We start from the raw sequence: 57,671 nt of genomic DNA, 5'->3' as shown, positions 1-57,671 counted from the left end.
GACTACGACGAGTCGCAGCGGCTCAAGCCGGGTGTCGCCGCGCGGTCGGGTGTGCAGTGGAACCCGCTTGCCGGGCAGGCGTTCGAGGAATCGGCGTCGACGTTCGCGCAACGGCAGTCGCCGAGCGTGATGCCGGCCAGTGTTTGAAGGCGCTGTTCAGCGAATCGTTGACTGATCGATCATGTCATTGGCAAATTCAGCCCGGGTTGTCATCGTTGGTGGTGCCATCATCGGCAGCTTCTGTGCCTGGTCGCTGCGCAAGGCTGGCTTCACGGGACGGATCACCGTCGTGGAGAAAGATGCGTCGTACCAGTTTTCTTCGACGGCCCTTTCCGCTGCCTCGATACGAACCCAGTTCGGAACGGCCACGAACATCCAGATGAGCCTTTTCGGCGCTCATATGTTCCGCAACATCAAGGCCGTGTTCGGGGATGAGGCAGACATCGGGTATCGGGAAAAAGGCTACCTGATCCTCGGAGGCCACGATCAAGTCGCCGAGCGCATAGAAGCCGTCAGGATGCAGCGCAGCAACGGCGCGGACATCCGGGTGCTTGACCCCGATGAACTCGGTGCGCGCTTTCCGGGCATCAACTTCGACGACGTTGGCATTGGAACGCTGGGTGTCCAGCACGAAGGCTGGTTCGATGCCTGGAGCCTGCTCTCCGAGGTGCGTCGCGCGGCGCGCCGGCTTGGCGTGGACTATGTGGAAGCAGCGGCCAACGCGTTCAAGACAGATGGCGCGAGAGTCACCGGGGTCGAGTTGTCGAACGGAGACTCGCTGGCGTGCGACTTCTGCGTTCTGGCCGCAGGGGCGCTGTCCGGGCGTCTGGCCGCGTCGTTGGGAATCGGGCTGCCGGTCGTGCCGAAGAAACGCACGGTGTTCTCCTTCAAGACGCCTTTCAGGTCGAACGATTTTCCGATGCTGTTCGACTCGAGCGGCATCTGGGTCCGGCCTGAAGGGGAAGGTTACATCGGAGGCATCCAGCCGCCGGTCGAGATCGACGTGGACGCCGATGGAGACTTCGAACCTCATCACGAGTTGATGGATGAGTTGTTCTGGCCGTTGCTTGCCAAGCGCATTCCGGCCATGGAAGAGCTGCGCCTGAACCGGGCGTGGGCTGGACACTATGAAGTCAACACGCTCGATCACAACGGCGTCGTCGGTGCTCATGACGAGTTGACCAACCTCATCTTCGCGACGGGGTTTTCCGGCCATGGCGTCATGCACGCGCCAGCTGTCGGCAGAGGGGTTGCAGAACTGATCACGGCCGGAGAGTTCCGGTCGATCGACATGACCCCACTGGGTTGGGCGCGCATTCGCACCTCGACGCCATTGTTTGAATCCATCGTTTATTGAGAGGAAGTCGAAATGAGGCTTGCAGGCAAAGTTGCAGTGGTGACAGGGGCCGCGCGAGGCATCGGGCGCGCGACGGCCGAACGTCTTCTGGCCGAGGGCGCAAAAGTGGTTGTCTCCGACATCGACGCAGAGACTCTGGCCAGGACGGCCGATGAGATAGGCACGGCAGCCAATGTCTTCGCAGTGCGTGCGGACGTTTCGAAAAAGAGCGAGGTGGTCAGCCTTGTCGAGGCGGCGGTTCAGCATTTCGGTGCCATCGACATCATGGTGAACAATGCCGGTATCGCACCGGTGGTGGAGTTTCTGGACGTCACCGAAGAAATGCTCGGCCGCGTGCTGGACGTCAATCTCAAGGGCGCCTTCTACGGGACACAGGCCGCGGGCCGCCAGATGATCAGCCAAGGCAAGGGCGGCGTGGTCATCAACATGTCTTCGATCAACTCCGGGCTGGCCAACCCCAACGTTGCGCCGTACGCGATTTCGAAGGGCGGCATGAATCAGGTGACGTCTACCGCGGCGGTGGCGTTTGCGCCGCACGGCATTCGGGTCGTCGGCGTCGGGCCCGGGACCATCATGACCGACATGGTTGCCGGGGCGTTTGTCCAGAGCGCGGGCAATCATGCAATCCTCTCGCGGACCCCGCTGGGCCGCTACGGCCAGCCGTCGGAAATTGCGTCGGTCGTCGCATTCCTTGCGAGTGAAGATGCGTCGTACATCACCGGAGAAACCATGTACGTGGACGGGGGACGGCGCGTTCTTAATTATGTCGTTCCAGTCAAGGGCTGATCGATGTCACACCCGTTCAACAAGCTTCACCACATCTGCATGGTGGTGCACGACATCGACAAGACGCAGGCCTACTACGAATCCATCGGCGTGGGCCCCTGGACCGAGTACCCGCCCTTGTCCGAGTATGAAGAGCTGAGCGTTCCCAGCGAGGCCGGCTTTCGCACGCTCAAGTACAGGGTCTGCAACCTGCCCAATGTGCAAATCCAGCTTTGCGAGCCCAACGATGAACCGTCGCCGCAGCGCGTTCATCTGGACAGCAAGGGCGAGGGAGTTTTCCACATCGGGTTCGAGGTTCCGGATGCCGATGCGGCAGAGACGAAAGCCGGAGCGCTGGGACTGCCCGTGCTGATGCGGGGGCGTCGCGCGAACTGCACGGGCTTTACCTACTACGCCTCGGCCGAGGGCGCAGGCGTGACGCTGCTCACTCGTGCAACGAATCTCCCTGGCAAGTAGAAATAAAACGAGGACTCGCGGATGCGGATCGATCTGAATTCCGACCTGGGTGAAGGCTACGGCCCGTGGGTCATGGGAAATGACGCGCTGATTCTCGACTGCGTCACCAGCGCGAACATCGCCTGCGGCGGCCATGCCGGTGATGCGGAAACGATGTACAGGACATTGCGATTGGCTGCCGACCGTGGGGTGAAGGTCGGTGCCCATCCCGGCTATGCCGACCGCGAGGGGTTCGGGCGACGCGTGATTCCGATGCAACCCGCCGAGATCGGCCGGATGGTCGCGGCGCAGGTCGGCTCCCTTGCGGCGATGGCTCGCCTGGCGGGCACCCGGGTGAGCTACGTCAAGCCCCATGGCGCACTTGGCAATCTTGCCGCGGCCGACATGGCGGTTGCCAAGGCCATTGTCTCGGTGGTCAAGGCGATCGATCCCGCCCTTGCGATCCTTGCCATATCGGGCACGAACCTGGAGCACGCCGCTCGTGAACAGGCGCTTCAGGTCTTCTCCGAGATATTCGCCGATCGCGCGTACCTGCCCAATGGCCATCTGGTGCCGCGCAGCCAGGAGGGCGCGGTGCTGCACGATGCAAGGGACGCCGCGGATCGTTTGATCGGCTTCCTGAAGACCGGGAAGATGCCCGTCCTGGGCGCCGAGCCGATCCCGTTGAAGGCTGAATCGATCTGTGTCCACGGCGACAGTGCAGAGTCCGTCGAGATGGCCCGCCACGTCCGGATGCGATTGGAGGCCGAAGGGGTCACGCTGGTCTCGTTTCTCGACTAGCTACCGGTACGAGGAAGTTCGATGCTCGAGCAAGGATGGCCAACGTATGTTCCTGTTGCGGACCACTCGCTGCTGGTTTCCTTTGGAGATGTGATCACCGACCAGGCCAATGCGGCAGTGCTCGCGCTCGACCGGGCATTGGCGCATTCACCGCCCGAGGGAATGATCGAATGCATCCCGGCATTTGTCAGCCTGCTGATCGACTTCGATCCCCTGGTCACGGATCACACCCGGATTCGAGAGGCTGCTGAAAACCTGCAGCAAGATCCCCCCGCCGGCCAGCCTAGAGGGGAACTGCGCGAGGTCGAGATTTGCTATGAAGAAGACTTCGCACCCGATCTTGCCGCGGTGGCCCAGGCGTCGGGCCTTTGCATCGACGAGGTGATCAAGCTTCACTTGCAGGGTGACTATCAAGTTCGCATGTATGGATTCGCGCCCGGGTACGCGTACATGTCGGGCGTGCCGAGCGAGATCCAGGTGCCGCGAAAGCCGTCGGCGCTTCGGGACATCGCCGCTGGAAGCGTGCTCATCGCAGGGCCGCAATGTCTTGTCACGACACTCAAGATGCCCACGGGGTGGTCCATCATCGGCCGGTCGCCCACCCGGATCCTGACCCGCGATGAAAGCGCTCCTTTTCTTTTCGGCGTGGGGGACAAGGTCAGGTTCAAGCGCATCAGCCTGGTGGAGTACGAAGCACGACGAGAGAGTGGCAACCATGACTGAGGCCAGGCTGCTGGTCAGGTCCTGCGGCCCGCTGGTCTCCTACCAGGACGGCGGGCGACCGGGCATGCTGAGGTTTGGCGTCCCGGCCTCGGGGCCCATGGATCGACTTGCACATGCTGCCGCCAATATTGCGCTGGGATGCCCGGAGGGATCCACCGCCATGGAAATCTCCATGGGCGGGCTGGAAGTGGTGTGCGAATCGGGCGAGGTGACGTGCTGCGTTTCTGGGGGCGACTTCCAGGTTCGCCATTCAGGCGCGCTGACCAAGTCCTGGTGCGTGCGAACCATCCGTACAGGAGACGTGCTGTCGGTTCGTCCCGGACGTTGGGGAAGTTGGGCCTACCTGGCGTTCTGTGGAGAACTGGTGTGCGAGCAGTGGGCAGGGCACACCGCAACGCATTCGACGTCTGGTCTTGGTGGCGGCAGCCTTGCTCCCGGTGCCGCGGTCTTGTTGCGCAACACCAGAATTGCGGAGGAACGGGAGGGCGATCTTCCGGTTCCCGCTTTTGCTTATTCGCGCAAGCTCGCGCGGGTTGTGCTGGGGCCGCAGACCGGCAGATTCGAGGCTGACTCCGCGGCTGCGTTCCTTCAAGAGAGCTTTGCGGTCACGCCGGCCTGCGACCGGATGGGCATGCGTCTCTCCGGCCCGAAGTTGGCACTGAAGGATGCCTTGTCCATCCCTTCCGAGCCGATCGTGCGGGGCTCGATACAGGTCGGAGGCGACGGCGTGGCTTCGATATTGCTAGCCGACCACCAGACCACCGGAGGTTACCCAAAGATCGCCACAGTCTTGTCTTCGGACCTCGATGGCTTGTCCCAGCTTCGACCGCACGACAACCTGGGTTTTCAAGCCGTAGACGCAATGGAGGCGATCCGCTTGGTACGAGCGGAAGCGCCGCTCCGAAGCCAGTTCCTGAAAGAGATTGCAAGACCTTTGGGCAGTCTGCAAAACCGGTTGATGAGAGAGAACCTGATAAGCGGATTTGTTCTGGCGTAACGCGGGGCGGCGTTCGGGCATGCCCTTCTTCTTTCAAGATGCAACGGTTCGCTTCGCCTACGCCGATGTGAGCATCACCCTACAGAAAGCGCGTGCCCGAAAAATACAGTGGTTCATGTGCGAGGCCATATGTTTCGCACGCAAGGAAACCGAAATGACATTCGAGATGTTCCGCACACGCTCCGCACACACGCGCCCTCCGCAGCCACTGCTGAGGCCCGCCCTTTGAAAGGGTAGGCATGTATTCCGAAGCCTGGCCCATCGAACGGCAGTCGCTTCGAGTCAGAGAAGCGGCTGTCGCTGGTGCCTGGCGCAACGCACCTGTTCGAAGAGCCCGGTGCGCTCGGCGCCGTTTCGATATTGGCATGCGACTGGTTCAAGAGCCATCTCGACCAACCAGGAGTTCAAGATGAGCAAATCACCAGGACACCGCAAATGGCCCGATCACCAGGTGCGGGAAGAACAGCTTGAGCAGCCGATGGAAGTTGAAGTCGAAGGCGTCGTCGTCGCCAACTCGAGAGACGTGATCAAGGTCGACGAAGACAAGTCCCCGGTGCGTTACTACTTTCCGCGCGGCGACGTCCGCATGGAGAAGCTGAGTCACTCGCAGACGATTTCAGAATGCCCATTCAAGGGCCATGCGAACTATTACAGCGTGAGCCTGGGCGAACGGCAGATCGACGACGTCGCCTGGACGTATGAGAGCCCGTACGACGAACACAAGGCCCTGAAGGGCCGCATCGCGTTCTACGACGACAGGTTTCCGGAGATTCATATCGGCCCGAAGAGCTGAACCGACGGGACTGACATTCTTGAGCGCATCGGCGCCCCGATGTGACGCTGAGTGTCATCTCTGGGGCACTCGCGGCATGCCGCGGCGTGGATGAGGGCCGATCGGCGAATGGAAAAGGTTTCATCCGCCGATTGGCATGCATGTTGCTGTAACAATTTTTAACCAACAGCGCTTCGACATGCATCCACAAGACAGTGAAAACAACATTCCCCTAGGCCGCCGCACCTTCTGCATGGGCGCAATGAGCCTGGTCGCGCTCGGCACGACCGCGTGTGGGGGCGGAGGAGGAGGGGGTGGCGCAGGCGTGGCGGGCGGCTTCGGCGGGCTGGCCGCGGCATCGCAGAACGCTTCCACGTCCTCGGCTGTCGTCTCCTCCGCGGGGCCCGATTCCTCGACCGATGCCGCGGCCGAAGAAATACCCGCTCCATCGCGAAAATTCGTGCACCCCGGCCTCCTGCATACCGAGGCCGACTTCGATCGCATGCGCGCAAAGGTCGCGGCCAATGCGCAGCCCTGGCTCGACGGTTGGAACAGGTTGAAAGCCAATGGCCGTTCGCAGCTCGGCGCCACCCCGCGGCCGCTCGCCACGGTGATTCGCGGCGGAGACGACCAGAACTTTGCGCAGATGTACATCGACATCGCTCGAAGCTATCAGCTGGCACTGCGCTGGAAGGTGTCGCAAGACACGCGCTATGCCGACTTGGCAGTCGTCTTCCTCAACGCCTGGTCGTCCACGCTGACGTCGATCGAAGGCAACGCGGACCGCTTCCTGGCGGCGGGCATCTACGGTCACCAGTTCGCGAATGCGGCCGAGATCATGCGGTCCTATCCGGGCTGGGCGGCAAGCGACTTTGCGCGCTTCCAGAACATGATGCTGACGGTGTTCTATCCGCTCAACCACAGCTTCCTCGTCAACCACAACGGTGCCGAAATCACCAACTACTGGGCCAACTGGGATCAATGCACGTTGGCCTCGATCCTGGCCATCGGCGTGCTGTGCGACCGGCCCGACCTCTACGACGAGGCGCTCGGCTATTACAAGACCGGCCAAGGCAACGGCGCCGGACTGCAGGCGGTCTATCACGTGCATCCGGGCTACCTTGGCCAGTGGCAGGAGAGCGGCCGCGACCAAGGCCATTGCACGCTCGGCATCGGCTTGGCGGGAGTGTTCTGCGAGATGGCCTGGAACCAGGGCGACGACGTCTACAGCTACGAGAACAACCGCTTTTTGGCCGGGGCCGAGTACGTGGCCAAGTCCAACCTTCGCGATGGCTCCGGCGATTTCTACACCGTGCCATTCTTTACCAACATCAACAAGCAGGGAACGCAAAGCGTGCTGTCGACCGGCGCTCAGGGGCACCGGCGCGGCATCTGGGAAAGCGTCTACAACCACTATGCGAACCGGCTCGGCATCGCCACGCCCTATACCTTGCTGCAGGCCATCCAGATGCGCCCCGAAGACGATGGCAACAACGGCGACCAGCTGGGGTTCGGAACGCTCACCTACACGCGCGACCCGATCGCCACGCTCGTGCCGCCGAACGGGCTCACGGCGCGGGTGCGCGCAGCGCAGGTCGATCTGTCGTGGTGGGGCAGCACCGGCGCGCTGAGCTACACCGTCAAGCGCGCGGCCATTGCGGGCGGGCCCTACACCACAGTGACATCGGGCATCACCGACACGCTCACCTTCACCGACAGTACCGTCAGCGCCGGTGAGGTGTGGCACTACGTTGTGGTGGCGGTGAATGCGGGCGGCGAGAGCGCTCCTTCCACGGAGGCAAGGGCCGCCATCAAGGCCGAGTTGCTGATGCAGCTCAAGTTCGACGAAGCGCAAGGTACTTCGGCCGTCGATGCAACGGGCCGCTTTGCCGCCAGCACACTCGCGGGCAATCCGGCGTGGGTGGCGGGGCACGAGGGCGGCGCCGTCGGCCTGGCAAGCGCCGCGGACTACGTCAGCCTTCCCGCGGCGCCGGTGAAGAACCTGGCCGACTTCACAATCGCATGCTGGGTGTACCTGGACGCCATCTCGACGTGGTCGCGCGTGTTCGATTTCGGCTCCGGCCAGCGCCGCTACATGATGCTGACGCCACGCAGCGGCGCCGGCGTGGTGCGCTATGCGATCACCACCGTGCACGGCTACAACAATCAGCTGATCGAGGGCTCGTCGCCGCTGCCCACGGGCCGCTGGGTGCATGTGGCCGTGACCTTGTCCGGCTCGCTTGGCACGCTGTACGTCGATGGCGCGGTGGCCGGCAGCAATGCGCAGATGACGCTGTCGCCGTTCGATCTTGGCGAGACCACGCAGAACTTTCTCGGCCGCTCGCAGTATTCGACCGATCCATTCCTGCGCGGCCGGCTCGATGACTTCCGCATCTACCACGGTGCGCTGCCGGCGTCAGAGATTGCGTCGCTGGCCGCGTAGCGACGCATCGGGCCGCGATTGCTAAACCGCTCCGTGCGCCTCTACGTAGAGCGCATAGAGCGAATGGCTGCTCGCCATGTAGAGGCGGTTGCGCTTCGGCCCGCCGAACTCGAGATTTGCGCAGCGCTCCGGCAGCCGGATGAAGCCGATCGGCTTGCCTTGCGGGTTGAAGACCTTCACGCCGTCGAAATCCTCCGACTTTCCGAGCGGCAGGTGGGCCTTCATTCCGCCGCCGATGTCGGTCGGCTCGGGCGCGAACGCGCCGCTGAAGCCCCAGCCGCACCAGAGGTTGCCGTCGCGGTCGACACGAAATCCGTCAAGCGCACCCGGCCCGTCCGCATCGATCAGCTTGGTCTTGTTCGACACGCTGGTGCCGTCGGCTGAAACGTCGTAGCTCCAGATGCTGCGGTGGGGCGTGCTTTTCCACTCGACCACGTAAAGCTTCTTCTCGTCCGGAGAAAACGCGAGGCCGTTCGGGTTCATCAGATCGGTGATCACCGCGGTGAGCTTGCCGTCCGTTGAAACGCGATAGACGTTGGTCGTCGCCTGTTCCGGCGTGGCCCTGGAGCCTTCCCACTCGCCATTGATGCCGAAGGTCGGGTCGGTGAACCACACGGTGTCGTCGGACCTCACCACCACGTCGTTGGGCGCATTGAGCTTCTTGCCCTCGAAGCTGTCGGCCAGCACCGTCATGCGGCCGTCTTTCTCAGTGCGCACCACGCGGCGCGTGACGGAGTGCTCGCAGGTGACGAGGCGGCCTTGGCGATCACGCGTGTTGCCATTGGCAAAGTTGGCGTTCTGCTTGTGCACCGTGAACCTGCCGGTTCGCTCGTCGTACTTCATGATCCGGTTGTTGGGAATGTCGCTGCACAGCAGGTAGCCCCCGTCGGGAAAGTACACCGGCCCCTCTGCCCACCGCATGCCGCTGCCCACCTGCTCGACGGTGCTGCTGTAGATGCGGTATCTGGCAAAGCTCGGGTCCAGGATCAGCACCGAGGGGTCCGGATAGCGCTGGTTGGGCTTGAATTCAAAAGATTGCGCATCGGCCAGTCCCGTGAGGGCCGCCAATCCGGAGCCCGCGGCGGTCTTCAGGAACTGGCGGCGATGACGGCTTCCGTTCTGCATCGGTAGATCTCCTGTGTCGTATGGAAAGGTACTGCTCGCCTGTGCTCACAGGCGAGGGACCGATCTTACGTACAGGAGGACACGGGAGACATTGCCGATCTGCGGCGGAAACAAGCCGTCGGCACGGTGGCCGACCGCGGCATGCCGTCCGCAGCCCGCGCGGGTCACGCGTTCTGGGTCTGGGTGGAAGAGGTGCGTCGTCGAATTTCAGTCTGCAGCGCACGTTGCCCGGCGGCCAGCGCGGCTTCATAGGTGTCGGCCGCGTCGAAGGCGTCGCGAAGCACTTTGGGATTCGTTCCCTCCGTGTCCGTTTCGAGCAAGCGCCAGACATATGAACCGAGGGCTGGCTCCTCGATGATGAGTTCGATGGGGTGTGTCATGCGCTCAACTTGCACAAGTCGCGGCGGAATGTCTGTAGGCGGAATTCGAATGCTATGGCACCGTTTCAAGCTGAGGCCGGGGTGGGCCCTATGCGATGCGCGGCGAACTATGCAAATGACAACTTCAAAACACTGCATTGAGCACAGCACCATTGGCCCCGAGATTTTGCTCCCGCCATTCGAAGTGATGAAAGTCTGACCAGCTCAATTTTTAGTTCTTAAGAGGTAGTCTGAAGACTGCACAGCCTCCGCGCTGAGAACTAAGTCGCGGTTTCCGCAGGTAATTCCAAGCGTTTGACTATTGTTAACTTTCATTGCTGTCGAGCAACATCACAATCCCCAGCCGTACATCCGAATGCTCGACGGCTGACGTTGAGCTCGAATACTCAACAAATCGTTCCTCTGGCTATTTGCATGAACGAAATCGCAATGATGGTTGAAACGCCATAGACAAGTTCTGCCAAGCTTTGATCAGACAAAAGAATTTCATGCACGCGGATCTTGCCCTGAAGATGATGTCGGATCTGTTCTGGACCGGGCTTTGGGTATGCCTTCCTCTGCTCGGGCTCACCATGCTCGTGGGCATTGTCATCAGCGTGCTTCAGGTCGTGACGCAGGTGCAGGAAATGTCGCTGACATTCGTCCCCAAGCTCGTTACGGCTGGCGCAGTGATGATCTTGGCGGGGCCTTGGATGCTGCGCAAACTCACGCAGTTCACCGTTCAGCTGTGGAGCGGCATTCCCTCGATGTTCTAGATCGAGCGCCTTCTCCATATGGACCTCTTGCCATCACATTCGGTGCCTGCCTTGCTTGCGGCGGTGCCTGAGTTCGGCTTAACGGCATGGCTGGCTTTCACCGGCCTTCTGGCCTTGCGGGTCGCCGCCACCTTCGCCATGACGCCGGTGTTCTACGCCGTGCCTCTGCCTGCCTCGGTTCGCATGCTGCTGATCCTGGGGCTGTCCGTTGCGCTCGCATCGGGGCTTTCCCTGCCCACGGGCATCTGGGGTGGCTGGGAGTCCTTCGTTTTCGCTGCCATTGCGGAACTGGTCCTGGGAGCAACGCTGGGGCTTGGCATCCTGCTGGCCTTCGGTGCGTTCGCAGTAGCGGGGCAATTGCTCGACATTCAACTCGGCTTCGGCATTGCGCAAATCATCGATCCCGTCACGGCACGCCCGGTTCCGATCCTGACGACGGCCTTTCAATACCTTGCGGTCCTTGTCTTCTTCCTGGTCAACGGGCATCACGCACTGTTGCGTGGCATCGGCTACAGCGTCGAACGCTTTCCCGTCGGTGCACCATGGTCTCTGGCGCATGCCGCAGAGCCGTTGCTGAAACAGGGGACCGGCCTGTTCAGCCTGGGTTTCGCATTGGCCGCGCCCGTAGTGTTTTGCATCCTGCTGGTGGAGTTCGTCCTGGGCGTGGTGGGCCGGAACCTTCCCCAGATGAACATGTTCACCATGGGCATTCCCATCAAGATCGTGGTCGGCCTCATTGCGTTGTCGCTCTGGTTTTCGGGCATTGGCGGTGTGATGACCCGGGTCTACGCAACCATCGCCACCACTTGGGATGCCATTTTCGTCGCGGCTAACACTCCGCCTGCAGTTTCGCCTCGGCGTGAGCAGATTCGCTGATGGCTGAGCAGGATCTCGATCGAAACGCAGCGGCCACGCCCTACAAGCTGCAGCGCGCGCGCGAACGCGGGCAGACTGCGAAGAGCGCGGACCTCGTAGCGGCACTCGTATTTGCCGTCGCAGTCGTCTATTTGACGTGGCGGGGTTTCGAAGCGGTGGTCAGCCAATTCCGCTTCGATCTGGCGCTGCTAGTCCACGCGGGGCGGATGGAGCCCTCGGGGGTCGGCCTCTGGCCCATGATCGAGCGCGCCTTGCGGGCCGGGCTTGCCATCTCGGCTCCCTTCTTCGCGACGGTCATGTTGGCGGCCATCGTCGGCAACATGGTGCAGACCGGGCCCATATTTTCGTTCGAGCCGGTCAAGGTCGACTTCGATCGCGTCAACCCGGTCAATGGCCTCAAGAAGCTGTTCTCGATGCGAGTGCTGTTCGATACCGCGCGCGCCCTCGGGAAGCTCGCTTTGCTAGCGCTGGTCGCATTCATGAGTCTCAAGGCCCTGGCGGGCCAGTTCTATGCACTCGCATCCTTGTCCGCGGTGGGATACCTGCGCACGCTCCTTGGCGACCTTGCCAGCGTGGGACTCAAGTTGGCGCTCGTGCTGGGCCTGATTGCTTTGCTAGATCTCATGTATACGCGGCACGAATTCGCCAAGAAGATGCGCATGAGCCAGCGTGAACTGAAGGACGAGACCAAGCAACGCGAGGGTGACCCGCGCATCAGGGCCCGGTTGCGGGAACTGCGCCGCGAAATGCTCAAGCGAAGCCTGGCGCTGCGACAGACGCGCAATGCGGACGTGCTCATCACGAATCCAACCCACCTTGCGGTGGCCCTGAAGTACGAGCACGGCCGAATGGCCTCTCCTCAATTGATTGCCAAAGGCGCCGGGCACATGGCGGCCGCGATGCGCGAGATTGCCGCGCGCCATCGGATCCCCGTGGTGCGCAACCCCGCGCTGGCACGGCAGCTCTATCGCGAGTTGGCGGTCGACCATCCGGTGCCGCCTGATCTCTATGCGCAGGTCGCACGCATCATCGTCTGGGTGTTCGCGATGCGTGAACAGCGACAAGGTCGCGTTGGCGCTGGAACGGTTTCATGAACGCGCTGGCACGCACTCTCGGCAAACACAGCGATATTGCGCTGGTGCTGCTCGTGCTCGGCGTGCTGGTGGTGCTTTTTGCACCCATACCCAGCGGGCTGCTCGATTTCCTGATCCTGAGCAACTTCAGCTTCGCATTTCTCGTGCTGCTGCTGACCTTCTACATGGCCAGGCCGGTGGAGTTTTCCACCTTCCCGTCGCTGCTCCTGATCGCGACCTTGTTTCGTTTGTCGCTCAACGTGGCGGCCACCCGGCTGATCCTCTCGGATGGCGATGCCGGACGCGTGATCGGTGCAATCGGCGCTTTCGTGGTCGGTGGGAACTACGTCATCGGGTTGATCGTCTTTCTCATCCTCATCGTGGTGCAGTATGTGGTGGTCACCAGCGGTGCCCAGCGGGTGTCCGAGGTCGCCGCTCGTTTCACGCTCGACAGCATGCCGGGCCAGCAGATGAGCATCGACGCCGACCTCAACATGGGCTTCATCGACCAGGCCGAGGCTCAACGTCGCCGCAAGAACCTCGAAAAAGAAGCCGGCTTCTATGGGGCCATGGACGGTGCCAGCAAGTTCGTCAAGGGCGATGCGATCGCCGGCATCATCATCCTGTTGATCAACATCATCGGTGGCCTGGTGATCGGCGTGATGCAGCACGGCCTTCCCTGGGGCCAGGCGCTGCAGACGTACACCCTGCTGACCATCGGCGACGGCATCGTGACGCAGGTGCCGGCGCTCGTAATCGCCGTCGGGACGGGCATCATCGTCACGCGTTCCGCGTCCGACGCCAATCTGAGCCGAGAGGCCTTGAGGCAGATCAGCTCGTTCCCCAAGACGCTTCTTCTCGTGGCGATGGCACTCGGCGGTTTGCTTGTGCTACCTGGTATTCCCGCCGTGCCGACGCTCGCGCTGACCGCTTGCTTCCTGCTGGCCGCGACCATGCTCTACCGCGCGGCCAAGGCCAAGACCGCAGGCGCGAGGGATGCCGGAGCACCTGGCGGCGCCGCGGGTGATGCGCCAATCACGGCGGAGGTTGGCGCAGCCGCCTCCACGAATGACGATCCCTACGCGCAGCTCCAGGTGGAGCCGATCGAGGTTCAACTGGGCAGCAACTGGGTGCCGTTGATCAATCAGCCCGGCAGCGTTTTCATGGAGCGTGTCGCAAGCTTCCGCAAGCAGCACGCGCAGGAGTTCGGCCTGGTGCTGCCACGTGTCCGGTTCAAGGATTCGGCGCGGCTATCGGCCGACAGGTACGAAATTCATCTCGACGGCGTGCTGGTCGGAAAGGGCGAGGCTCGCGCCGACAGGCTGCTCGCCATCCATCCCGCGGGGGACATCAAGTCGGTGCCTGGCGAGCCGACCCGCGACCCGACGTACGGACTGCCAGCGTTGTGGATCGAGGAAAGCCAGCGCGAAGCGGCCAGCCAGGCGAAATACACCTTGGTCGATGCGCCGACTGTCTTCATGACGCATCTGACCGAGATGCTCAGGCGTGAGTCCGCCACGTTGCTCACGCGCGCAGAAGTCGATCGCCTGTTGGCCCGTGTGCGGCAATCCCAGCCCGGCCTGGTCGAGGAGTTGATCCCCACGGTGCTCTCGTCGAGCGACGTTCAGAAGGTCTTGCAGAACCTGCTGCGAGAGAAGGTCTCCGTGCGCCATATCGAGGCGATCCTCGAAACCCTCGCCGATGCGGGGCGTGCCAGCCGCGATGCCAACCATCTCACCGAAGTCGTCCGCCAGCGGCTGGGTCACGCGATCTGCCAGGGCCTTCTCGGCGAAGCGACGTCGTTGCATGTCCTGACCCTCGACCCCGCGATCGAAAGCCAGTTCCTGCAAAGCGTGCATTCGGGCACCGAAGAAGGGGGCGCGCAGCCCTTTGTTCTTGACCCGCGCCTGACCGAGCAGCTCATGAAGCGCCTGGTCCAACAAACCGAACGGATGATGAAAAGCAACCTGCTGCCCGTGCTGCTCTGCGCCCCCGAGCTGCGCCGCCACGTGCGTGCGTTGTCGGAGCGCGTGATGCCGCATCTGCGCGTGTTGTCGATGACCGAGGTTCCCCATACCGTCGAGCTGAAGTCGTTCGGCGTCGTTCAGATTTGAGACACAGGACAGATTCCATGACCGATGTTTTGGCCATCAGCCTGCACAGCATGCAACAGGACATGGGCCGTCTGGAGCGCATCAGCCTGAACATGGCCAATGCCATGACACCCGGGTACAAGCGCGAAGTTGCCATGGCGCTGCCATCCGGTGCGGGAGCTTTCGCCGCCGCCATGACCACCGCCGAAGTTGCGGCCCGCGGCCTGCAGGCCGAGGGGGCAAGGTCGCCCGAGGGCGCGGCTGCGGCCTCTGTCGGCGCCCTCCTGATCCAGACCGATGCGCGGCCCGGTACGCTGAAGACGACCAGCCAGAACCTCGACGTGGCTCTCACGACGCCGGGCTTCTTCGAGGTATCTACCGACGCGGGACTTGCCTATACGCGGCAGGGTAACTGGCAACTGGATGCGCGCGGCCGGCTCGTCACAGCGCAAGGCCATCCGGTCATGGGGCAGGGCGGCGAAATCGTGCTCACCCATCCCAATCCGACGATCGATGCCGCGGGCCTGGTCTTCGAGGCAAAGCCCGGCGGCGGAGCTGAATCCACCCCGATCGCGCAGCTCAAAGTCGTTCGGTTCGACGACATGACAAGCCTGCAGCGCATGGGGGACGGCTTGATGGGCACGGGCCAGGTGCCGAGCCAGCTTACGGACAGCGAGATCGATCTTCGGCAAGGCTTTCTCGAGAACTCCAACGTGAACTCGTTGCAGGAAATGGTGCAGCTGATCCAGTCGATGCGGCATTTCGAATCCATGCAGAGAGTGGCCCTGGGCTATGACGAAATGATCGGCGCAGCCATTCGCAAGCTCGGCGAGCTCTCGTGAGCCGCACCGCGCCCCTATTCACTTTCAAGAACGAGATGAACCATGTTTGATGCCCTCTATATCAGTGCCACCGGCATGCAGGCCCAGCAGCTCAATGTCGACACCATTGCGAACAACCTGGCCAACGTCAACACCACGGGCTTCAAGAAGAGCAAGGTCGGATTCACCGATCTGATGGTGCGCGAGGCGGCCCGGCTTCTACCGGCCCAAGAGGGAGCAGGCGTTCTCGGTGGCACCAACCGGCTCGGCGCTGGCGTCGGAGTGGCGGGCGTGTCGAAGTTGTTCGACATGGGAGACCTCAAGAAGACCGAGTCGGCCTTCGACGTCGCGATCCAAGGCGAAGGCTTCCTCGAGGTCACGATGCCCGACGGTTCGAGCGCGTACACGCGAGGCGGGACCTTCAAGGTCAATCGCGACGGGCTGCTGGCCACGCAAGGCGGCTATCCGCTCAAGCCCAACCTGGCCATCCCAGACAACGCCCAGAACATGCAGATTGACAGCGATGGGCGTGTACGGATCCAGGTCGCAGGCCAGTCCACGCCTGTCGAACTGGGCCAGCTCGAACTCGTGCGTTTCACGAGCCCGTCGGCACTGCTGGCGCAAGGTGACAACCTCTACCGGTCGAGCACGAACTCGGGCGAGGCGATTTCGGGGCGCGCCACCGAGGACGGCATGGGCAGTTTGGCTCAGGGTTTCCTTGAAGGATCGAACGTGAAGTTGACCGAGGAGATGGTCAATTTGATGGTGGCCCAGCGCGTGTATGAAGCGAATGTGAAGGTCATACAGGCGTCGGACGAGATGCTGGGAATGATCAATGGCCTTCGCAAGTAAAACGCGTGGCGTGCTGATCGCGCTGTGCGCGGCTGGCTACGCGGCTGCCGGCGCGGCGCCGTTGGCGCCTGTCGGGCCAAGTGCGCAAACGGCGACGGGGGCAGCGGTCTCGATCGAACTGCGGCCGCATGTCAAGCTCAGCCAGACCCCTGTGCGCTTGGGGGACATTGCGTTTCTGACGACCCGAGACTTGCCGATGCTGCGGCAGTTGATGGCGCTCCCGATCGGCACTGCGCCGCGGCCCGGCTCCCCGGTCACCCTCGACCGCGACACGATCGCGCGTTGGGTTGAGACGCGAAGCGGTCTGCAAGCACCAAATGGCGCATCAAGTGGGCGGAGCCCGATCATCCGCTGGGAAGGAGCTGAGGAAACTGAAATCGAAAGCGCCTCACAGCAGCTGTCTGGCGAGACCATCGCCAACGCAGCCCGCTCGGTGCTCCTGCGCTGGCTGGCCGAACGCAGCGTGCGGGCCAATGTGCAGGCCGCGAGCGCGGTCCGCGATCTGATGCTGCCGGCCGGTATGCCGATGCTTCGGGTGCGGCCGCTTGCGAAACAGGCGATGCCGTCCAAGCGCATGTTGGTCTGGGTCGATGCCTGGGTGGACGACCGGTTCGTCCGGACGACGGCGGTGACCTTCGAGGTCGATGCCTGGGCGCCGCTCACAGTCGCTGCCGCGGGCATGGACAGCGGAACGGTGATCGACGGGATCGTTGTCGCCGGTGCGATGCAGAAACGCGAAGTCGATCTGACGACGGTCAAGCGCGGCGCGCTGGTTCCCACTGGCTCCGACGACCATACCAATCTCGCATCCGACAAACCACAGCGTCTGCGCCGCCCCCTTCGCGCTGGCGAGGTCCTCACCGATGCCCATCTCGAACCCGAGCCGGTGGTCACCCGTGGCAACTGGGCGAACCTGCAGTCGCGCAGCGGCGCTGTGTCCGTCGAGAGCCGCGTCGAGGTGTTGCAGGATGGGCGGCAGGGGCAGATCGTCCGCGTCAAGGTGCCCGGATCGCGCGCGGAGGTGCTCGCCCGAGTCACGGGCCGCGGACAGGTAGAGGTACAGCCATGACGGCGCGATCGCACATTCCCTGGTACGAAATGGCAACGCTTGCAATCCTGATGGCCGTGTCGTCGCTCGCGCCCGTGTCGGCGGAAAGCCTCTATCAGGAGGGAAGTTTCCGTCCGCTCACCGCGGACAACAAGGCCTTTCGCATCGGCGACTCGCTCACGGTTCAGGTCTTCGAGAACTCCTCGGCATCGACCAGCGCTAACACCGGCACCCGCCGCGCCAACGACATCACCGGATCGGTGACCCACACCGGCGGCAAGGTCGTGGGGCAGCTCGGTATCGGGGTGGCCGGCGAATTCGATGGAGGCGGGCGCACTCAGCGGGCGAACAAACTGCTGGCGACGCTCACGGTGACGGTCCAGGACGTGCTGCCCAACGGCGAGCTGCGCGTGGCCGGGGAACAGCTGCTGACGGTCAATGAAGAATTGCAGAAGGTCAATCTGGAAGGCCGCGTGCGCGCCCAGGACATCTCCGATGGCAATGTCGTTCTGTCCACCCGCCTCGCCGACGCGCGCATTACCTATGTCGGCGAGGGCGATGTCTCGGACCGCGCGCGGCGCAGCATCTGGCGCAAGGTTTTCGACTGGCTGGGACTGTGATGAAAACGATGACCTGGGCCATGCGCGCAACTACCACGGGCTTGCGCTGCGCACTGCTCATTGCGCTGGGCTGCGCCGGGCTGACGGGTGCCCACGCCGCCGAGGTGATGCGCGTCAAGGATCTTGGCAAGCTCAAGGGGTGGCGCGACAACGCCCTGTTCGGCACCGGCATCGTGACCGGCCTGGCCGGGACTGGCGACTCGCCGGCCAACCGCGCGGCACGCCAGTCGCTGGCCAATCTGCTGTCCCAGTTCAACCTGACGATCGCTCCGGAGGCCATCCAGAGCCGCAACGTCGCCGTCGTGATGGTCAGTGCGGCCCTGCCAACATTCGGACGCGAAGGCGACACGCTCGATGTCACCGTGAGCTCGGCGGGCGACGCGCGCAGCCTGGTGGGAGGCACACTGTTGATGACGCCGCTCAAAGGCGCCAACGGCCGTATTTATGCGCTGGCGCAGGGGAGCCTGTCGGTCGGTGGCTACCGCTATGACGCCAACGGCAACGTGGTCCAGAAGAACCATCCGACCTCCGGCTCGGTGCCGAACGGGGCGACCATCGAAGTCGGCGTCAATGCGGCCATGCTCGACGAGCAGCAGAGCGTGACCTTCGTGCTCTCCGAGCCCGACTACACCACCTCCAGCCGCGTTGCCGCAGCCATCAACAGCCAACTGGGCGGCGGCTTGGCAAAAGCCAAGGATGCTTCCGGCATCGAGATTGCCGTACCGCCGGCACAGCGCGGCGACTTGGTGAGCCTGTTCACCCGCATCGAGAACGTGATGGTCGAACCCGATCGGCGGGCCAAGGTCGTCATCAACGAACGCACGGGCACCGTGGTGTCGGGAGGCGACGTCCGAATATCGAAGGTGGCGATTTCGCACGGGGACATCAAGATCGCGATCTCCAACCAGAACACGGCCTCGCAGCCGTCCAACGTGTGGAATGGCGGCGCCGACGTCCGGACAGCAGTCGTGACCAACACGCGCATCGATGTCGACGAGCAGAACGGCACCGGCTTCGTCGCCGGGTCCAACACCGTCTCCGACCTCGTGCAATCGCTCGCGCGGCTCAAGACGAGCACCCGCGACGTGATTTCCATCCTGCGCGCCGTCAAGGCGGCAGGCGCATTGCACGGCGAACTCGTGGTGCAGTGACCGCAAGCGCATCGAGAAGCACGGCAAACATGGTTAAGAAAGCCTTCGGAGACAGAAATGACAGACGGAATTGAAGCCGTGACCCGCTCGGCATTGGCGCTCGCACTCGATGCGGCCAGCCTGCGACAGCAGGCCATCGCAGCCAATATCGCAAACGCGAACGCGGCGGGCTACGTGCCGCAGCGCGTGAGTTTCGAGGCACAGCTTGGCGAGGCGCGCCGCAACTTGGCTCAGACCGGCCGGCTCGACGCGTCCGCTTTGAGCCAGGTTCGGCCGCGCATCGAGGCCCTGGTGGACGGCCTGGGCGCGCCCGGTTCAGTGCAACTGGATGTGGAAGCCGCCGAAATGGCGCGCAACAACGTTCATTACCAGGCGCTCGTCAAGGGGCTGTCGCGCCATTTCGCAATTCTTTCAATGGCCGTCGGCGACGGTAGGAAATAGCCATGGACTACACCCAGTCGTTTGCCATCAGCGCCGCCGGCATGAGCATCGAGCGCGCCCGTGTGGACGTCGCGGCGCTCAACCTCGCCAATGCCAACACGGTGCAGGCCGCGGGAGGCGCTAACTACCAGCCGCTTCGGGTGGTGGCTCAAGCCCGGGCGGTCTTGGGTGCCGTGGGCGAAGGCGGCGCCGGCCTCTTTGGCGCGCTTGTCAGCCAAGGCTTGCACGCTGCGGATGAATCGGCGCAAGCCGGACCCTTGCTGAGCATCGTCCCCACGAGTGCGGAGCCACGCCTTGTGTATGAGCCAGGCCATCCGATGGCCAACGAGCGCGGTTTTGTCGCTTACGCGGGGATCGATGCCGCCACCGAGATGGTCAGCATGATGAGCGCCACCCGAGCCTACGAGGCGAATGTCGCGGCCATGAACACCACGCGAACGCTGGCGCTGCGGGCGCTCGAAATCGGCGGAGGCAGCGCATGAGTGCGTTCTTGCCCGTTGAGGCGCTGTCCGCATTGTCGATGCAGGCCCAAAACATGGTGGCCATTGCAAATGCCGCACCGATGCAAGGAGCGGCGCTCGCTGCCATGCCTGGCGCTACGGCCGCATCCACGGATCCTGCCGCTGGCTCTTTCGGCCAGTTGGTGACGAATGGCATCGCCCAGGTGAACAACCAACTGGCAAGCAGCCAGGTCGACCTGCAGAAACTTGCGCTCGGTGATGCGCAGAACCTGCACCAGATCATGATCAATCTCGAGGAAAGCCGACTTTCCTTTCAGTTGATGATGCAGGTACGAAGCCGATTGCTCGAGGCCTATCAAGACATCATGAAGATGCCGATATGAACTTCTGGCAAGGACTGACACACCGCGCGCGCATCGGCTTGATCGGTGGCAGCGTGGCCATCCTGCTGGCCACCGCGGTGTTGGCGTGGTGGCTGCTGCACACCGAATACCAGGCATTGTTCACCGACCTGAAGCCGCAGGACGCGCAGGCGATGACCACCGAGTTAGAGCGCCTCAAGATTCCCTATCGACTGGGGGACAACGGCGCCTCGATCCTGGTGGACAAGGCAACGGTGCATGCCACCCGGATCAAGCTCATGGGCAAGGAACTGCCGCTGCATGGCGCGGTCGGGCTCGAACTGTTCAACAACACGGACTTCGGCATGACCGAGTTCGCGCAGAAGATCAACTACCAGCGCGCTCTCCAGGGCGAACTGACCCGCACCATCCAGTCGCTATCTGAGGTGCTGGAGGTGCGTGTGTTGCTGGCGCTGCCCGAGCAGGGATTGTTCAAGCAGGCGACCTCGAAGGCCAAGGCCTCGATCACGCTGTCTCTTCGGCAGGGGCAGGCATTGCGGGCCGAACAAGTTGTTGGCATTCAACGGCTCGTGGCTGCCGCCGTGCCCGGCATGACCACCCAGGACGTCACGATTGTCGACAGCCACGGCGTGGCGCTGACGCGGGCCGAGGGTGGTGGCGATGCCGAGATGAACAGCGGCCGGCTCGATCTCAAGCGCGACACTGAGAGCTATCTCGCCCGAAAGGTCGCCGCCGTTCTCGATCGTGCCTTTGGGTCTGGACAGGCGCTTGCCAGCGTCGACGTGACCTTGAACATGGACCAGATTCGAACGACCACCGAAGACGTACTGCCCGCGGCGGCACGAACCGGGCTTCAGGCCACAGGCGTGGTGGTGCGGGAGCGCGAGGTGCTGCGCGATACTCCTGCATTCGAAACCAAGGCGGCCGACAGCGGCGCTGCGCGCGGCGGCAGCGCGCAACGCGAAGTCGAATACGCGGTGGGTCGGCGCGTGGAACAGGTCGTGAGTCAACCCGGTTCCATCCGTCGCATCCATGTGGTGGCCGTGGTGCGCAAGGCCTTGGATCCTGCGCAGGAAGAACAGTTGCGCAAGGTCATCGCCGCAGCTGTCGGGGCATCGCCGGACCGGGGAGATGCCGTCATCGTCCAGTCTCTGGTGGGGGGTGCGCTCCCGGCGTTTGAGGGTGCAGCCTCGTTGGCTGCTCCCGGCGGCCCGCCCCCTCAAATGGAAGATGCAGGTCGAACCCCTTCAGGGCTGACGGCCGCGCATGGTCTGCCCTCCCTCCAGATGCTGGTCGTGGGCGTGGTGATCGTGCTGTTGCTGGCGCTGCTGCTGATTCGTCTCGGGCGGGGTGGCGCGGTCATGCGCGGCAACGCGCACGGAGACAAACCCCTTTCCGAGGTGGAGCGAGCCGCAGCCTTGCGACGCGTACAAGACTGGATGGCGAGCGCCGACCGCGCCGACGGTACTGCCCAGGCGCGATCGGCGGTCCCTGGTGCAGCGATGCCGGCTACGAGGAGAGATAGCTGATGGCGGCGCACGAGTCGGCAGGGGCCCGCCGCGCGGCGCTGCTTTTGCATGCAATGGCGCCGGTCGACCGGACGTGGACGCTCGAGGCGCTGCCAGCTGCAGAGCGCTCGGCGTTGCAAGACCTTTTGCTGGAACTGGAAACCTTAGGCATCGAACGCGATCCTGCCCTGATTGCAGAGGCGATCGCCGGCGCCGCGCGCAATGGCGCCAATGGTGCTGAACCGTTGTCCGGCGTGGCGGCGCTTCAGGTGCTCGACGAATTCCAGCTGCGGGCAGCCATGCGGTGTCTCCAGGCCGAGCCCATCGGACTGGTGGTCGAATGGCTTCGCATCGCCGATTGGCGGTGGCGCGAAGAGCTGCTGGGTGCCATGGAGCCTGGCCATCGCCGACGCGTCGAGGCGGAGCTCTCCGCGGCAACTGCTCGTGCCTCGGCCATGCCGCCTTCATTGCGCGCGGCACTGATCGCCGGTGTGACGGACCGGCTGCGCGGGCTGTCGGCGATTGAAGCCGGAACAAAGGAACCGTGGCCGAAATTGCCGCATTCGTTCCGACAGATTTTCCGTGGTGTATCGCGGGGTGCTTCAAGGTGATCACCGAGACGTCGCCGCGGCAGTCAATTCCAATGGCCGATCTGCGCGATCGGCCGGCGCCGGTATTGCGCGACGTTGTTGTGCAGGGCCAAGTGACTTTGGCCCGGCCGGGGAGTGTCCACCTGCTGGGGAAGGGGCCCCTGCGGTCGCCCACAACGAGCGGGGTTCCGGATCCGACAGGAAGGACGCAAGCGGCGAGGGATGAGACCAGGCCCGTGGAAGGAATTGATCAAGGCGGCGTTGCGGAGCAGGCGCATCGGCGCGGATACGAGGACGGCTTTGCCGAGGGAATCGTCCAGGGGCGCGCGCGCGGTAGTGAAGAAGCACAGGAGCTTGCCGCCCGCAATGCGATCGAAGCCAGTCGCGAGCTCGATGACCGTGCGGAGCGCTTGGATCGAGAACTGGTGCAAAAAGCCCAGGCTGCATACCAGTTGCGAGTCCAGGTGTTGGATGGTCTGATCGCTGCCTTGCCTCCGAAGATCGAATCCCGGCTGGCGGCTGCAGAAGACGACATGCTGGCCCTGTGCTTCGAGGTTGTTTGCCGCGTTCTGGGCAAATCCGCTGTTCAGCCTGAGGCGATCCGCGCGCAACTGACCGAGGCCATAGGTGCTTCGCGCGCTCGCCAGTCGGTGGCTGTCCATCTCCACCCGGATGATCTGCAAGCATTGCAGAAAGAGCCTGGCTGGAAGTCGGGCCAAATCGGCGGCAATGACGTGCGCTGGGTCGCGAGTCCCGAAATGGTCCTGGGCGGCTGCATCGTGGAATCACCAGAAGGGGGTCTTGACGTTCGCTTCGAAACCCAACTGAACGCGCTGCGTGACTTGCTGCTGCAAACGCGCCGCGCCGCCAGGGCCGGTGGAGGCGTGCCATGAGCGCGCTGAACGTCTACCGCCAAACGCTTGAGGACACGGCGCTGCACCGCCGGATCGGTTGGGTGCGCGAAATGCAAGGATTGGCCATCGACGCGCTCGGGCCGGACGCTGCGGTCGGGGAACTCTGCCGCATCATGGTCCGAACGCACCGTGAAACCGCCGGCGCTTCCGCGGTCGGCGGTGACAAGGTCCAGTCCGGTGTGCTCGCCGAAGTGGTCGGCCTGAAAGCGGGTCGCGTGACCTTAATGCCCTATGGATCGGTCGAAGGCATCGCCGTCGGCTGCGAAGTCCATGCGCTGGGTGCGGAATCGCAGATCGGGGTCGGTCATGACTTGCTCGGACGCGTCATCGATGGGTTCGGCGGGCCGCTGGACGGCCTGTCCCGGCCAAGGACGTCCGAGCGACGGTCGCTCAAGGCGCCTCCGATCAACCCAATGCAGCGTCCGCCGATCCGCCACATCCTCGAAACCGGCATCCGCTGCATCGACGGCCTCCTCACGCTGGGGCAGGGCCAGCGCATCGGGATTTTCGCGGGCAGCGGCGTTGGAAAGAGCACGCTGCTCGGCCTGCTGGCACGTCACGTCAAGACCCGCACGGGTGCCGAGGCTCAGGCCAACATCAATGTCATCGCGCTCATCGGCGAACGCGGGCGCGAAGTGCGGGAGTTCATCGAAAAGCAGCTTGGGCCCGAAGGCCTCGCGCGTTCGGTCGTGGTGGTCGCGACTTCGGATCAACCAGCGCTGGCGAGGTTGCGCGCGGCGTACGCGGCGCTCGCGATCTCCGAATTCTTTCGAGACGGCGGCCACAACGTTCTGCTCACCATGGACTCGATCACGCGTTTTGCAATGGCACGGCGCGAAGTCGGTCTCTCTGCCGGTGAGCCGCCAACGGCGCGTGGCTACACGCCATCGGTTTTCGCCGAACTGCCCGAGTTGTGCGAGCGGTGCGGAACGGCACCTGGCGGCGGCTCGATCACTGCATTGCTCACCGTGCTGGTCGAAGGCGACGATCTCAACGAGCCGGTTTCGGATGCCTTGCGTGCCATCCTCGACGGGCACATCGTGCTTTCACGCCATCTGGCGCATCGCGGGCATTACCCGGCCATCGATGTGCTGAAAAGCGTGAGCCGCTTGATGCCAGAGCTGGCCGACAGCGACCAGCGCTCGCTCGCCGTATCGGCTGTCCAGCAACTGGCTGTGCTGGAGCGCAATCGGCAGATGATCGATATCGGAGCCTACGAGAAAGGCTCGAATCCCGAGCTCGATCGCGCGATCGGAATCGAAGCCGAATTGCAGTCGTGGTTGCGGCAAAGCGTCGGCGGTGTGCCGCGCTCCGAATCGATCGAGATGCTGCGCGAGGTCCTGACGATAGCTCCTGCGTCGAACGGCCGCCTGCCATGAGTACTCCAAGGGCTACCTTTGGTCAAACGCCACGGGACGTCGATGTGCGCGGTTTTGTCTACGCGCTCGACCCGATATGCCAGAAGCAGCAGTGGAATATGGACAAACTGCTAATCGAACTCGCGAGAGCTCAACAAGCGCTGACAAGCACCGAGGCCGAGATGGCCCAGGTACTCCATATGCATGACCAGCAAGCCGAGGAAACAAGCCGCTCACTTCTGCTGCGGGTCGATCCGGGTGCGCATCGGCACGCATTGAGCTATCTCGCCAGTCTGCGCGGCCAGTGGAAGCAGCTTGGTCTTCGGCGCCAGACGCAGCTTGCGGCCCGAGACCGGTTGAGAAGAGAGTGTGCGGCGCAGCAGCTGCGCCTCGACGGGTTGGCGCAGCACAGGGTGGACGCACTCACCGAATATGCGGATGAGGTTCGCCAGCGCAACAGCGTCGAGCAAGATCGCGACTGGCTCGCGCGTTTGGCTCTTGCTCGCGGGAGTGCTCTGGAGATCATGCGATGACCCTTCGCAGCATTTCAGCAGAGGCATCGCTGCCGCGCCGGGATACGCCGACGAGCGGTGGCGAAACAGAGCAACGACAACTGGCATGGCAGCGCGAGATGGAGCGCGCACAGATGACCGCGTGGTTCAAGCCCTCCGTTGCCACTTCCCAACGGAGTGCTGCGGGACCACCAAACCATCGAGAGGACGCGGCCGCCCGCCAGGAGGCGCGCGGTGGGGGCAAGCGACCCCGTGCTCCGGTGGGTGCCGAGGGCGGGGATGCCATCCTTTCACGGACAGCGCTGCCCGCCTCGTTGATCGCAGATTTGACAGCGGGCACCGGCGGTGGCGACATGCGTGGTCAGCCACCACGAACGACGGCAAGCGCATATGCGCGAACGCCCACCATTTTCATCACCGAGCAAGGCGCCGAAAGCAAAGTGCCAAGTGACACGCAGGTGCTTCGCATGGAGGTCATTCGTCCATCGGCCGGCACGAGAGTGATCGACGATCTTGCGAAGACCCTCACGGGCGCTCCGACCGAGATTCGACCTGATTCACGACCCAAGGCGTCGATGCCCTCCGAGCAAACGCCAGCATTGCTGCGGCTGCACGAAGAAACCTTGCCAGAAGGCCAAGCCGTCTGGATCGCAATGCGCGCCGACGATGAGGCATTGGCCGCGATGCTGCCTCAGATCGTGGCCGATCTCCAGCGCGGTCTCTCGCAAAGCCGCGGCCAGCGCCTCTGTCAGGTCGTGTGCAACGGGCGCCTGGTCTGGCGAGCTGGGGCCAGCGCGACGGCGCCTGACGGCCAACTCTATTCAGGTGGCGACGTCCGCCTCGGTGTGTTCCATCCAATTCAATCAAAGGGGGCGTAATGGCAATCGATGCAATAAGCAGTGCGACGAGCGGTACCAATCTGAAGGCCAGCAGTCTGGGGATGGAGGATTTCCTGAAGATCCTGCTGACCCAGCTGACCTACCAGGATCCGCTCAAACCCATGGACAACCAGCAGTTCATGGCCCAAATGGCTCAGTTCACAAACCTGGAGCAGACCCAGCAGCTGAACAACAAGATCGAGACGCTGATCACCAATCAGGCGGCGCTGCAATCCGTGGGCTTGATCGGCCGCAAGGTCGACATCACGACCACGGGTGGGGCCGTGACCGGAACGGTTAACGCACTCTCGTTGGCTGGCGATACGCCGCTGCTCACTGTACTGACCGCGGCCGGGGCGACGTTGAGCGATATCTCGCTCAGCCAGATCGTGGCTGTGCGCTAGGCGGCGCTCGACATCTTCCAAGGAACCTATCGTGCTTGAATCCATTTACGTCGGAATGACCGGCTTGCTGGGGTACTCCCGCGGCCTGCGCGTCATCGCCAACAACACCGCGAACATGAACACCCCGGGCTTCAAAAGCTCGAGTCTTCAGTTCGCGGACCTGTTCTACAGCGGCGGCAACCTGAGCGGTGGCAACGCCAGCCAGAACTACAACCAAGTCGGCTTCGGTTTGAACACGACCGGAACCACGATGTCGTTCAAGCAGGGCGAATTGCGCCAGACCGGCAATGAGCTCGACATGGCCGTCGACGGGCAAGGCTTGTTCGCGCTCAAGGATGCTGAAGGCAAGATCAGCTACACCCGCGCCGGACAGTTCAAGTTCGATACCGACGGCGTGCTCGTGAGCCGCGACAGCGGGGAAAAGGTCATGGGCCTGGGAAGCAACGGCGAGTTCGTCCAAATCAGCCTGGCGGGACAGATGACGAACCTGGGCAAGCCGACCTCGCGCATCAAGCTGTCGGGCAATCTGTCGAACACCGTCACCGAGCAGACGGCGAGTGGCATCACGGCGATCGACGCAGCGGGCGCGAGCCACACGCTGGGCTTGAAGTTCTCCGTGGTCAGCGCAACCACGGCGGGTACCGAGATGAAGGTGGAGCTGATGGATGGAACTTCCGTCGTGGGTAGCGGCACGATGGTCTTCAGCGGCGGAAAACCAACATCCGAGACCGCCTTGATGTCGATGACCTATTCACCCGCGGGACAGCCGCCGATGCAGTTGACGCTCGATTTCAGCACCGACGTCGTCTTCTTTGCGGGCCAGACCACGCTTGCAATGGAGTCGCAGGATGGCGTGGGCCCCGGCACGCTGACCGGCACAGTCTTCGATGCCAATGGCGCGCTGCGGATGAGCTATTCGAACGGGCAGACCGCCACAGGCGCTCGCTTGGCACTCGCGCGGTTCGACACCCCAGATGCCGTCGGCGCCGTGGGCGACAACCAGTTCGAAGTGCTCGACAAGAATGCCTGGCACCTGGGAGTTGCCGGTGAAGGCGCTTTCGGACAAGTGCATTCCGGGCAGATCGAGATATCCAACGTCGACCTTTCGCAGGAATTCAGCGACCTTGTGATCATGCAGCGAGGCTATCAAGCGAGTTCGCAGGTGATATCGACTGCCAACGACATGCTGCAGGAACTGTTCTCGATGAGGAGCAAATGACCGCAGCAACCTTCGCCGCAGCGCCGCCTTCGGCTTTGCTCGACCTGGCGGAATCGGCGTCTCGGGCACGCCCGCTCCGCAGATGGCAAGGCGCGCAGAAGGAGGCAGTACGCGAGCGTTTTTCAGCAATGCACCGCGAATGGTGTACAGCGTGGATTCCAGCGCGCGATGCTTCGTCTCATGTCGCGGAGGTCCAAGTGGTCGAATCCGAAAGCATCGAGGTGCTGGCCTCCCACGACGTTGCTTGCTGGTCCTTCGCTGCAAAGCGCTCCGCGCCATTGCCGCGGGCGAAATCTGCGAGCCTTGAGGTCGCGGCAAGCGACGCCGTCACCTCCAAGGCGGAGGGCTTCGCCATGAGTGGCATTGGGCGGCAGATGTTCGCATCTGACTGGGGCGCGTTCGGAACAGAAAAAAAAGAATCTCCGCCCATCGCGACCGCCGTGGTGCGCGCCGCCTGGACCGATTGGCTCGAGCGCATCGGCGCGCTGCTTAATGGCTTTCCGGTCGAGCCGCAGCAAGCCAGTGGTGCCCCGGAAACAAGCTCTCCTTCGGATCCCTGGTCCGGCGTGCTCAGTGTGCGCTGGTCGTGGTGCGGAGGCACATGGACCTTGCGGCTGCCGCACGATGCCGTCGCCGCCGCACTGTTCGGAAGCGGCGCGGAAACGACTGCCGCATCAACACCCGCCACGGCGACAGCACCCAGGCAAAGCCTCGGTCAAGCATTGGATGGGCAGACCGTCAGCCTGCGCATCCTGTTGACCGGTACGGAACTGAGTTTGGGCCAGTTACAGGATCTGCGGCTCAACGATGTGGTGCCCTTGGCGCATGCGCTCGATTCGCCAGCACACGTCGTCAACACCATCGGCTCGCCGATCTGCGAAGGCTGGCTGGGACGAAGAGATGGCCGCATGGCCATTGAACTGGCGGCATCGCCGGTCGCATCGCCGCATGTTGCTACTGCTACGCGGTCCCTATGAACCTACACCATCTGAAGGAAAGAACATGACACAAGCACTGGAAGGCGTGATTGGCGGCCACCGCGCAATCGCATCTCATACAAGCTCCGAGGAACGCGGCGACCGTGGGACCCGGCCCCTGCACGGGGGCGGCATGCCCACCGCGCAAATCATTGCGCTGCCTGAACTCCACGCGAATGTCGAGGGTGATGCTGCAAACCCTGCCGGCCACGCGACGGTGCTGCGCGACTGGCATCCGCTGCATCAAATCAAGGCGAAGCTGCAGGTCTGTGTGGGCGAGGCGACTGTTTCGGTGGGTGAGCTGCTCGCAGCCAAGGAGCACCAGGTTCTGCTCCTCGATCGTGCGGTCGATCAAGCGGTCGACCTGACCATTGAAGGCAAGGTGGTCGCGCGAGGCCAACTGTTAGCCGTCGACGGGCACTTCGCGGTTCGCATCACGGAGTTGCCGATCGCGCTGGGCTTGGCGTCGGGATCCTGACCGATGAAGGCTGTTGAGGGTAGCGCGTGGATCGTGTTGAGCCGGGTTTGCCGGCTGTGCTTTGCAATTCTGGTAGGGACGACGGCATCGTTGCTTTCGCCGCCGCTATTGGCGCAGAACGCCACTGGCACAAGCGCATCTCCAGCGAGCACCAGTTTGCCGGCCGATATTCCGGTTAAACGCGAACTGATAGGCGAAGCAACCCCCGTGGGCGATCGGTGGTGGTTTGCCATCGCGATCGGAGCGGTTTTGGTAGCGACCGGGGTCATCGTGGCGCGCAAGAAAGCACGGCCTGCGAAGTTCTCCGGTGTTTGGTTGCGGCGCTTCCAGAATTTGCTCGACACTTCGTCGTCCGCTGAGATCGCCCGAGTATCGAGCGTGCGCCTGTCGCCCCACCACAGCCTGCACGTCGTAATTTGGGATGGTCGACGGCTGCTGCTGGGATGCAGTAACCAATCCGTTCAACTGCTTGCCGAGGCGCCTTCCGCTACTGAGATGCAGCCTGTATCGAAGGTTGCGCCATGACAGCTGTCACTGCATGGGCCAGCACTCGGAAGAAGTGGTGCTGCCAGATATTCGCACTGCTGCTGATCTTCACCGCGCTGGTCTGGGTGCCCTTGGTTCATGCGCAGGTCGAATCGCGTGAAGCGGCGGCTTCGGCCATCGGCATCGAAACAGGACTGGACGGCAACGTTGTGCCCCCACCAGTTCCTGCCGCTTCGGCACTGCCTCAAACACCTGCCGCGGCCAGCCCGGGCCGCGCGAAAGTCGTCCAAACCGCCCCTCGAGCGCAGACACCTGCCTTGACGACGCCCGCGACCGAGACCGCGCAAGCCTTGCGTGTGGTTCTGGGGCTCACCGTGCTAGCCCTCTTGCCGGCGCTGCTGGTGTGCCTCACGAGCTTTCTTCGCATCATCGTGGTGCTGTCGATGCTGCGCCATGCCATCGGCATGAACGAGACACCACCGAACACGGTCCTGATCGGATTGGCACTCTTTCTGACGCTGTTCACCATGTCCCCGGTGCTGCAGAAGCTCAACCAGGATGCGTTCGAACCGTTCATGGCGGGAAAGTTATCGGTCGAGGAAGGCTATGGCAAAGGGATCGCGCCGTTGCGTGATTTCATGGTTCGCCAAACACGGGAAGCCGACTTGGCATTGATGGTCGAATTGTCGAAGGCGCCCGTCCCCAGGTCGCTGGAAGACATCAGCAATGTGCAGCTCATTCCTTCGTTCATGCTGTCGGAACTGCGCGCCGCATTCCAGATTGGCTTCGTCATTTTTCTGCCGTTCCTGTTGATCGACTTGATCGTGTCGAGCATCCTGATGGCGCTCGGCATGATGATGATGCCGCCGACCACCATTGCGCTACCGCTCAAGATACTGATGTTCATCCTGGTCGATGGCTGGAGCCTGGTGCTCAAGGCGCTGGTCGGCAGTTTCCACTGAGACGCAGCGCACCCACCATGTCTCGCGCGAGTTCGATGCCGATCAATGCCGCCGTCGACAGCGACTTGGATTCGGCCGCGCTGTGGGCCTGCTGGCGTGAGGAGGGTGATGCGGCTGCGCGCGAGCAACTCATTTGCCACTATCTGCCGTATGCGCGCATCGTGGCGGCAACAGTATTCGCTCGGCGCACCCATAGCGATGTCGAGTTCGAGGATTACCTGCAACTCGCACGCATCGGTCTCGTCGAGGCGGTGGATCGATACGATCCCGTTCAGGGCGCGCAGTTCAAGACCTTCGCGGCCAAGCGCGTGCGGGGTGCGGTGCTCAACGGTCTTGTGAGCCTCACCGAAAAAAATCAACAGATCAGTGTAAAGATGCGCCTGCGCCAGGAACGTCTCGAGGTGGCGAAGGACGCCGCTGAGCATGCTGTGGCATGCGAGGGCGAGGGCGCGCCTGAGGCCCCTTCGCGCAGCGGCGACAAGCTTTTTCGTTATCTCGCGGAGGTCGGCATCGGCCTTGCCTTGGGCATCCTGCTCGAGGACACGGGCATGGTCGACGCCGAGTCTTTCGGCAGCGAAACTCATGCGCCTTCGCCAGAAGTGAGCTACTTTCGGAAAACCGAAACGCACCAACTGCGCACGGTTCTCCACGGGCTGGTCGAGCGGCTCACGGAGCAGCAGAGGCGGATCATCCGGTATCACTACGTGCAAGAAATTCCATTTGACGAGATCGCAACCGCCCTGGGTGTTACGCGTGGGCGCATTTCGCAATTGCACCGTCAAGGCCTGCTGCGGTTGCGCGAGCTTCTGGGCGACGATGCGCGCTGCGACGTGTCCTGGTAACCCTCCATCGGCAAGAAGATCACATTCATTCTTTTCATGACCAACTCGACCGCCTTTCTAGCAGCAGCCCGCCAGCGTCTCGACAGACTCGACGGGTTCCTGCGCCAGGATCCGTCCAACAACGCGCTGCTGATCGATGCTTTTGAAACCGCGCTGTCCTGCGGGGAGTGGTCGCGCGCACGCTTTCGCCTCGAGCAGGGACAGGTGCTGGACAACGAACCACTTGCGTGGCGACTGCGAGAAGGCGATTTTTGGCTTGCTCAGCAACGCTATGAGGAAGCCCTGGGCGTGCTCGAGGCATTGTCGAAAACGCCGAATCCGCCCCCTGGGTTTGCCGAGGTGCTGCTGCACAACTTGGGCTTCATCGACCTGAAGCGCGGCCGCTACCAGGATTGCATCGCCCGTTTGGCTCCATCTGTCGAGGCTGCGGCAGTCTCCTCGGACACTGCTGACTTGCAGCCAGCGGTCGCGACGCGAGCTTTGCAGCAGCTATGGCTGCGAGCGTTGCATCACGATGGCCAGCTGACGCGCGCCATGACGTGGGCGAAGGATGCCGAAGCGCGTCTTGGGCTCGACGCCGGCGCGGCGGGCGTTGCCAGCCTCATCGCGATCGATGCATCCGATCTTGCGTTGGCACATCGCTGGTCGGCCGCCAGTCTTGGCGGCAGCGCGCCGGATGAAGCCCCTGCCGAAGCTCTGGTGGCCCAGGCCTCGCTCGCGCTCGCGGCGCGAAATGCGGTGCGCGCGGCCGCGTTGGCGGACGCGGCCTTGCGACGCCATCCGGACGACGGCCGTGTCTGGTCGACGCGCGGCTTTGCCGCACTGCTTGCGGGTGACCTGGCAGGGGCCAAGTCAGCTTTCGAGCGCGCACTGTCTAACATGGCCGCACACATCGGCACATGGCATGGTCTCGCCTGGACGCAAATCCAGCAGGGCGACTTGCCCGCGGCTCGCACCAGTTTCGAAGCTGCGTTGGCTTTGGACCGAAACTTTGCAGAGAGTCACGGCGGGCTTGCCGTGGTGCTGGCAATGCAGCAGTTGCGGCAAGAGGCCGAGGAACATGCTGCGATGGCGCTGCGGCTCGACAAGAGCAATGTGTCAGGCCGCTACGCCAATGCACTGCTGAGTGGCGAGGTGAAAGATGCGAACGATCTCCAGCGGCTTGCAAGGCGGCTGCTTGGCGGGCGTACCTCGCCCTTGGGCGGCGACATGGCTGATCTTTTTCGCGCGACCGAACAGGAACCGGAACGCAAAGACACTTAGCGCGGCAATCGCCCTTTTGCCTCGGGGGTAGAGCGGCCGTTGGCGTCCGCAGTGGCTTCGGCAAGCAACTGGTCGCCCGCTTCGCGCAACGCCGCATGGAGATCGGAGTCGCTTTCCATCTGCTGCATCACCGCATCAACTAGCTGGTCGAAGCCGCGGTCGTCGAGGCGTTCGCGGCCAAATGCCTGCACCAGCACCGACTCGAGGAACAGCCTGAACGCCTTGCGCTGGCGTTGAGGATCCTCGGGTGCCAGCGCGCGCACGCGCAGTGCCACCATCTGCTGGAGCTGGGCTTCCCCTTTTTCAGCGGGCTCACCTGGATCGGCGATGTTGCGAGGCGCCTCCCGCTTTGCATCGTGACGAGTCTGGGCCTGCGCACGGAACTGCGCGCCGAACTGGGCACGAATCATCGCTGCCAAGTGCGAGGACGGATCAATCATTGCTTTGCGCCTCGGATGGGACTGCACACACGGCACGTGCCCCCGTCAATGCGGACGTCCAAGCTGCTGATAATTGGCCAGGAGCACATGGGTGTCGGATGCATCCGGCTCGCCGTGGTCGCCTACCCCCGGTGCGGTGTGCGGGGTCAATGCCTTGATGCCCGCGACAACTTTCTTGATGTCGTCCGACAGCGCACGGTTGGTGGTGTTGAGCACCAGGCCTTGCTCGTAATGCCGCAACGCTTCTTCGAAACGGTCGTGCGCCAAGGCGGCAAATCCATTCACGAAATGGGGCAGAGGATCCGTATCGGGCAGACCAAGCAGCGGCTGCCAAGTCAGCAACGCCATCGCGGCGCGGCCTGAACTGAACTGAAGCAGACCCAATTGATAGCGAGCCATCGGGAAGTCGGGCGCCAGCCGCGTTGCGTTGGCGAATGCCGCCTCGGCCTGCTCCATCTGCCCCAGTGCGGCGAACTCGGAACCCAGCAGAAATTGAGGCAGTCCCGCGGCGGGCTCGGCGGCGCTTGCCTTCTGGAACCATTCGATTGCCTGCACGCCATCGTTGGCTTGGCTCGCGGCCATGCCTTGGGTGATCAGCTCGTCGAACGTAGTCGGTTCACGGTTCATATCCATCTCCAATCGGATTTGCATGGCGGTACTGGCCCGGCGCAGACGCAGGGGGAAAATTTGAACTGCGTGCCACTCGCGGCAGAAAACAACTTCATCGTCACCCCGGCTCGCAAGGAGGGCTCGAGAATATCTTCTTGTGGCGGAGTCCCTCGTCCGCGCGGTGGTTGCGGAGATCGGAACGCTTCAGCAATAGAAGACAAGAGGCTTCTCCACGCTGTTGTAGCCGATGAAAGACGAGCAGGTCACCCGCGACCGGCCTCCGGCCTGCTGAATTGCATGCAGGCTGGTCGAGCGAAAGATGATCAGATCGCCGGTATCGGGCGCAATCGACAAGTCGCGAGGCCGAAGGCTGTGCGCTGTCACGCCTGCCTTTCCGGGCTCGCGGATCGCCTGGTACTCGGCAGCACTCAATTGCAGGTCCCAGAGCTCGAGTTCACCCCCTGAGGAGGATGTCTGCAGATAGACGTTCGCGGCAAGCTGTTCGGCCACGAACGCCGAAAGGTCCACATGGCGTGCCACCAGCCGATCCTGATGCGGGGGTGTCGAACCCCCTTCCTGGACGATTCTGGCCACGCCGGTGAATGCTTTTCTTTGCCGGATCGTGGCAATGTTGGCGCCGGCAGTCCAGGCCTCGTCCAAGACCAGCCGCAGCATGTCGATGGGCGAGAGAAAAGGCGCGCACAGCTGTCGAAATCCCGCTACCTCGTCGCTCGCTGTCTTCAAGTACGCGTCCAATTCTTCCTCGGAGCCGACGATTTCGCCGAGCGACAGCCCGAATCGCGCCATGTGCGTGGCATACCTGAACGGCCGCAGGCCGTCGAAGGCCGTGATTCTCGTCGCGAGAAGCGCGCAAAGATCGTGGTTGTAGAAGTTGCGGATGCGCAGCGCGAGGTACTCGCCGCCGATCAGCGCCAGCAGATCGGCCTGGGTCAGCCGAAGGCAGTCTCTGATCGGATCTTTCATGCTCGTCCTCCGGAGCCTACGCTCAAAGCCTCGACGGCCGGCCGGTCGAACAGATCCGACAGCATGGCGTCGTAGCCATAGTGCGGAAAGAGGGGGTTCGAGTTGAGCTCGAGCCACCAGAGCTGGCCGTGCGCATCCAGGACGCCGTCCACGCTGCAAGCCAGCGGGACCGCTGCCACCTGACGCAGCGCCTTGGCCACCGCGTGCTGCAGCGCGCCCAGCTGGCTGCCGCACTGGGCTTGCAGCGCCGGCAACGCGTTGGCCGTGCGCCCCCGCCCCTGGCGCGACAGAAACGTGCGGCCATAGCGAAAATCGATCCACAGCGAGCGCCCGCCAGCGGGAACGTCGTCGCGCGCAATGCCTTGCAGCGCCAGGCAGGCTTGCACGATCGAATCATCGGCCAGGACATTGGCGCCCGAGTCGCCATGGATCTTCTGCCTCGCCAGTTCGCCCGCGCTCGTCACGCCATCGCCGGTGATGTGCGCATATTCCTGCACATCAGCGAATATGGCCTTGGCGCCCCACAGCCAGAGCTTGACGATCTTGCCGGCCACGAACTCCTCGGCGAACACCGTTCCCGCTTTGTCGGCGGGCGCGGCGGCGGTGGGAGGACGCTCGCCGGCACGAAATGGTCCCGTGATGCCATAGCCGAAAGAGCCTTGCGATCGCTTGGTGATGTAGGACCGGGTTGGAACTTCGGCCGGCCCCCAGGTCTGCGGCGTCTTCAGCCCAACCTCGGCCAAATGCTGCTTGAACAGCAGCTTGTCGGTCGACAGGGCGAACACGTAGGTGCGATACGGGCGCCAGCCGCCAAAGGCCACCACCGATTCGGACAGCGACGGGACATGGGCGAGTTGCCCGTTGATCGTGGCGGCAAAGAGCGGGTAGAAGGAAAAGTACCGGTTCGCACAACGCACTTCCAACTGAAGGTTGTTCATGTCGAGTTGCGCGTCGGCTTTGTGACGCGAGGTCCAGGCCTTGACGGCGCGAAAATGGTCGAAGACTGTGGATATCGTCATAGTCGGCAGATGGCGCGTTCTCGTGGCTCAAGGCAAGGGATGCGGAAATCTCCCGCGAGGCACGCATGCCGCGCCCATCCCACGCGGCAGCGCGTCGTATCCGAAAGCAATGGGCACCGCGCCTGGTATGAGCACCCGGACGGTGCGGACAGCCTGCCCGTGGAGGGACAAAGGCGCGTCGCTGCGTGTCATGTCCACCCACGCCGCCATTGGACGGTCGGCGCAGCGCTTCAATCGTTCCTCCAGCGAATCGGGCCATTCGCGTTCCACGCTCGAGAAGGTAGTCGTTCGAGGACCTCGCGTGATTGCATGGGCCTTGCGATAGTGGGTGCGTTGAGAAAAAACTTGGGCGTGATCGAGAGGGGTTCTCACGGCCCGGACCGCCACACGGGAAGCGCTGGGCTCTGGGGCGCGGGCGAGTTTGACCAGGGCTGTGATCTGCGCCTCTCTCAGCGCTCGTTCCAAGGCATGTTTGGCTGAATTGCCGCACACGGTGGCAATCGCGCAGAAACCCTTGGCTGGCGACGTGACCGCCACAAGCACGACCGGCCCCAGGCTGCCGTTCAGAATGCAGGCATCGACCTCGCATCCGCGTGAGTGCATCTCGTTGATCCGCGATTGCAACGTCTGAGGCAGGGAGTTCAAGAGAATGCCCGTGCCGGGTTGCTGCGCCAGCCAGTGTCGGGCGAGTGCGTCGCGCTCGACGATTTCGAGGCCCGCACGCTCCAGGGCTGTGGACAAAGAGACATCACTGGCACAGCCCGAGGATGTTTGGCGCATCAACATGCGGGAGCGGCATGGAGCAGGCAGATCGCTGCCGCTGTAAACGCAATCTGCGGGCACCCACAGGGAGTTGCCGGTATCCAGATCCTTGCCGGTGATCCACAGGTGCTCCAGATCTTCGCTGTAAGGCACGAGCAGCCCATGCGCCCCGCGGTACTGATCTTCAGAAAATTGGGCAAGGCTCCTCGGGTCCAGCTTGTTATCGAACTGACGGCCTTGTGCGCAGCGAAGTTCTGCAGGAGGGTGGCGGAAGGAATATCGTTCCACCGCCTCGGAAACCGCAATGGCGCATGCCACCCGTGCATCGATCGACCGTCCCCATCCTTTTTCAGGTTTGTCCTTCGAGTGCACGACGGCCTCGGCGACAAAGGACCCTCGCAGCTCATCGCCAGCGCCGAGCCACCGCACGGTGATGGCGCGGGGCGCAGGCGCTGCAGGCTTGGTTTGCCGAGGGGCACTGGCGCCGATGAGCACCATATCGACAAAGGCAGACCGCTCGATGCCGCACAAGGCGCGCATCGCTTCCGCATCGAGGACATGAATAGGCTGCCACTGCAACCCGAGCTCTTGCGCTCGGGATCGCATGCGCTGCATGGCGGCACCTGCGGCCATGAGCGCCATGTCTGCCGGCAACATGTGCCCCTCGGTCGAGAATCGACCGCCCGCAAAGACAATCAAAACAATCGGGCTGCGTGAAACGGCATACGGCGAAGCCGCAAGACTGAGCAATGCCGCTTCGTCCAAAGGCCCTGCGGGCCGCCACAGAAGCTCCGCGTTCGGGCGGGTCACGTGAAAAATGCCCGGCCCCTTCCCATTGATAGGCTCACGAAGTGCGACTGCAGCACGCAGGGGCGTTGGACGACGTTCCTCCGCAAGTGGAACGGCCAATGCGCTGGCGCTGCAAAAAAGTTCACCTAATAGGGTTGCGAGAGCGGCCATGGACGGCAACACCGTCGCACTTTCCGGTTCGGATGGAGCAGGCGAAAACTTGCTCGACGGGGTGAGTTGCTCCCGTTGCCGCCGTTCGTCGCTCAGGGCATCCAACAGAGCGAAATGTGCGTCGACCAGCACGCCGCATTCAAGCATTTCCCGCAGAAACTCTTCAAACCTGGAGTCGGGCCATTTAGCCTTTGCAAGCGCTGCGACCTCCGCGAAAGTGCGCCTGCCGTCGCACCAGTCAAATAGCGCCCGCAAAAACCTTGCGGGCGCCCGGACGGAAAGCTCGCGCTCAAGCAGACGCACCACCAATGTGCCGCCCTTGATGAGGCAGGCCCTGGCGAGCGTCGGCCGAATCTCAGCGACGGCCGGCGTGGCCGTGACTGGGACTTCGGCCTGGTTCACGCACACGCTGTACTGACTTGCTGCACGAAAAGGGACGCGGCCAGGTCCTTTGACAGACCTTGCCAGGGTTTTGCAGGCAGCAACGCGCCCAGACAATGGCTGAAAGCGGCAAAGCCCTCGACAAAGATTCCACAGCTGTGCTCGGTGGCAATGTTGTAGAGCTGGGTCGACGGGTCCATGTGGTGGTAGATCGGTCGGGCATGGACCCAGCCGCTGACATGCGCCAGTTGCTCGGGCAGGTCGATGTTCAAGGGGACCGGCGGCGTAGCGAGCCGTGGTTCGATGGAATTGCGCATCTCGAACAGCAGGTGATTGAGGTTATAGGTCCCCCAGCTCTGCGACACAGTTCCGTCGGCTGCCCGGCGGCTGACCCAGAGCGGATGCTCGTCGGACATGAACAGACATTCGTCGCCCAACCCGTGCAATTCGATCACCTTGCGCGTCATGCCCAGGACGGGACGCTCTAGCGCGCGAACCCGGTCGGGGCCCGACATCGTCATCAGGAGATCGCCCACGAGGACGTCCTCGATGTTCTTGCGCGAGCCGTCGGCCATCAGCACGCGATTGCCCGCCAGAAAACAGGTGTGCTGCGTGCAGTCGGTCGTCTGGCACAAAGCCTTGAGTGCCTCGTCGGACGGCTTGGGGCGGTAGGGTCTGACCGTGACCGACCAGCCTTCCTGTGCATCGCGCTGGGCGCTGCGCCCGCCGACAAACGCTTCGTGGCCTTCGACGAACAACTGGCCCGCTTTTTGAACGATTCCCATATTTCCCTTTCTGCATGCGCAAGCATGGTGTGACAGCCCGGACGACTCGAGGCCACGGTGTGCGAACGCGAATGTGGTTCGCGTCGATTTCGATGGCCCGTCCACAACATATCCAGCGCTCGCCAGATTTGTTTAGCGCCCAGCGGGGCGACGATTACCCCCGCATAGCAGTAGGTCTTTGGCTAAACGAATCGGCCGCGCGCCGGATGAGTTCTGCAGAAGAACCGAAGCCAGCCCGGTAATGGGTTGGCCAGCCAGAGGGGAGGACCCTGAGTGGGCATTGCCCGCATCAAGCCGATGCGGGCAGCGTCCCTGGCTGCCGATCGGCGGTTCCAGGGAACAAGGGTGAGGCGCTCCATGGTTGCAATCGTCAGCGGCAATAGTCTGGGTTTGAGTTTGAGTTCGCTGGCTACCTTGGGCCAACGCGGCCAAGTGGGAATGGCGGGGCAGGGGCGCAGCGGCGAGCAGGCCTACGTCAACGCCGCTACCGGCAACCTCGTGCTGCAGACCCGCGATGAACTCTTGCTGGGCCGCGGGCCGGACACCGTCAGCCTGCGCACCTACAACAGCCAGGGCCTGCTCAGCGACGACAACGCCGACAACTGGGCCGTCGGCGCCTTTGGCCAGCGCATGCTGCTCACCGGCACCGTGGCCACCGCAGGCAGCACCCTCACCCGCACCGACCGCGACGGCGCCCAGGCCGTATACACCTGGGACGCCGCCAGAAGCCTCTACGTGAGCACTGCCGGCTCCGGCGCCTTCGACACCATCGCCTACGACGCGGGCGCCTCCCAGTTCGTCTGGACCGACGGCGACAGCGGCCTTGTCGAGCGCTACCAATCCACCGGCCAAGGCCGCCTCGTCTCCGCCACCGACGCCAACGGCAACACCGTCAGCTACGCCTACAACACCAACGGCACCGTGCAGTCGGTCACTGGTGCCAACGGCGAAGTCACCTACTACGACTACAGCGGCACCAACCTCACGCAGATCCGCACCGTCAGCGCCGCAGGCGCCACCTCCACCCGCGTGCGCTACGCCTACGACGGCCTCAACCGCCTGACCAAGGTCACCGTCGACCTCAGCCCCGACGACAACAGCGTGGCCGACGGCCAGACCTACGTCACCACCTACACCTACGAGGGCGCCAGCCGGCGCGTGGCCAGCGTCGACCAGGGCGACGGCACGCGCCTGGCTTTCACCTATGTGCTGGCCGATGGCGTCTACAAGGTCCAGAGCGTTACCGACGCACTGGGCGCCGCCACCACCTTTGCATACAACGCCGCCGCCGGCACCACCACCGTCACCGATGCGCTCGGCGCATCCGCCGTCTACCTCTACGACGCGCAAGGCCAGCTCGTCCAGGTGCGCCAAGGCGTCACCGCGGCCAACACCACCGGGCTGAGCCAGGTCAGCTATATCTACGACGCCGCGGGCAACGTCACCCTCGTCACCGATGGCGAAGGCCACAAGGTGGCGCTCACCTACGACGAGAGCGGCAACCTCCTGAAGGAGGTTGATGCCGCCGGTGACACCCGCACGCGCACCTACGGCGCGGCCAACCAGCTGCTCACCGACACCCTCTACGCCGATGCCGCCGTGAGCCGCGGGGCCTTCAGCAAGGAGGCCGCGCTGCCCGAGACCGTGCGCTACGTCTATGCGCAGAACAACCCCTACCAGCTGCGCTTCGTCGTCAGCGGCCAGGGCAACGTCACCGAATACAGCTATGACGCCTACGGCCTGCGCACCAGCGCCGTCGAATACGCAGGCGCGCCGTACGACACCGCCGCCCTCGCGCAGACGGCCGTCCCCACCGAGGCGCAGATGGTCACCTGGCGCCAGGGCCAGGACCTCACGCGCAGCCAGCGCACCGACTACACCTACGATGGCCGCGGCGAGCTCCAGACCGCCACCACCTACGGGGCCATCAATGCCAGCGGACAGGGCGATGCCGCCACCGCCGCCACCACCCAGTACATCTACGATCCGCGCGGCCTGCTGCTGCAGACCATCGCGCCGGCCATTGCCGGCGGTACAGCCGCCGTCACCACCTACACCTATGACGGCTTGGGCCGGCTGCTCTCCGCGAGCGGCCCTTCGCTCGACGGCGGCGTCACGCCCAACACCACCATCACCAGCTACGACGACGCCAACGGCAAGACCAGCGTCACCCTGGCCAACGGGCTGGTCACCATCTCGGCCTACGACAAGGCCGGGCGCCTCGTCAGCATCACCCAGACCAGCGTGGGCACCGGCGTGCTCGGCACCACCAGCTACGCCTACGACAAGGACGGCAACCTGCTGATGACGCAGGACCCGACCGGCGTGCGCCAGTGGATGCTGTACGACGCGGCGGACCGCAAGATCGCTGACATCGATGCGACCGGGGCTGTGATCGAGTATGTGTACAACGCCAATGGGCAGCTGCGCGAAACCATCGCATACACGACGCGCATAGGCACGGGCGCTCTGGTCGACGGGTCGGGCATGCCGACCATCGCGTGGAGCGCGACGAACACCACGACCAGCCTGGCCGCATTGCGCCCGGCCGGCACGGCGCAGGACCAGAAGGTCTGGCGCTTCTACGACACGGCCAACCGGCTGACCTGGCAGGTCGATGCGCTGGGCTACGTCACCCAGACAACCTATGACGGCGCCTCGCGCATCCTGTCGGTCACGCAGCTGGCCAATCCGATTGATGTGACGCAGTTGGGCAATGGCGCCAATGTGCAGATCCTGGTGGATGCGGCGACGGTGGGCGGCGTCACGCTCACTGTCAATGCCAGTCCGGTGCCGCTCGGCTCATCAGTCACGCTCACGGCCACCATCGCCGGCACAAATCCCGGCGGCATGGTGACCTTCTTCAGCGGCGAGACAGTCATCGGCAGCGCGCCGGTAGTCAATGGCGTGGCCACGCTGTCCACGACAGAGCTGCCCATCGGTGTCGACAGCATCCGCGCCGCCTACTCGGGCGATACGCTGCGGCCCGCGAGCATCTCGCCCGTTGTCCAGAAGACGATCACCGGGGCGACTACCAGCACTGCGCTGAGTTTCTTGCCAAGTCCTGCGAGCTATGGTCAGGTGGTCACAATGTCTGCAGCGCTGACCACCGCGCAGCCTCCCGGGCTGGCGCCAGCTACGGGAGAGGTGAGGTTCTATAGCGGCATCACACTCATCGGTACAGCCACGATCGTCAATGGACTGGCGATGCTGACGACCAACGGCCTGCCTGTAGGCAGCTTGAGCATCCGTGCGGAGTATGCGGGGGACACCACGCATGCGGCGGCAACGTCCTATCAAAAAAGCCTCACTGTCAATCCGAATCCCACCAAGACCACGCTCCTGGTTTCGGGTAGTGGTTCCATATTGAATCTGAATGCGACCGTGGGCACGGCTTCTGGCCTCTCCACGTCGCCAAGCGGCACAGTGACCTTCTATAACGGCACCACGGCGGTGGGTACGGCCACGCTGGTCAATGGGGTTGCATCGATCCAGATTGCGGGGCCTGCGAGTGCCGCGGCTTTCAAAGTCGTGTACAGCGGCGATGCGAACAATGCCGCCAGCAATACCTTGGGGCCAAACGGTTTAACCATGCCCTCGCCGACAACGACGACGCTGACGGCCTCCGCGACGAGCGTGACACAGGGCCAGCCTGTGACCCTGACGGCGAATGTGAGCGGGGCCGCTGCCAGCGGCATGGTCACGTTCTTCGCGGGCACGCAGCTCCTGGGCGCGGCGCAGGCTACCAATGGCGTAGCGACTCTGGTGACGAGCTATCTGCCGCTTGGAAACAGTGTTCAGTTGAACGCAGCTTATGCGGGCGATGCCAACAACGTGGCAAGCGCTGTCGTCAGCGGTCCGACTATCCAGGTGATGGCGGGTTCTGCCAATGTGTCGGCGCCAACGGTCCGGACCACCGGGGTTTCATTTTCCCTGTACGGCACTATCCAAGCGGGATACCCGTTCGTGGCACTGATGCAGGTTACCGGCTCAGGCAGTGCCACTGGGACGTTCAATGTCTTTGACGGACAGACACTCATCAGCAGCTTTGCCTCTACAGGGGGATTAGGTGGCACGATCGGCGTGCCGGCCCTAAGTGTGGGGACTCACAATCTGACGATCATCTATTCGGGGGACGCGTACCGGCAGGCGGCGGTGACGACCAGCCAGGTGGTCGTGCCGCCGGGTGCGATGACGATGACGTTGACATCCTCGGCGAGTCAAGCAACGACAGGCGCCGAGGTTACATTGACTGCGAAGCTAGCTCCGGACTTGACGGCCCTCAACAACGGAGCGCTAAGCAACCTGTCTTTCAACGGGCCGACCCTGACGGGTGCTGTCACGTTCTATCGAGATGGCACGGCCATTGGAACGGCCAACGTCGTCAACGGATTGGCAACGTTGAACATCAACAATCTGCCGTTGGGCACTGGCAGTATCACGGCGAGCTATCTGGGCGATGTCAACATCACCGCTGTCTCATCCGTCGCGTTGAATCAGCAGATTGTGGCTTCGACCCAGGTACAAGCAACCACCACCGTTCTCACAACGTCACAAGCTCAGGCCTCCTATGGAGCGGCAATCACACTGACGGCTAACGTATCGCGCAGTGGCGCAGCAGCCTCATCGTTCTCCGGAACCGTTGATTTTTTCAGTAACAACATCAGGATTGGATCGGCTTCCGTTGTTAACGGGCAGGCGGCGCTCACACTGAGCCAGTTACCGGTTGGTACCGATGTGCTGCGCGCTGTGTACAGCGGCGATGCTTTGAACGCAACCAGTCTTGCCGCCTTGAACCAGGTAATCAAGCCAGCAACGACCGTAACCACACTGACGGCCTCCGCGACGAGCGTGACACAGGGCCAGCCTGTGACCCTGACGGCGAATGTGAGCGGGGCCGCTGCCAGCGGCATGGTCACGTTCTTCGCGGGCACGCAGCTCCTGGGCGCGGCGCAGGCTACCAATGGCGTAGCGACTCTGGTGACGAGCTATCTGCCGCTTGGAAACAGTGTTCAGTTGAACGCAGCTTATGCGGGCGATGCCAACAACGTGGCAAGCGCTGTCGTCAGCGGTCCGACTATCCAGGTGATGGCGGGTTCTGCCAATGTGTCGGCGCCAACGGTCCGGACCACCGGGGTTTCATTTTCCCTGTACGGCACTATCCAAGCGGGATACCCGTTCGTGGCACTGATGCAGGTTACCGGCTCAGGCAGTGCCACTGGGACGTTCAATGTCTTTGACGGACAGACACTCATCAGCAGCTTTGCCTCTACAGGGGGATTAGGTGGCACGATCGGCGTGCCGGCCCTAAGTGTGGGGACTCACAATCTGACGATCATCTATTCGGGGGACGCGTACCGGCAGGCGGCGGTGACGACCAGCCAGGTGGTCGTGCCGCCGGGTGCGATGACGATGACGTTGACATCCTCGGCGAGTCAGGCGGTGACTGCCACGCAAGTCACGCTGACCGCAAGGCTCGCTGTAGACATGGCGGCCCTCAACAACGGAGCGCTAAGCAATCTGAATTTCAATGGGCCAGCCCCGAGCGGAACTGTCACGTTCTATCGAAATGGCACGTCGATTGGAACAGCGAGTGTCGTGAACGGAGTGGCAACGCTGAACACCAGCAGCCTGCCGTTGGGCACTGGCAGTATCACGGCGAGCTATTCGGGCGATACGAGCTACGCGGCTGTCAACGCAACGGCGATATCGCAGGTGATCGCATCTACGCCGGTAGCCACATTCACGACGCTTTCGCTGTCGACCACCGCGCCGACATATGGCAGCATGCTGACCCTTACGGCCGCCCCCACGGGCCAGGGCAACCCGGCGAGCGGCACCGGCACCGTCAGCTTCTACGACGGCGCAGTCCTGCTGGGCACGGTGGCGCTGGCCAACGGCAAGGCCGTGCTCAGCGTAAGCAGCCTGGAGGTCGGCTCGCACACGATCAAGGCCGTCTATTCCGGCGACGCCAACAACGCCACATCCACCTCGTACGCCTATCCGAACGTTGCCAAGGCCCCGGCGCCCTTGACCAACCTCACGGCCGCCTCGATCACCCAGGACGGCAGCCTCTCGGTGCAGGTCGGCGGCATAGCGCCAAGCGGTTTCATCAGTTTCTACGAAGGCATCCGCCTGCTGGGCACCGCCCAGATCGTCAACGGCGTGGCCACCCTCGCGGGGGTGGCGTTGCCCCCGGGTACCCACAGCTTCACCGCCGCGTACTCTGGCGATGCGCACTACCTGGACGGCGAGATCAGCTTCACCCAGGTCATCCAGGGCACGCCCCTCACCACCATTTATGCGGCGCTGGACATCCTGCAGGACCGCACCGTCACCGAGTTCTACAACCGCGACGGCCGCCTGCAGGGCACCCTGGATGCCGAGGGCTACCTCACCGAATACAAGTACAACGCCGCCGGCGACTTGGTGCAGACCATCGGCTATGCCAACCGCGCGGCCAACTTTGCGAACGTGTCCGCGCGCATTGCCGCCGTGGCTATCGCGCGTGCCAGCTACAACCTCAGCGGCCTGCGACCCAGCACCAACAGCAGCGCCGACATCAACAGCTACAACTTCTACGACGCCCAGAGGCGCCTCGTGGGCCAGGTCGACGGCGAGGGCTATCTCACCGAGACCGTCTACGACACCCGCGGCAACGTCACGCAGACCAAGCGCTACGCCAACAAGGCTGTTGGCGTCAGCGCCACCCTGGCTTCCGTGCGCCCCGGTGCCAATGCCCAGGACCAGGCTGTCACCCAGACCTGGAGCGCGGCCAACCAGCTGCTCACCCGCACCAACGCCGAAGGCACCGTCACCCAGTTCGCCTACGACGGCGTGGGCCAGCTCGTCCAGGCGACCACCGCGCTGGGCTCCACCGAGGCCCGCACCAGCCGGCTGCGCTACGACATCCAGGGCCGCCTCATTGGCGAACTCGACGGCCGCGGCAGCGATGCCGTCGCCCTGGCCGATCCGCTCTCCCTGTGGGCGACCAACGGCCTCACCCACACCTACGACGCCGCCGGACGGCGCACCAGCACCACCGACGCCAACGGCCACCGCACGCTCTTCTTCTACGACCCCATCGGGCGCCTGGCCTACACCGTCAACGCCCTGGGCGAAGTCACCGAGAGCAAGTACAACGCCCAAGGATTGCTGGCCGAGCAGATCGTCTACGGCAGCCGCGTCGATGTCGCCACCCTGGGCGCCACCACACCGGGTGGCCTGAACACCGCCACGCTGGCCAGCCAGCTCGCCGCCGTGGCCGACGCCACCAAGGACACCCACGTCCTCTATAGCTACAACGCCACCGGCACCCGCGCCAGCACCACAGACGCGCTGGGCAGCGCTACCAGCTATTCCTACAACGCCTTCCGCGAAGCCACTGCCAGCAGCTATGCGCTGAAGAGCGGCTATGTCGTCACCGACACCGCCAGCTACGACCGCCGCGGCCTGCAGACCAAGAGCGTGAGCGATGCGGCCACCCTCGCCATCGCCCGGCGCCAGACCTACGACGCCTTCGGCCGCGTCATCGAGAGCTTCGACGGCAACAGCAACCGCAGCCAGGTGACCTACGACCGACTCGGCCGCATCGTTACCACCACCGACGCCCTCAACGTCCAGCGCGCCACCACCTACGACGCCTTCGACCGCGTGATCATGCAGTTCGATGCGCTGTTCAACCCGACCAGCTACAGCTACAACACCGCCAACCGCAGCACCACCGTCACCACGCCCGAAGGCGTGACGATGACCACCGTGCGCACCCGCCAGGGTCAGACCCAGAGCGTGACGGACGGCCGCGGCACAACCACCACCTACAGCTACGACAAGAGCGGCAATCTGCTGCAGGCCAGCACCCCGTCGGGCGCGGCCACCGTCACCACCGGCAGTACCTACGACAAGATCGGCCTCGTTCTCACCCGCACCGATGCCAATGGTGTGGTTACCAGCTACGCCTACGACGCTGTCAACCGCCTGCTCACCCGCGCGGTCGACCCCGCGGGCCTGAACCTCGTCACCAGCTACGGCTACGACGCCAAGGGCCAGACGGTGAGCGTCACCGACGCGCGCGGCGTGGTCACCGTCACGCAGTACGACCTCAACGGCCAGACCGTGCGCCAGGCCGTGGACCCCGCGGGCCTGAACCTCGTCACCACCTACGCCCACGACACCACCGGCCAGGTGCTCACCGTCACCGACCCGAACGGCAACGTTACCGCCTACACCTACGACGGCGCCGGCCGTCGCATCAAGGAGCAGGTCGACCCATCCACCGGCACGCATGCAGGCCTGAACCTCGCGCGCAGCTACGAATACGACGCGGCCGACAACGTCACGCGCGCCATCGACGCCAACGGCAACGCCACTCGCTACGCCTACGACGCCAACAACCGCCGGGTCTTCACGCTCGACGCGCTGGGCAACCTCTCCAAGCAGGAGTACGACGCCGAAAGCCGGGTGACCCGCCTGACCTCGTATGCGGTGCCCGTCGTCACCACGGGCCTGGGCAACGCCCCCACAGTTGCGCAACTGCAGGCCAAGGTGGTGGTCACGGCCGGCACCGATCTCACCGAGAGCCGCCGCTACGACCGCGATGGCCGCCTGCGCTTCAGCGTGGACGGCACCGGCGCGGTCGTCGCATACACCTACGACAAGGCCAACAACGTCATCGAGACGCGGGCCTACGCCAACCGCATCACCCTTGCAAGCTGGAACATCGCCAGCGATCCGGCCGTCACGGCCGATGCCGCGCGCGACGAGCGCGTGCGCACCGTCTACGACAGCCTGAACCGCGCCACCTGGAAGGTGGACGGCGCCGGCGACGTGGTCCAGTATTTCTACGACGCGAACGGCAACGTCACCGAGTCGCGCGCCTACGCCACGGCGCTGACCAGCGCGGCCTTCGGCAGCTGGAACGGCACCTCCGCGCCCGCCGTGACCGCCGATGCAACGCGCGACCAGCGCCTTCGCACCGTCTACGACACCGCCAACCGCGCCACCTGGCACGTCGATGCGCTGGGCGATGCCACCCAGTACGCCTACGACGCGAACGGAAATGTCGTCGAGACCCATGCCTACGCCAATCCGCTGGCAACCGCGGCGCTGGCCGCCTGGGATGGCCGCAGCGCGCCCGCGCCCGTGGCCGACGACGCGCACGATGCGCGCGTGCGCAGCGTCTACGACGCGGCCAACCGGCTGAGCTGGCGCGTGGACGGCACCGGGGCGGTGCAGCACACCGGCTACGACGCCAACGGCAACGTCACCAGCCAGCGCCAATACCTGAACGCCATTGCCTATGCGAGCGCCCCCGACAGCGTCGTGGCCAGCGACAGCGATCGCATGGTCGACTACCTGTACGACGCCGCCAACCGCCTGAACTACCAGCTGCGCTGGACCAACACCTCGGACCTGGCGAGCGGCATGGGCAACATGCGCGAGGTCACCTCCTACGCCTATGACGGCGTGGGCCGCCTGGTGCGCCAGACGGCGCATGCCTGGCCGCTGTTTGACTACGTTGCCAACGACATCGGCTCGGTCTTCGGCAACCTCACCGTGGCGCCGGATCTGGATCAGTCCCGCTTCATCGTGTATGACGCCGCGGGCCGCCTGCGCTACGACGTCGATGGCGTGGGCGCCGTCACCCGCAACAGCTATGACGGTACGGGCCGCTTGATCCGCACCGAGCAGTTCGCCCGCGCGATCGATCTGGGCTTCGACGGGGTCGTCAATGGCTACGCCTTCGCCGCGCCTTCGGCGGCCAACGTGGAAGCTCTCCTGCAACCCGATGCCGCCACCGACCGTGTCACCGCCTTCGCCCACGACGGCGCCGGCCGTCGCACCTTCACGGTCGATGCCCTGGGCGGCGTTGGCCGGGTTGTCTACGACGCCTTCGGCAACGTCACCCAGCAAATCGCCTATGCCAATCCCATCGCGCCGCCCGGCGCCGCCACGGCCTACACCGACGCCGCGTTGCAGGGAACGGTCTCGGCCAATGCAGGGGCCGACCGCATCCAGCGCACCGCCTACGACCAGGCCAACCGCCTGGTCTTCAGCGTCGATGCCCAGGGTGGCACGACCGAATCCATCTACGACGGCCTCAGCCAGGAAGTCGAGACGCGCCGCTATGCGCGAGCGATCGGCACCACGGGCCTGAGCACCACGGCCAGCCCCGCAGACATCCGCGCGCGCCTGAGCCTGGACCCCGCCAACGACCGCATCTCGCGCCAGGTCTTCGACGCCGCGGGGCGTTCTATTTACGGCGTCGACCCGCTGGGCTTCGTCAGCCGGACCGACTACGACGGCCTGGGCCAGGTGCGCAGCACCATGCAGTACGCACTGGCCATTCCGTCCAGCACCGCCAGCACGGCGGCGGCCGTTGCCGCTGCCGTCGTCGTGAGCCCCAACGACCGCAGCACGAGCTACAGCCGCGACGCTGCCGGGCGCGTGCTCTCCAGCACCGACCCGATGGGCTTCACCGAGGCCTGGAGCTACAACCCCCTGGGCGACAAGACCAGCTACACCAACGCCAAGGGCTCGGTGTGGAACTACGGCTACGACCGCGCCGGGCGCATGCTGGTGGAAGTCTCGCCGCAGGTCGAGCTCACCGCGGTGATGCCGGGGGCCGACGGCCGCCTGACGGTGAACGCGGCGGCCAGCGGGGTGGGCAGCGTCATCACCCATCTGAGCTACGACGCCTTCGGCCAGCTGCGCAGCCGCATCGAAGCGGTTGGGCGCCCCGAGCAGCGCATCACCAGCTACGAGTACGACCAAGTGGGCCGTCAGGTCCGCGTCATCTACCCGCCCGTGGGCGTGTACACCGGCGCCGAAGACATCACCACCAACGGCGACGGCATTGGCGACAGCGGCGTGGCCGCGCGCGTCGAGCAGACCCAGGCCCTTTACACCCAGACCACCTACGACGCGCTGGGCAACGCCGTGGCCAACCGCGACATCGGCGGCAAATACAGCTACAAGACCTACGACCTCGTCGGCCGCGTGGCCCATGAGGTCGATGCGCTGGGCTTCGTCACCGGCTACGCCCGCAACACCTTCGGCGATGCCATCCGCCTCACGCGCTACGGCGCCGCCAGCGGCTTGGCCGCGGGCAATCCGGCCAGCCTTGGCAACGCCCAGGTGCAGGCCACCGTGGCCGGCCTGAACCATGATGCCGACCGCACCCTGCTGACCGACTACGACCGGCTGGGCCGCGCCATCCAGGTCACCGAACCCAACGTGTACGTGCACGACAACAGCCTGGCTTCTGGCCAAGGCTTCATGGCCGGCAAGACCACGCGCAACACCTACGACACCTTCGGCCAACTGGCCCAGGTGGCGCAGCTTAAGAGCGCGGGCAATTGGACGCTCACCAGCAACTACTACGACAAGCGCGGCCAGCAGGTCGGCAGCGTCGATGCCTTGGGCTACGTCACCACCCAGGCTTTCGACAGCGCGGGCAACGTGGCCGTGCACACCGAGTACGCCACGGCCGTGACCGCCTGGGCCGGCACCGGCAGCCTGGCGGGCTGGACCGGCGCGGTCAATGCCGGCGGAACGGCGCCTACCCCCGCTACCGATGCGGTGAACGACCGCCGCACCGAAACCGCCTACGACCGCAACAATCGCAAGACCAGCGAAACGCGCAAGAACGTCGAGTACAGCACCGCGTCCGACGGCACCAGCCTGCGCGGCGACCTCACCACCGGCTATGGCTACGACGCGGTGGGCAACCTCACGCGCACCACCGATGCGGCGGGCGCCTCCACCTACAGCTACTACGACGCGCTGGGCCGCGTCACTGCCGTGGCCGAGCCCACGCGCACCAGCACCGAGAGCGGCGCCGCCATCACGCCGCTGACCGTGTTCCGGCGCGACGCCTACGGCAACGTCGTGCTCAAGACCGAGTATGTCAACGGGGCGGATGCCAATGGCAATCCGATCGCGCCGAACGCGCTCGGCCCCGTCGCCGCGCCGAACCCGCAGCTGGCCGCACTGGCCGCCGACGGCTGGGCGAACATTGGGCCGGCAGGCTACTTCTCCCCCGTGCCCTTCGCGGGCGGCGTGGCGATTTACCAGCTCCATGCCACGCTCTTCCCGGACCTCTACAAGTACGTCTCGGAAGCGGAGTTGGCTGCCAATCTGGCGCCGATGAACGGCATCGTCCTCTGGGGCGAAGCCACGCCCATGGGCTATGCGCAGGCCACGCAGAGTCCGGGCACATTGCCGCTGTACCGGATGCGGCAGAAGGCCGACTTGGAGTTCACCCAGTTGGTGGCCGACCCCAATGAAATTGCGCGGCTGCAAGGCCTTGGCTGGACGCAGGATCGCGATGCCGCCGGCAACCCGCTCGTCCTGGGCTACCTGGGCGCGTCGGCCGGGGGCGCCATGGATACGCCGCTGCAGGTGGTCATGAAGTTGCTGCCCTTCATCGATCCCAGCGATGGCATAGCCATCTACGGCGAGGAACACCGCTACCTGGCAGGCACCGTCACAGTCGATCCCTATGCCGATGCGGCCCGGTACGCCGACCTCATGGCCCACACCGACCGCACCAGCTACGCCCAGTACGACGCCTTCGGCCACATGGTGCAAAGCACCGACGCCATGGGCGCAAGCCACTTCAGCTCCTACAACCGCCAGGGCCTGATCGCCAAGGAGTGGCAGGGCGTCACCGACAACGAAGGTGCCACGCGCACCCTGTACCGCGCCTACCAGTACGACGACCTGGGCCGTCAGACCCACGTGATCGACCCCGGCACCGCCAGCGACAACGCCAGCTACGTCAACGGCGCGGCCGCCGCCAGCGGCGTCTACGTGACCAACCCGCAGGCCAGTGCCACGTTGGGCAGCTACGCGCTCGACGAAGACGGCGTCACCATGGTCGACGAGGTCGGCGTTCCCGTTGTCGAGTCCTACGGCAGCCTCACGCTCACCCAACTGGCCAACATCGTCAACACGCAGGGCGGGCCGTTCCAGGTCCACTTCGACTTTGTCACGCCCGAAGTGATCGGCGGGGAGAGCAGCCCCACCATCGAACCCGGCCACGCCGTCACGCACACCCAGTCCTTCCTGCCCGATGCAGCCGCTTCGGCAGGCGGGGTGGAACTGGTGCCCAACGAGCCCATGGCCAGCGTCACCGCCATTCGCATCTTCCAGCAGGACGGCGCGGGCAACTGGGTGCTGCTGTGGCAGGGCACGCCGGCGCAGGCCAATGGCCAGACCAGCCTGGGCGGCGGAGTCGGGCAACCCGGCGCCACCGGCGCCGTGGTCGACACCGCCATGGCCTACAACGCCTTCGGCGAGCTCGTGTCCAAGAGCGTCAACGGCCAGCCCGGCGAGTACTTCGACTATGACCTGGCCGGGCGCCTGTGGCGCACCAACGCCGGCGACGGCGTGGACAAGATCGCCCTTTACGACCTGCAAGGCCGCCAGAACGCGGAGATCCGCAGCGCCGGCAACGGCCGCGGCGACCTCGACCTGCGCAACAGCGTCGGCAACGCCGACCAGGCCGACCTCTTGGCCGACGTGCGCCGCACCGACACCACCTACGACCTGCTCGGGCACGTCACCCGCCAGGCGCTGGCCGAGCGCCGGGAGACCCAGGGCGGCGTGGCCGTTCACACCGCCCAACTGGGCGCCAGCATCACCGCCAGCAGCGGCCCGGGCGAGGATGTCTACGGCAACCCGGTCGCCTGGCGCGGCACCAACTCCGTCGCGCTCGACTGGTCCGGCTATCTCGCCGACCTGGGCAGCGGCCAGATCAAGGTCACGCTCAGCTACGCGCCCAAGGACGGCGCCGGCGGCGAAGGTGCCGTGCGCACCCTGAGCCAGGTCTTCAGCGCCGCCCAGGGCCTGAACGGCGTGGCCTTCAACTGGGCCGACGACGCCCATGCCGGCGAAGGCGGCATCCAGCGCATCGCCCACATCACCGTCGCCAAGCAGGACCAGTTCGGCAACTGGCAGACCCTGATCGAACGCGACAACGCCGGCTATGCCGGCCAAGCCGTGCACATCGCCGCACCCGGCGCCGCGGTCGGCCCGCCCCCGGGCTCCCAGGTGACCATGCAGCTGCGCCCCGCGGGCAGCACGGACGCCAATGCCTGGGCCGACGTGCCCCTGGTCAACTTCGGCGACAGCCTGCGCTACGACGCCTCCGGGCTGCCCCTGGGCGGCTACGAGTACCGCGTCTTCACCGCCCAGCCGGGCCAAGCCGCGCAGATCACCGCCACCGGCAGCCTGAACATCACGCCGCGCGTGCTGGCCACCATCGGCACCCCCACCGGCGTGAATGGTGCCGCCCAGACCCTCGAGTGGCAGGGCCCCGGCGCTGGCGATCTGCAGGTCATCCGCCTGCGCGTGGCCGGCTCCAGCGACCCGTGGGTGGAGCAGGCCATCGCCTACCCCGAGGGCAACGCGCACAGCGTGGTCAACCTCGCGGGCCTGGCCGCCGGCACCTATGAGTACGAGCTGCTGTGGACCCACCCGGGCGATGCCGGCCCCTATGCGCACGTCACCGGCCAGATCGGCAAGGTCGCGGGCGTGCCCGGCACCCCCGCCACGCCTGCCCAGGGCCTGCCGCACATCGAGGGCGTGGCGGTGGAATCGCGCCAGGAGGTGGTGGGCACCGACGAGCAGACCGGCCCCATCTACCAGACCGTCTACGTGGTGCGCGTGCCGCCCCCGCCGATCGGCTCCATCAGCGGCTTCTTCTACCGCATCAAGGGCTTCGGGTTGCCCTTCACGCCCATGGCGATCCAGCCGCGCGCGGACGGCAGCTGGGAAGCGAACATCACCGGCCTGCACCTGCCCACCGGCGTCTACGAATACGCCTACGGCTACTTCCCCGGCTTCGGGGCCGCGGCCACCAGCCAGGCCCTGGGCGACATGACCGTGGCCGCGGACGGCAGCGTCACCATCGTGGACACCACGCCGGCCTATGTGCCCGGCACCCCCGGCACGCCCGACACCCCGCCCCAATACAGCTGGGCCGCCACCGACCCCGGCCCCTACGCCCTGAGCCAGGACCCGCTGCTGGGCGGGCGCCAGATCGGCCAGAGCATCGGCCAGAACGGCACCGACGGCTGGCGCCGCCCCATCGTCAACCAGAACACCGACCGCTGGGGCAACGTGCTGAGCATCAGCGACCCGCGCTCGGCCAACTGGGTCACCAGCTACAGCTACAACGCCAACAACCAGCTCATCCGCCAGGTGCAGACCGACGCCTACGGTAACCCCGGCACGGACGGCAATGGCGCCATCGTCAACCCCGACGCCGTCGTCACCCGCATCTACTACGACCAGATGGGCCGCCAGGTGGCCGTGCGCGACGCCAACGACCACGTCAACGGCCAGCGGTGGGACGCCGGCGGCAACCTCGCGCAAGAGCTGCACGCCGACGGCGGCGTCATCAGCCACGCCTGGGACGCCTTCGGCGACAAGGTGCGCACCATCGATGCCATGGGCCAGGGCACCTGGTTCCTGCACGACAAGCTGGACCGCCTGGTGCGCACCACCCACACGGCCGTGGACATCTGGGGCTGGCCCACGCTCTTCGGCCCGGCGATGCTCGGCCAGGCCCAGATCAGCGAGACCAGTGCCTACGACCAGGCCGGTCGCCTCCTGCGCAGCACCAACGGCGCCGGCGAGACCCTGAAATACACCTGGGACCTGCGCGGCAACCTGATCCAGACCACCCAGCCGATGGGCCAGGCCACCCGCGCGGCCTACGACGCGCGCAACCGCAAGATCCTGGAGATCGACGCCAACGGCGCCCTGGCCACCTGGGCCTACACCTACTTCGGCCAGCTCGCGGGCCACAGCGACATCGGCGGGGCGAACTACAGCTACAGCTACGACAACGCCCGCCAGCTGACCCACCAGACCAGCACCCGCGGCCAGAACCTGGCCTACAGCCACGATGCGGCCGGCCAGCTCGTGCGCATCGACGACGCCAGCCTCGGCAAGGTCAGCCGCTACGCCTACGACCTGTCGGGGCGGCGCGTGCGCGAGCAAACCGAGCAGGGCGGCGTCACCTACCAGGACAACCGCATCGCCTACGACGCCCTGGGCCGCCTGCGCTGGGTGGCCGACACCCGCGCCTACCTCACCATCGACTACGACAAGGTGGGCAACCGCACCCACGTGGGCACCCGGCTGCGCGACCAGACCCTGAGCACCGAGCTGGCGGCCAGGCCGGTGGAGGAAGACCGCCAGCGCTACTTCCAGTACGACGCCATGAACCGCCAGACCGTGGTGGACGCGGTGGACACCAACGGCAACCTGGGCGCCGAGGGCCACCGGCTCACGTACGACCTCAATGGCAACCGCGCGAGCGACACCCGCAACGGCATCCGCATCGTCGAGCAGGGCGGCGCCGGCAGCGGCAGCGGCCAGTGGGCCGTCGAGGGCGGCGAGAGCACCGAGGTCTACGGCTACGACGGGCTGAACCGCCTCGTGAGCACCGTGCGCGACGGCGCCCTGGTGGAGGCGCGCGGCTACGACGCGGCCCACCGCGTCCTCAGCAGCGCGCCGGCCGGCCTGGGGGTGGACTACATCACCTTGCAGCGCCAGCAAAGCGTGGCCACCGGCAACGCGGCGCTGCAGGCGCGCCAGAGCCTGTACGACGCCAACGGCCGGATGGTGCACCAGAAGACCACCGAATACCTGGTGGCCGAGAACGCGGTGAACTACGACTACGACGCCGAGGGCAACGTGCTGGGCTACCTGGTGGCCGACACCGTCAACAACACCTTCACCCGCACCGCCAACACCGTGGTGCGCGCCGAGGGCTACCGCACAGCCGAGAGCGTCAGCGAAACCAAGAACGCGATCACCGGCGCGCTGATGACCCGGGGCGGCCTGGGCTACCACTACGACGCCAACGGCCACCTGAACGGCACCGGCGATGCGGGCCAGATGACCCATCCGACCTTGCGCACGCACAACTTCGTGAACGACGCGAACGGCAATGCCCTGTACGCCTACTACGCCTACGAGGGCACGCCCCAGGTGCACGCCAACGGCCAGCGCCAGCTGGTGGTCAACGGGGAGGTGCTGGGGCGCTACGGCCTCCTGGCGGACACCCGCTTCGAGGGCACGCCGCTGGCGCAGAACGGCCCGCTCTTCAGCGCCCAGAGCGACTTCAGCTTCGGCTACCAGCCCATCGACGGCAACTACCCCGCGGGCAGCCCGGGCACCTATGCGGTGGCCACGGGCGACACGCTGCAGAGCATCGCCCGGGGGGCGTACGGGGATGCGAGCCTGTGGTACCTGATCGCGGATGCGAACGGGCTGAGCAGCGATGCGGACCTGCGCACCGGGCAGGTGCTCAGGATTCCGACAAGGGTGGGGAGTGCGGACAACGCGAGCACCTTCAGGCCGTACGACCCGAGCAAGATTGCGAGCGACTCGGCCACGATGATGGCGACGCCGCAGGCCGAGGACGACGGCTGCGGGGTGGTGGGGCAGATCATCATGGTGGTCATTGCCGTGGTGGTGACGATCTACACCGGTGGGGTCGCGGGCGCCATGCTGGGCTCCGTGTTGAGCCAGGCGGCCGGCGTTGCGATGGGAAATCTGGAGGAGATCAGCTGGAAGCAGGTGGCGCTGGCCGGCTTAAGTGCAGGCATCGGTGCCGGGGTGAGCGAAGTGATCGGTCCGAGCATCCAGTCCATCACCGAAAGCGCGCTGGCGACGCGCATCGTGACGGTCGCAATCTCGAATGCCGTGACGCAGGGCATTGCGGTCGCGACGGGGCTGCAGGACAGGTTCGACTGGCGGGGGGTGGCGGGCAGCGCGATCGGTGCGGGCGTGGGGATGGGCCTCAACCTGGCCATGGACTACAACCCGTCGGTCGGCGGCTTCGACGTGGGCAAGAGCCTGGTGTCGGGTCTGGGCGGGAGCATCGTGGGGCAGGTGGTGCGCGGGGGCAAGGTCAGCGCCGCCACGCTGGCTGCGGACGCGTTTGGCAATGCGTTGGGGGACAGTCTCGCAAGGGCCAATGGGCAGCAGGCCGACCCGCTTGGTGAATTCATCGCGAAGAACCAGCAATCGTGGGACACGCGCGCTGCGGCCTATGACCAGATCGTGGGGGCCTTCAGCCAACCTGGCGGCAATCGGTCTGCCGGCGTACAGCTTGCGGCCGGTCCTGGCTACAGCGGCATGGGTACAGGCAGCGGCCGTGAGCAGAACATCGATCGCATGCTCGATCTGGCCAATAGGCCCGAGTCGGGTGGAACGTGGAGCAGCATGGGTGCCGATGGCGTGCCGCGCGTGGGCTTCGGTGTGTTTGGGCAGGCTGAGAGCATTCGCAGCGACGACGGGCGCGGCTTCATCGATGAAGTCAGGAGTGCGACGGAAGGGTCGATCAATCAGGGGGGCGCGATGGGCACGCCGTTGCCGCCATCTCCGTACCGATGGGTATCAAACGAATTGGTCGATGGCGATCTTGTTCGAGGGCATTGGGCAGACGCTCCACAAAATGTCCGGCCCGGTGACTCGATTCGTGCGCTGAGCGACAGCGAGGCCTTCTTCGCATTCAACCCGCTCGGCCGCACGCTCAGCGGCGTCGGCACCGGCCTCGAAAACATGGCCATGGGCATGGTCAACCTGGGCAAGCAAGCGGTGCTGACAGCCAGCGATGCCATCGGCACGGGCGTGTACGGGTTGAACAATGCGCTGGGCGGACGGCCAATGAGCTACCCGCTGGACAGCGCGTTGGGGCGCTCGTTGCAAACGCAGGGGTTCGGGCCGACTGCGTTGAACACGGCGGGCGGCTTGATGCGCGGTCTTGCATCACCGGTCACCGCGCCGTTCGGTGCGCTGTACCGGCAGGACCCGAGAGCATTCGGGGAGAGCTTGCCCGGGACGGTGCTGGCGGCAGCGCCATTGCTCAGGGGTGGAGCGGTGGTGGCGGACGCGGCAGGTACGTCTTCCAATGTTGGGCGTGTGGCTGGCGTTGTAGACGGCGC

At 64.6% G+C, this 57,671-nt stretch carries 44 protein-coding genes (2 of these 44 only partly in view); 36 read left to right on the top strand and 8 right to left on the bottom strand.

Annotated features, from left to right (window positions below; genetic code table 11):
* The 9 genes from BLR24_RS27480 to BLR24_RS27435 all read left to right on the top strand — a co-directional run.
* On the top strand, nt 1-147 hold the 3' end of the coding sequence (locus BLR24_RS27480; protein ID WP_093023371.1) for an NAD(P)H-dependent oxidoreductase. 672 nt of this gene lie to the left of the window's left edge; 147 of the gene's 819 nt are visible here — the last part of the coding sequence; its start codon lies beyond the left edge, outside the window; the stop codon is at nt 145-147.
* A 34-nt stretch (nt 148-181) separates the two neighbouring features.
* On the top strand, nt 182-1,357 hold the full coding sequence (locus tag BLR24_RS27475; RefSeq protein ID WP_093023369.1) for an NAD(P)/FAD-dependent oxidoreductase: 1,176 nt from the start codon (nt 182-184) through the stop codon (nt 1,355-1,357).
* Between the two features lie 12 nt (nt 1,358-1,369).
* Nucleotides 1,370-2,143 (top strand): SDR family NAD(P)-dependent oxidoreductase, encoded by a 774-nt coding sequence (locus tag BLR24_RS27470; RefSeq protein WP_093023367.1) that lies wholly within the window; start codon nt 1,370-1,372, stop codon nt 2,141-2,143.
* A 3-nt stretch (nt 2,144-2,146) separates the two neighbouring features.
* On the top strand, nt 2,147-2,599 hold the full coding sequence (locus BLR24_RS27465; protein ID WP_093023364.1) for a VOC family protein: 453 nt from the start codon (nt 2,147-2,149) through the stop codon (nt 2,597-2,599).
* A 21-nt stretch (nt 2,600-2,620) separates the two neighbouring features.
* Nucleotides 2,621-3,379: a LamB/YcsF family protein gene (gene pxpA / locus BLR24_RS27460; RefSeq protein WP_093023362.1), complete on the top strand. Its 759-nt coding sequence runs from the start codon at nt 2,621-2,623 to the stop codon at nt 3,377-3,379.
* A 21-nt stretch (nt 3,380-3,400) separates the two neighbouring features.
* Nucleotides 3,401-4,102: a 5-oxoprolinase subunit B family protein gene (locus tag BLR24_RS27455; RefSeq protein ID WP_093023360.1), complete on the top strand. Its 702-nt coding sequence runs from the start codon at nt 3,401-3,403 to the stop codon at nt 4,100-4,102.
* Entirely contained in the window at nt 3,999-5,099 is a 1,101-nt protein-coding gene (locus BLR24_RS27450) for a 5-oxoprolinase subunit C family protein (protein WP_368086204.1), read from the top strand. Before BLR24_RS27455 ends, BLR24_RS27450 begins: the two co-directional genes overlap by 104 nt.
* Nucleotides 5,100-5,508: 409 nt before the next feature.
* Nucleotides 5,509-5,892: a DUF427 domain-containing protein gene (locus BLR24_RS27440; RefSeq protein ID WP_093023356.1), complete on the top strand. Its 384-nt coding sequence runs from the start codon at nt 5,509-5,511 to the stop codon at nt 5,890-5,892.
* Nucleotides 5,893-6,070: 178 nt separating this feature from the next.
* The gene (locus BLR24_RS27435) at nt 6,071-8,314 is read left to right on the top strand and encodes a LamG-like jellyroll fold domain-containing protein (protein WP_093023354.1); all 2,244 of its coding nucleotides are present in this window, start codon (nt 6,071-6,073) and stop codon (nt 8,312-8,314) included.
* 21 nt (nt 8,315-8,335) lie between these two features.
* On the opposite strand, the gene BLR24_RS27430 is transcribed toward BLR24_RS27435, so the two are convergent.
* Complete coding sequence (locus BLR24_RS27430; RefSeq protein ID WP_093023351.1) at nt 8,336-9,439, bottom strand: SMP-30/gluconolactonase/LRE family protein; 1,104 nt, start codon at nt 9,437-9,439, stop codon at nt 8,336-8,338.
* A gap of 164 nt (nt 9,440-9,603) precedes the next feature.
* On the bottom strand, nt 9,604-9,819 hold the full coding sequence (locus BLR24_RS27425; RefSeq protein ID WP_175543368.1) for a hypothetical protein: 216 nt from the start codon (nt 9,817-9,819) through the stop codon (nt 9,604-9,606).
* Between the two features lie 488 nt (nt 9,820-10,307).
* Between BLR24_RS27425 and BLR24_RS27420 the strand changes: the two genes are divergently transcribed.
* From BLR24_RS27420 to BLR24_RS27295, 26 genes are all read left to right on the top strand, one after another.
* The gene (locus tag BLR24_RS27420; RefSeq protein ID WP_093023347.1) at nt 10,308-10,574 is read left to right on the top strand and encodes a flagellar biosynthetic protein FliQ; all 267 of its coding nucleotides are present in this window, start codon (nt 10,308-10,310) and stop codon (nt 10,572-10,574) included.
* 42 nt (nt 10,575-10,616) lie between these two features.
* A complete protein-coding gene (locus BLR24_RS27415) occupies nt 10,617-11,450 on the top strand; it encodes a flagellar biosynthetic protein FliR (RefSeq protein ID WP_254787626.1) in 834 nt (277 codons plus the stop codon).
* On the top strand, nt 11,450-12,544 hold the full coding sequence (locus BLR24_RS27410) for an EscU/YscU/HrcU family type III secretion system export apparatus switch protein (RefSeq protein ID WP_093023343.1): 1,095 nt from the start codon (nt 11,450-11,452) through the stop codon (nt 12,542-12,544). The genes BLR24_RS27415 and BLR24_RS27410 overlap by 1 nt, the downstream gene beginning before the upstream one ends.
* On the top strand, nt 12,541-14,637 hold the full coding sequence (gene flhA, locus BLR24_RS27405) for a flagellar biosynthesis protein FlhA (protein WP_093023341.1): 2,097 nt from the start codon (nt 12,541-12,543) through the stop codon (nt 14,635-14,637). The genes BLR24_RS27410 and flhA overlap by 4 nt, the downstream gene beginning before the upstream one ends.
* A 17-nt stretch (nt 14,638-14,654) precedes the next feature.
* A complete protein-coding gene (locus BLR24_RS27400) occupies nt 14,655-15,458 on the top strand; it encodes a flagellar hook-basal body protein (protein WP_093023339.1) in 804 nt (267 codons plus the stop codon).
* 42 nt (nt 15,459-15,500) lie between these two features.
* On the top strand, nt 15,501-16,289 hold the full coding sequence (flgG, locus tag BLR24_RS27395) for a flagellar basal-body rod protein FlgG (protein WP_093023337.1): 789 nt from the start codon (nt 15,501-15,503) through the stop codon (nt 16,287-16,289).
* Nucleotides 16,273-17,358 (top strand): flagellar basal body P-ring formation chaperone FlgA, encoded by a 1,086-nt coding sequence (flgA, locus tag BLR24_RS27390; protein ID WP_093023335.1) that lies wholly within the window; start codon nt 16,273-16,275, stop codon nt 17,356-17,358. The genes flgG and flgA overlap by 17 nt, the downstream gene beginning before the upstream one ends.
* Nucleotides 17,355-17,957, top strand: a complete 603-nt coding sequence (locus BLR24_RS27385; protein WP_254787622.1) for a flagellar basal body L-ring protein FlgH — start codon at nt 17,355-17,357, stop codon at nt 17,955-17,957. Before flgA ends, BLR24_RS27385 begins: the two co-directional genes overlap by 4 nt.
* Nucleotides 17,957-19,108 carry a flagellar basal body P-ring protein FlgI gene (locus BLR24_RS27380; RefSeq protein ID WP_254787620.1) on the top strand — a complete coding sequence of 384 codons (1,152 nt, stop codon included), beginning with the start codon at nt 17,957-17,959 and terminating at the stop codon, nt 19,106-19,108. The genes BLR24_RS27385 and BLR24_RS27380 overlap by 1 nt, the downstream gene beginning before the upstream one ends.
* 78 nt (nt 19,109-19,186) lie before the next feature.
* Nucleotides 19,187-19,549: a flagellar basal body rod protein FlgB gene (flgB, locus tag BLR24_RS27375; protein WP_254787618.1), complete on the top strand. Its 363-nt coding sequence runs from the start codon at nt 19,187-19,189 to the stop codon at nt 19,547-19,549.
* Nucleotides 19,550-19,551: 2 nt separating this feature from the next.
* A complete protein-coding gene (gene flgC, locus BLR24_RS27370; RefSeq protein ID WP_093023329.1) occupies nt 19,552-20,031 on the top strand; it encodes a flagellar basal body rod protein FlgC in 480 nt (159 codons plus the stop codon).
* Nucleotides 20,028-20,393, top strand: a complete 366-nt coding sequence (fliE, locus tag BLR24_RS27365; RefSeq protein WP_093023327.1) for a flagellar hook-basal body complex protein FliE — start codon at nt 20,028-20,030, stop codon at nt 20,391-20,393. The genes flgC and fliE overlap by 4 nt, the downstream gene beginning before the upstream one ends.
* A complete protein-coding gene (gene fliF, locus BLR24_RS27360; protein ID WP_093023325.1) occupies nt 20,390-21,901 on the top strand; it encodes a flagellar basal-body MS-ring/collar protein FliF in 1,512 nt (503 codons plus the stop codon). Before fliE ends, fliF begins: the two co-directional genes overlap by 4 nt.
* Entirely contained in the window at nt 21,901-22,491 is a 591-nt protein-coding gene (locus BLR24_RS27355) for a hypothetical protein (RefSeq protein ID WP_093023323.1), read from the top strand. The genes fliF and BLR24_RS27355 overlap by 1 nt, the downstream gene beginning before the upstream one ends.
* Before the next feature lie 215 nt (nt 22,492-22,706).
* Nucleotides 22,707-23,363, top strand: a complete 657-nt coding sequence (locus BLR24_RS27350) for a FliH/SctL family protein (protein WP_175543367.1) — start codon at nt 22,707-22,709, stop codon at nt 23,361-23,363.
* Complete coding sequence (locus BLR24_RS27345) at nt 23,360-24,763, top strand: FliI/YscN family ATPase (protein WP_093023319.1); 1,404 nt, start codon at nt 23,360-23,362, stop codon at nt 24,761-24,763. Before BLR24_RS27350 ends, BLR24_RS27345 begins: the two co-directional genes overlap by 4 nt.
* Nucleotides 24,764-24,861: 98 nt before the next feature.
* Entirely contained in the window at nt 24,862-25,275 is a 414-nt protein-coding gene (locus tag BLR24_RS27340; RefSeq protein WP_139188808.1) for a hypothetical protein, read from the top strand.
* Complete coding sequence (locus tag BLR24_RS30520; protein WP_139188807.1) at nt 25,272-26,132, top strand: hypothetical protein; 861 nt, start codon at nt 25,272-25,274, stop codon at nt 26,130-26,132. The genes BLR24_RS27340 and BLR24_RS30520 overlap by 4 nt, the downstream gene beginning before the upstream one ends.
* On the top strand, nt 26,132-26,536 hold the full coding sequence (locus tag BLR24_RS27330) for a flagellar hook assembly protein FlgD (RefSeq protein ID WP_093023313.1): 405 nt from the start codon (nt 26,132-26,134) through the stop codon (nt 26,534-26,536). Before BLR24_RS30520 ends, BLR24_RS27330 begins: the two co-directional genes overlap by 1 nt.
* Nucleotides 26,537-26,567: 31 nt before the next feature.
* Nucleotides 26,568-27,755 (top strand): flagellar basal-body rod protein FlgF, encoded by a 1,188-nt coding sequence (flgF, locus tag BLR24_RS27325; protein ID WP_093023311.1) that lies wholly within the window; start codon nt 26,568-26,570, stop codon nt 27,753-27,755.
* On the top strand, nt 27,752-28,732 hold the full coding sequence (locus BLR24_RS27320) for a FliM/FliN family flagellar motor switch protein (RefSeq protein ID WP_093023309.1): 981 nt from the start codon (nt 27,752-27,754) through the stop codon (nt 28,730-28,732). Before flgF ends, BLR24_RS27320 begins: the two co-directional genes overlap by 4 nt.
* Nucleotides 28,733-28,757: 25 nt before the next feature.
* On the top strand, nt 28,758-29,210 hold the full coding sequence (locus tag BLR24_RS27315) for a FliM/FliN family flagellar motor switch protein (protein ID WP_093023307.1): 453 nt from the start codon (nt 28,758-28,760) through the stop codon (nt 29,208-29,210).
* A 3-nt stretch (nt 29,211-29,213) separates the two neighbouring features.
* Nucleotides 29,214-29,735 carry a flagellar biosynthetic protein FliO gene (locus BLR24_RS27310; RefSeq protein ID WP_093023305.1) on the top strand — a complete coding sequence of 174 codons (522 nt, stop codon included), beginning with the start codon at nt 29,214-29,216 and terminating at the stop codon, nt 29,733-29,735.
* Between the two features lie 92 nt (nt 29,736-29,827).
* Nucleotides 29,828-30,658, top strand: a complete 831-nt coding sequence (fliP, locus tag BLR24_RS27305; RefSeq protein ID WP_254787616.1) for a flagellar type III secretion system pore protein FliP — start codon at nt 29,828-29,830, stop codon at nt 30,656-30,658.
* A gap of 35 nt (nt 30,659-30,693) precedes the next feature.
* On the top strand, nt 30,694-31,500 hold the full coding sequence (locus tag BLR24_RS27300; RefSeq protein ID WP_254787614.1) for a sigma-70 family RNA polymerase sigma factor: 807 nt from the start codon (nt 30,694-30,696) through the stop codon (nt 31,498-31,500).
* Nucleotides 31,501-31,536: 36 nt separating this feature from the next.
* Nucleotides 31,537-32,763 carry a tetratricopeptide repeat protein gene (locus tag BLR24_RS27295; protein ID WP_093023301.1) on the top strand — a complete coding sequence of 409 codons (1,227 nt, stop codon included), beginning with the start codon at nt 31,537-31,539 and terminating at the stop codon, nt 32,761-32,763.
* Here BLR24_RS27295 and BLR24_RS27290 read toward each other — a convergent pair.
* From BLR24_RS27290 to BLR24_RS27265, 6 genes are all read right to left on the bottom strand, one after another.
* Nucleotides 32,760-33,203, bottom strand: coding sequence for a hypothetical protein (locus BLR24_RS27290; RefSeq protein WP_093023299.1), 444 nt, complete (start codon nt 33,201-33,203; stop codon nt 32,760-32,762). The two genes, BLR24_RS27295 and BLR24_RS27290, sit on opposite strands and share 4 nt — an antisense overlap.
* Before the next feature lie 45 nt (nt 33,204-33,248).
* A complete protein-coding gene (locus BLR24_RS27285) occupies nt 33,249-33,830 on the bottom strand; it encodes a hypothetical protein (protein WP_093023415.1) in 582 nt (193 codons plus the stop codon).
* 186 nt (nt 33,831-34,016) lie between these two features.
* A complete protein-coding gene (locus BLR24_RS27280; protein WP_093023297.1) occupies nt 34,017-34,796 on the bottom strand; it encodes a 2OG-Fe(II) oxygenase in 780 nt (259 codons plus the stop codon).
* Nucleotides 34,793-35,815 carry a hypothetical protein gene (locus BLR24_RS27275; protein WP_093023295.1) on the bottom strand — a complete coding sequence of 341 codons (1,023 nt, stop codon included), beginning with the start codon at nt 35,813-35,815 and terminating at the stop codon, nt 34,793-34,795. Before BLR24_RS27275 ends, BLR24_RS27280 begins: the two co-directional genes overlap by 4 nt.
* Nucleotides 35,816-35,842: 27 nt before the next feature.
* Complete coding sequence (locus BLR24_RS27270) at nt 35,843-37,939, bottom strand: YcaO-like family protein (RefSeq protein WP_093023293.1); 2,097 nt, start codon at nt 37,937-37,939, stop codon at nt 35,843-35,845.
* Nucleotides 37,936-38,703, bottom strand: coding sequence for a hypothetical protein (locus BLR24_RS27265; protein ID WP_093023292.1), 768 nt, complete (start codon nt 38,701-38,703; stop codon nt 37,936-37,938). Before BLR24_RS27265 ends, BLR24_RS27270 begins: the two co-directional genes overlap by 4 nt.
* A 357-nt stretch (nt 38,704-39,060) precedes the next feature.
* Here BLR24_RS27265 and BLR24_RS27260 point away from each other — a divergent pair, with 357 nt between their 5' ends.
* Nucleotides 39,061-57,671, top strand: the 5' portion of a protein-coding gene (locus tag BLR24_RS27260) for an Ig-like domain repeat protein (protein ID WP_175543366.1). It continues 400 nt past the right edge of the window; 18,611 of the gene's 19,011 nt are visible here — the first part of the coding sequence; its start codon is at nt 39,061-39,063; its stop codon lies beyond the right edge, outside the window.

The organism is Variovorax sp. OV700, assembly GCF_900099805.1.
In the GTDB taxonomy this organism is placed as follows: domain Bacteria; phylum Pseudomonadota; class Gammaproteobacteria; order Burkholderiales; family Burkholderiaceae_C; genus Variovorax.
This window is presented reverse-complemented; position numbering and strand designations above follow the sequence as displayed.

Coding starts and splice junctions, on each gene's coding strand:
- fliE (WP_093023327.1), top strand. CDS start 20,028: ATGAGTGCGTTCTTGCCCGTTGAGGCGCTGTCCGCATTGTCGATGCAG.
- BLR24_RS27320 (WP_093023309.1), top strand. CDS start 27,752: ATGACCGCAGCAACCTTCGCCGCAGCGCCGCCTTCGGCTTTGCTCGAC.
- fliF (WP_093023325.1), top strand. CDS start 20,390: ATGAACTTCTGGCAAGGACTGACACACCGCGCGCGCATCGGCTTGATC.
- BLR24_RS27400 (WP_093023339.1), top strand. CDS start 14,655: ATGACCGATGTTTTGGCCATCAGCCTGCACAGCATGCAACAGGACATG.
- pxpA (WP_093023362.1), top strand. CDS start 2,621: ATGCGGATCGATCTGAATTCCGACCTGGGTGAAGGCTACGGCCCGTGG.
- BLR24_RS27275 (WP_093023295.1), bottom strand. CDS start 35,815: ATGACGATATCCACAGTCTTCGACCATTTTCGCGCCGTCAAGGCCTGG.
- BLR24_RS27430 (WP_093023351.1), bottom strand. CDS start 9,439: ATGCAGAACGGAAGCCGTCATCGCCGCCAGTTCCTGAAGACCGCCGCG.
- BLR24_RS27450 (WP_368086204.1), top strand. CDS start 3,999: ATGAAAGCGCTCCTTTTCTTTTCGGCGTGGGGGACAAGGTCAGGTTCA.
- BLR24_RS27425 (WP_175543368.1), bottom strand. CDS start 9,819: ATGACACACCCCATCGAACTCATCATCGAGGAGCCAGCCCTCGGTTCA.
- BLR24_RS27280 (WP_093023297.1), bottom strand. CDS start 34,796: ATGAAAGATCCGATCAGAGACTGCCTTCGGCTGACCCAGGCCGATCTG.
- BLR24_RS27345 (WP_093023319.1), top strand. CDS start 23,360: ATGAGCGCGCTGAACGTCTACCGCCAAACGCTTGAGGACACGGCGCTG.
- BLR24_RS30520 (WP_139188807.1), top strand. CDS start 25,272: ATGACCCTTCGCAGCATTTCAGCAGAGGCATCGCTGCCGCGCCGGGAT.
- BLR24_RS27290 (WP_093023299.1), bottom strand. CDS start 33,203: ATGATTGATCCGTCCTCGCACTTGGCAGCGATGATTCGTGCCCAGTTC.
- BLR24_RS27355 (WP_093023323.1), top strand. CDS start 21,901: ATGGCGGCGCACGAGTCGGCAGGGGCCCGCCGCGCGGCGCTGCTTTTG.
- BLR24_RS27455 (WP_093023360.1), top strand. CDS start 3,401: ATGCTCGAGCAAGGATGGCCAACGTATGTTCCTGTTGCGGACCACTCG.
- BLR24_RS27285 (WP_093023415.1), bottom strand. CDS start 33,830: ATGAACCGTGAACCGACTACGTTCGACGAGCTGATCACCCAAGGCATG.
- BLR24_RS27310 (WP_093023305.1), top strand. CDS start 29,214: ATGAAGGCTGTTGAGGGTAGCGCGTGGATCGTGTTGAGCCGGGTTTGC.
- BLR24_RS27315 (WP_093023307.1), top strand. CDS start 28,758: ATGACACAAGCACTGGAAGGCGTGATTGGCGGCCACCGCGCAATCGCA.
- BLR24_RS27435 (WP_093023354.1), top strand. CDS start 6,071: ATGCATCCACAAGACAGTGAAAACAACATTCCCCTAGGCCGCCGCACC.
- flgG (WP_093023337.1), top strand. CDS start 15,501: ATGTTTGATGCCCTCTATATCAGTGCCACCGGCATGCAGGCCCAGCAG.
- flgA (WP_093023335.1), top strand. CDS start 16,273: ATGGCCTTCGCAAGTAAAACGCGTGGCGTGCTGATCGCGCTGTGCGCG.
- flhA (WP_093023341.1), top strand. CDS start 12,541: ATGAACGCGCTGGCACGCACTCTCGGCAAACACAGCGATATTGCGCTG.
- BLR24_RS27330 (WP_093023313.1), top strand. CDS start 26,132: ATGGCAATCGATGCAATAAGCAGTGCGACGAGCGGTACCAATCTGAAG.
- BLR24_RS27465 (WP_093023364.1), top strand. CDS start 2,147: ATGTCACACCCGTTCAACAAGCTTCACCACATCTGCATGGTGGTGCAC.
- BLR24_RS27420 (WP_093023347.1), top strand. CDS start 10,308: ATGCACGCGGATCTTGCCCTGAAGATGATGTCGGATCTGTTCTGGACC.
- BLR24_RS27295 (WP_093023301.1), top strand. CDS start 31,537: ATGACCAACTCGACCGCCTTTCTAGCAGCAGCCCGCCAGCGTCTCGAC.
- flgC (WP_093023329.1), top strand. CDS start 19,552: ATGGACTACACCCAGTCGTTTGCCATCAGCGCCGCCGGCATGAGCATC.
- BLR24_RS27265 (WP_093023292.1), bottom strand. CDS start 38,703: ATGGGAATCGTTCAAAAAGCGGGCCAGTTGTTCGTCGAAGGCCACGAA.
- BLR24_RS27385 (WP_254787622.1), top strand. CDS start 17,355: ATGACGGCGCGATCGCACATTCCCTGGTACGAAATGGCAACGCTTGCA.
- BLR24_RS27475 (WP_093023369.1), top strand. CDS start 182: ATGTCATTGGCAAATTCAGCCCGGGTTGTCATCGTTGGTGGTGCCATC.
- BLR24_RS27340 (WP_139188808.1), top strand. CDS start 24,862: ATGGACAAACTGCTAATCGAACTCGCGAGAGCTCAACAAGCGCTGACA.
- BLR24_RS27440 (WP_093023356.1), top strand. CDS start 5,509: ATGAGCAAATCACCAGGACACCGCAAATGGCCCGATCACCAGGTGCGG.
- BLR24_RS27470 (WP_093023367.1), top strand. CDS start 1,370: ATGAGGCTTGCAGGCAAAGTTGCAGTGGTGACAGGGGCCGCGCGAGGC.
- BLR24_RS27380 (WP_254787620.1), top strand. CDS start 17,957: ATGAAAACGATGACCTGGGCCATGCGCGCAACTACCACGGGCTTGCGC.
- BLR24_RS27300 (WP_254787614.1), top strand. CDS start 30,694: ATGCCGATCAATGCCGCCGTCGACAGCGACTTGGATTCGGCCGCGCTG.
- BLR24_RS27410 (WP_093023343.1), top strand. CDS start 11,450: ATGGCTGAGCAGGATCTCGATCGAAACGCAGCGGCCACGCCCTACAAG.